The sequence below is a fragment of the Providencia sp. PROV040 genome (genome assembly GCF_032706145.1).
GTDB lineage: Bacteria > Pseudomonadota > Gammaproteobacteria > Enterobacterales > Enterobacteriaceae > Providencia > Providencia hangzhouensis.
Window position 1 is genome coordinate 576,716 of sequence record NZ_CP120530.1, and the last position, 57,671, is coordinate 634,386.

A 57,671-nucleotide genomic window follows, 5' to 3' on the forward strand; every position below is an offset into this window, starting at 1 on the left:
CCTGCAGTAGTTTTGACTGTGGTGGCAAATGTGATATTCGAGCACACGTTAAAGAAGGTGTGGTGACACGAATTAGCACCCGTCCAGATGCCGATTTAGACGAAGAGATGCCCATCATGCGTGCTTGCGTGCGTGGCCGCAGTTACCGGAAGTTCGTCTATCACCCAAATCGCCTGAAATACCCAATGAAAAGAGTGGGCAAACGTGGAGAAGGGCGCTTTGAGCGAATTAGCTGGGAAGAAGCGACAACCTTGATTGCTGACAACATGCAGCGTATCAACGCCCAATATGGCCCTGCATCGCGCTTTGTTAGCCTCAGCACTGGGGTAACAGGGGGAATTTTCTCCGGTGCCAATATGTTGCGTCGGCTGTTTAATATCACGGGTGGTTTTTTAGAAAATTACCACTCAGTGAGCAATGGCAATACCATGGCGGTTACGCCTTATACCTATGGCACGTCAGCAAGTGGTAGCACGCTAGATACATTAGAAAATACGCCATTGGTGATCCTGTGGGGACATAACCCGAACGAAACCATTTTTGGTCATACGAATCATTATTTCCAAAAAATGAAAAAAAATGGCGCCAAATTTATTGTTGTTGACCCACGTTACTCGGATACCGCATCGTCATTAGCGGATCAGTGGATCCCCATTTTGCCGACAACAGATAATGCGATGATGGATGCCATGATGTATGTGATCATCAGCGAAGGCCTGCATGATCAATCTTTTATCGACAAATTCACTATTGGTTTTGATGAGCACCAGATGCCCGACGGCATCCCTGAAAATGAGTCATTAGTGGCATATTTAATGGGGAAAAAAGATGGTGTGGTGAAAACTCCTGAATGGGCAGAACCTATCACCAAAGTCCCCGCTGATACCATTCGTCAACTGGCTCGCGAATATGCCAATACAAAACCGGCGGCCTTAATGCAAGGTTGGGGGCCTCAACGTCACATCTGTGGTGAACGTTCCGCCAGAGGGGCCACTCTGTTAGCCACAATTACCGGAAATGTAGGCGTAAAAGGGGGCTGGGCTGCGGGCTATGGCATGGCTGTGACCCCTGATTTACGTAAAACGTTAGCGGGCCCGAGCCTATTTGAAAACCCAGTTAAAGCGAAAATCAATATCACCAATTGGGTGCAAGCTTGTGAAGATAAAGCATTAGTTACGCCAGATAACGGTTTAAAAAACGCGGAAAAACTCGATACGGAAATCAAAATGATTTTTTCGTTAGCGGGTAACTATATGACTAACCAGAACCCCGATATTTTGCATGCTGCTAAAGTTCTGGAAGATGAAAGTAAAGTTGAGTTTATCGTTTACAGTGACTTATACATGACACCCAGCGCCAAGTATGCCGATATTTTATTGCCTGAAACCAGCTTTTTAGAGCGCTGGAATGTGGGGGGAACATGGGGAACTGGCAACTATATTATTTTATCGGAAAAAGTCGTTGAGCCTGAATTTGAGCGGCGTAGTGACTATGAGTGGTTGCGAGAGGTCGCTGAAAAACTCGGCGTTGGCGAGAAATTCAGTGAAGGTCGTACAGAAAAACAGTGGATCGAGCATTTAGTCAATGATGCCCATCAGAAACGCCCAGAAGATGGCATTCCAACTTTTGATGAGCTGCTGGTTAAACGCCGTCATTTGTTAAAGCACAAACCCCATGTTGGGCATGTCGCTTTTGAGAAAAATATTAACGATATCGATAATAACCCGTTTGAAACGCCATCAGGAAAAATTGAGATTTTCTCTCAGCGTCTTTATGAACGTAATGATGTGGATATCCCTGCGTTATCCCATTATGTGCCTGCCATTGAAGGGCCTGAAGATGAACTTGTTTCCCGATATCCATTGCAGTTGATTACTTGGAAAGGCCGTAACCGTGCCAATTCAACGCAATTTGCTAACCCGTGGCTACAAGAGGTACAGCGCCAAGAGTTGTGGATCAACCCCATTGATGCCAAAAAACGAAATATTACGGATGGAGAGCGCGTCAAAGTGAATAACGACCGCGGTATCACCATGGTGCCCGTCAAAATCACCCAGCGGATTATGCCCGGAGTGGTGGCTTTACAAGCAGGAGCATGGTGGCAACCTGACGAAAATGGCGTTGACCAAGGCGGTTGCGCTAACGTTTTAACATCGGCCCGTAGCACGGCGATGGCACATGGAAATGCCCATCAAACCTTATTGGTGGAGGTAAGCAAAGCATGAGTAAATTTCACGTTTATCCCGCTGTAAGCAGCAAACAGCTTGGTTTTTATATTGATTCTGCACGTTGCTCAGGTTGTAAAGCTTGCCAAGTGGCGTGCAAAGATAAAAATAATCTCGATGTCGGGCGCAAATATCGTCGCGTATATGAAGTCGCGGGTGGTGAGTTTATTGAAAATGGTACGGGAGGACTGGTGAATAACGTCTTTGCTTATACGTTATCCATCTCATGTAACCACTGCGCCGACCCAATGTGTGTGAAAAACTGCCCGACAACGGCGATGCACAAGCGTGAAGGGGATGGCATCGTGATGGTCAATACAGACAAATGCGTAGGTTGTGGAACTTGCGCTTGGTCTTGCCCATATGGCGCACCACAAATGAACCCTGAAACCAAGCAAATGTCGAAATGTGATTTTTGCATCGACCTGCAACTAAAAGGGGAGCAACCCGTCTGCGTCGCCACGTGCCCATTAGGGGCCATTCAGTTCGGCCCAATAGATGAACTCAGACAACGTTATGGCGAGCTGGCGGATGTCCGTGGGTTACCGGACTCATCGATTACGCATCCCAATTTAGTGATCCACCCACATCTTGGGGCTGGCCGCACTCAAAACTCACAAGGAGAAGCCAAATGAATGAGTGGCCATTGTTATTATTCACATTTTTAATGCAAACATCCATCGGGTTGAGTGTGATGTTAGCGCTTTTCGCAAAAAAATTATCAGCGGCTTTACCTCATAAAACGAATACACAATTTTTGCAGCAATACGTGTTTGTTGCCTGTGTATTTGCGGGGGTAGGTTTATTGTCTTCAATCACCCACTTAGGGGTTCCTTTGAATGCGCCTAATTCTTTGTTGAATATCTTTTCATCGTGGCTAAGCCGTGAAGTGGTTTTCACTGCGACCTATTTTGCTTTTCTTGGGCTGACTTTTTTGTGGCTATGGTTCAAAAAGGAATTGTCATTTCTGCTGCTTGGTTTGGCTATCATTGCTGGGTTATGTGATGTGTATGCCATGGCTTCAATTTATCGTTATACATCAATGTTAACGTGGATGAATGATAATACTTATTTGATGTTCTACGGCACGATGTTAACTGCGGGAGCTGCTGGGTATTATTTATTAATCAATTTGTTATTGCGTTTTCATGCAGGATCGCCAGCGGCTCAAGTCTCAACGTGTGGGTTATGGGTGCTATGGGCGGTTATTGGCATTAGCTTATTAATCCGTTTAGTTTATCAGCCGATCTATGAAAATTACTTAGTTAGCACGAGTTATCATAATGAATCGATTACATTTCCTATCGACTCTATTCATGCTTACCAAAGGATTTGGTCGCTGCGTATCACTAGCTGGGTAGTTGGAATACTGGCGGTGATTTTATTGGGATATGGATTATTTCGTCATATGCGACAAACCGCGAGTGGGGTTATGACTTCGAGCAGCAAAGGGTATTTAGTGGTGGGTTTTGCGGCTGCCATAATTGCTGAATTTATGCTGCGTTACTGTTTCTATACTATTCATCTGTAAATAAATAACAGTTTATCGCTTAGGAAATTACCTTTTTTATGATCCATTTTTCACACTATGCAGCAGCGTTTAATATCTTAGGCACTTGCTATTTATTTTCTCCAAATGATGATGCAAGCCATTATGCGATAAGTTTCTTCAAGCTAAATGACTTTGCATCTCAGTGGCCTTGTAAAATCAGTACTCAGCTTAGCGAACGCATCTCGGCATCGCTAAGCATCGAAATAGCGACGCTGCATACTCAGTGGACAAATTTATTTATTGGGCCTGAAGCATTACCTGCTCCGCCATGGGGCTCGGTATACCTCGACCCTGAAGGCGTATTACAGGGCTCTTCGACACTGGCGCTGAGCGAGTTTTTACAACGAGAGCGTTTAAAAATTCAGACGCGTTATCCAGAGCCTTCTGACCATGTTGGTTTAATGTTATTTCAAGCGGCAGTTTTGGCTTCACAAGTCAGGGAGGCAGCATTAAAAGAATTGCTAAATGGCCATTTGGGGAGTTGGTTACCCCAGTTTTCTCAGCAATTAAATCGAACAACATGTAGCCCGTTTTATAACGCATTAACGGAATTAGCGCTGGTTACTGTAAGGTCATGTATATAATATTGTTCAGTATATTTGACCTTTTAATGGTTAATTAAACGTAATATTTGAATGGGTGAAAAGTTAACAAAATTTAATTAAATGAAAATTGATTTAGTTATAAGAAATGCAAATTAAAATGATTCTTACTTTACCTTTCTAAGCCATAATGCATTTTTAAGTCATACTACTTAATGATGTTTTTGGATATCCATAGGGGGTATAAAGTGGTCAATTTATTAAATCGTTTGTTGTCCCATGAAGATGCTGGCAGGTTGTTATTGCGTCTTTCCGTCGGTGGGCTCATGTTATTTCATGGTATGAGTAAATTAATGACAGGGGCGAGTGGTATTAAAGCGCTGCTAGCTTCTTATGGCTTACCTGAATTTATCGCTTATGGAACAATTTTAGGTGAAGTTGTTGCGCCTATTTTCATTATTTTAGGGATTTTAACTCGCCCATCTGCATTATTAGTTGCCTTCACTATGGTGATTGCATGGCTGATGATTGGGCTAGATAAAACATTCGTGCTTGATAAAACAGGTGCATGGGCGATTGAAAGTATTGTGTATTTCTTCTTGAGTGGTATCGCATTGGCATTTTTAGGTGCGGGTAAATATTCCATTATCAAAAACCCGAACTGGCGATAAATCCGTTTTTCTTTCGTGTTTGACATTGCCTTTGAAAAAAGACCATCAAAAATGTTCTGATGGTCTATTTTTTTGTCTAAAAAATGGTCGTTTCAAGATGAACGATATTTTTGAAATATTGGTAGTTTAAGCCATTTTAGCTATAATGGATATTCAAGCTACTTTATATTGTAGGTGATGTATGGAAACTATCTCAGCACAAGTTGCTAAAAATCAATTTGGTGATTTATTGATGAAAGTTCAACGTGCACCTGTTGAAATAAGCAAGCACGGTAAACGTGTTGCTGTTGTTATCTCTCCGGACGAATATGACCAGCTTATGCAATTAAAATTACAGAGCCTAAAAACGGTTTTGGCGGAGTCTATTGCACAAGCAGAACGCGGTGAATTTCATAGCATTGATGATGTATTTGCCCCGCTAACCATGGACGAACTTGAAAATAAGGCTTAAGGATGAGCGTTAGGTTTACTCATAAAGCAAGAGAGCATATCCGCTCAATCAAGCTTTATTCTATGCGTCGTTGGGGAGTTAATGTTGCCGAAGCTTATGCCAACTCATTACGAGTAACAATGACAGACATACTTGCCCGACAGCCATCCCTTGGTCGTGATCGTAGTGAAGATTTGTATTTGGGCGTCTTTAGCTTCCCTGTTGAAAGCCATATTATTTATTATCGAAAAGTGCTTGAAGGCATTGAAGTGCTGGCGGTATTACATCATACACAGGATCCAAACTCTCATTTATAAAAATCTAGGTGGCAATAAGCTTTATTGTTAATTATTTAATATTATTAAAGAAAAAGACCATCAAAAATGTTCTGATGGTCTTTTTCTTGAAAAAATTAGTTTACTCAATATATTTGCGAAGCGCTTTGCAGTGATCAAGTTCTCGTATTGAAAATTTGAAACATAGATTTAATATCACTATGGGGCATTGGTGTAAGGTTGCACGCCTATTTTTTAGGAGGTCCATGGTTCGAATCCTGGATGCCAAAACTGTTTAATATATTAAAACTGTTTTGGCATCAGGATTTTATATAGTCTATAGGGGAGGGAACATTGACTGAAATAAGACGCAGGGTAGACTCCCTTTATGTCTGTGACCCATCCTCGTATATAGGTAAAATAAGGGAATATCACCGACAAAACTTCGAGCAGGTTGGCAATGGATTGCGTCATGTAGAAGGGCAGTTAAGAAAAGCCATAGCGTCTTCAGCGTATCAGAATATACAAGACGATGTTTTAACATTCACTCGTTTGTATTCAATGTTATTATCCGTATGGTGTGAAGCTAGATTGCATGTGCTTATTTATGAAGAAAGTGTCTTTACAGAACATGAACGTAGCGTTATATACAACCAAAATAGTTTGGAACAAAGATGGTTAACTGCTCTTGCAATAGCGGTTAAAAAGAATGCAAATATTCAGTTTGAAGAAGATGCTAATGAAGATAGCTTAGGAATTATCCTTTTTACGATATATGAGCGGATAAAAACATGGATTAGTGGGCATTTAGCACCTGTCATTAGAAATCGAAATAAAGTCGCTCATGGTCAATGGTTAAATCCTTTTCAGAATACTCAAAATGAGTGGGTAAATTCAACTTCATTTACTATCTGTCCCCAATCAATTCAAGACTTTAAAAAAGATAGTATTCTTTTTACTAATGAAAAAATGAAATTGCTTAACATCATTTGTGGCGCAATTAATAGCATAGCTATTGGTAGTGAGCATAAAAAATTTAATGTCCAAAACTTTGATGATATTAATCGCCTAGTGAATAAGCAAATAGATAAAATAGAACATATTGATTATTTGGCGTTTGTAAAAAGAACTCAAAAATCTTACAAAGAACAATTTGATAAAGCTATTTCTCATTCCACTGGTTAACTTATAAGATATAGGCCTTATCATGTAAGATATAGCCTATATTCTAATACTTGAGCTTACCCTTTCACACACACCACTTGGCGTAGGGTATGAACAATTTCAACCAGTGATGATTGCGCAGCCATTACTGCGTCGATGTCTTTGTACGCCATCGGTATTTCGTCAATCACATCACTGTCTTTTCGGCACTCAACATGGGCGGTCGCCATTTTTTGGTCGCTGACTGAGAAACGTTTTTTGGCTTCTGTTCGGCTCATTACACGGCCTGCGCCGTGGCTACAGGAGCAAAAACTTTCTTCGTCACCTAAACCGCGCACGATAAAACTTTTGGCTCCCATAGACCCTGGAATGATCCCCATTTGGCCCTTTCGAGCCGACACGGCACCTTTTCGGGTTACCAGTACCTCTTCACCAAAGTGCTGTTCTTTTTGCACATAGTTATGATGGCAATTTACGGCTTCTTGCTCTGTGATAAACGGTTTTGGAATTTCGCGTGATAGTGCTTCCAGAACGCGGTGCATCATCACTTCACGGTTATGGCGAGCAAAGTCCTGCGCCCAACCTACCGCTTCCATATAGTCATTAAAATGCACGCTTCCTTCTTCGAAATACGCGAGGTCTCTATCCGGCAAATTGGCGATATGCTGTTGCATATCTTTTTGCGCTAATGTGATAAACAGATTACCAATCGCGTTTCCTACACCACGTGACCCGCTATGTAGCATTACCCACACGCGGTCTTGTTCATCCAAACACAGTTCAATAAAGTGGTTTCCCGTTCCCAATGTTCCTAAGTGGTTGTAATGATTGGTTCCACGCAGTTTTGGGTACTTATCACAGATACGTTTGAACTCTTCATCCAAGTGTGCCCAGTGGGTATCGACAATATCTGGTGTACGATGCCAAGCCCCTTTATCACGTCCATGTCGATGTGTAGTTCGACCGTGCGGAACCGCCGACTCAATAGCAAAACGGATGTTTTGTAAGCTATCCGGCAAATCTGATGCCGTTAAGGACGTTTTTACCGCAATCATCCCACAACCAATATCCACACCAACCGCCGCAGGAATAATGGCCCCTTTGGTTGGGATCACACTTCCAATGGTTGAACCTTTCCCGACATGTACATCAGGCATAACGGCAAGGTGTTTAAAAATGAATGGCATTTTGGCCGTATTTTGTAACTGGGTTACCGCTTTAGGATCCACAGGCACGCCGTTGGTCCACATTTTTACAGGTACGCCATTTTCTTGAATTAATTGATTAAAGTTATTGTTATTCATTGTTATTCCTTAATTTTTACCAATCCGTTTAATACTTGATCTAATCCACCGTAAACGGAAATTTGGTCGATTCGATGTGCGATACTTTCTAAGGTCTCAAGTTCTTTTAAACGCAATGCAACTGGGTTGTTTTCCATCACTTTTGCGGTATTTAACAGTGAGCGAGTCGCGGCAGTTTCTTCGCGGCGGCGGATCACGTTAGCTTGTGCCGATTTTTCGGCTTCGACGACTTGAGATAAAATAGTGCGCATATCCCCCGGTAAAATGATGTCTTTTACACCGATACTGTCAATTTCTAGGCCAAATTCAGCCACACATTGCGCGACTTGAGTTAGCATCAGTTCATCAATTAATTGCTTGTTTTCTAACAATTCATCTAAGGTTCGAGTCCCCACGATTTCTCGTATTGAAAACTGCAATTCACGATATAAATGCTCTACAGGCTGACTCAATTTTGAGAACGCCAGTAAAATATCGTGATAGCGCCAGTTGGCGCACAGGTTGATGCGTAATGTGACTTTGTCTTTGGTTAAAATCTCTTGTCCGCTAATTTCTAATGATTGTAAACGGGTGTCTATTATCTCAACTTCCGGTTTGTGGTTGATTTTCCAATAACCGTAAGTTCCCGGTTGTAATAAATCTTGTATCTCACCATCAATTTTTAACATACCGACATGCCATGCAGGTACTTGGCTAATCAAGGCCAACTCATTGCCTTTAATGCGTTTTTTACCCATCAGACGTGCAACGAATGCAGAGTCAATAACGCTATTTTCTAGCGACTGCGGCTCCACTTTTAAATTATTGCCATTTTTCCAATACAACCGACGGGTCGCTGGTGGCAATATTTCTGTCAAACTATTGTGCAAGTAAATAAAACCAATCTCGTCATCAGTCAAAGCGATGTCAATACAGTGGTCATCAACCCAATCAGGGTGAAATTGGCGTAAGTGGTCTGCCAGTTTTTCATCAATAGGTTCGTTATCAAGTGTGAACAATGACACAGTCAATCGATTGAACCAATCGTTTAAATGGTGCTCACCCGCAGTCAGTAATTGTTTAAAATCCCCATTTTTTGAGGTTAGTGCGATTTGTCCTTGAGCGATATTTATTTTTTTCATTATTTTTCCTTTTTCAATATTTATCCGGCACTGAAGAAAAAAGCGAAGTGGTGAGGGGAAAAGTAGAGTGCCAAAATTGGCTGTCTAAATTTCTGCTCATCACTCGGCAAAGCTCTCGAGTGGCGGTTTTAAGCTTAACTTCTGCTTAGTTTTATACAGTTGGATTTGTATTTTTTTCAGGAGTCGAACCTGATAGCTAGGCTATTACCAAGGTATCTTCCTGACGGCGGCATACAGACCATGTAGTGGCTAAGTCACCATGTCTGCACCGGTTGAACTTGCAGTTCATACAATTTCCGGCAGTGGATGAATATAGTATTGCCAGAAGCGTGCCAACTTTTTTTAAAATGAAATAAATAATTTTACTGCATTGAAAAATAAGTAAAAAATAATATTAAGAGAAAAGTGGGTAACATTGGCGTGGTAAATGGATTATGCTATTTATTATCTTTTTATATCGTAACTTATAAATTTATATAAATATTATGAGCAAGAAACGTAAGATTGTGATTGGTGTATTGGGCACAGTACTCGATAGAAGAGGCAAAAAAGCCAATCGCTGGACAAAATGGCGGCCAACCGTTGGTCTTTGCCAACAGCCTGATTTGGATATTGGTCGTTTTGAATTACTGCATCAGGTGAATGACTATGGCATGGCGCACCGGGTGAAAGAGGATATTGAACAAGCTTCTCCCAATACGGAAGTGGTACTGCATGAGGTGGATATTGCTGACCCGTGGGATTTTGAAGAGGTTTATACCTCATTACTGGATTTTTCTTCGCATTATCAATTTGATACTGATAATGAAGAGTATCTTGTACATATCACTACGGGTACCCATGTGGTGCAAATCTGTTGGTTTTTATTAACGGAAGCTCATTATTTACCAGCCAAATTAATTCAAACTTCACCGAGCCAAAAAGGGCGAGAAAAAGACCCTATCGGCATTCATACCGTGATTGACCTTGATTTAAGCCGTTATACCCATATCACCAGCCGTTTCCAAACAGAGCAGCAACAGCAGGTTTCGTTTTTAAAATCGGGTATTGCCACCCGCAACGCGGCATTTAATACCATGATTGAGCAAATCGAACGTGTCGCACTGCGTTCTAAAGCCCCGATTTTACTCAATGGGCCAACGGGGGCGGGGAAGTCTTTCTTAGCTCGGCGAATTTATCAACTACGTGAAAGTCGCCACCAAGTTAAAGGGCGCTTTGTGGAAGTAAACTGCGCTACCTTGCGTGGTGATAACGCTATGTCAACGCTGTTTGGTCATGTAAAAGGGGCATTCACAGGGGCAATCAACCCAAGGCGTGGATTACTGAAAGAAGCGGATGGCGGTATTTTATTTCTCGATGAAATTGCGGAGCTTGGGCTAGATGAACAAGCAATGCTATTGAAAGCCATCGAAGAAAAAAGCTTTTTCCCTTATGGTTCAGATGAAGAAATTCACAGTGATTTTCAATTAATTGCAGGGACTCACCGTAATTTGGCGCAGCAAGTGGAGGAGGGCAAATTTCGTGAAGACCTATTTGCCCGTATCAATATGTGGACGTTTGCGTTACCGGGCTTGCGTGACCGCCGTGAAGACATCGAACCGAATATTGATTATGAATTAGCCAAATTTTGCCAAGAGCAACAAAGCCAAATTCGTTTTGATAGCGAAGCTCGCAATGTGTATGTGAAGTTTGCCTGTTCCTCTCAGGCCCTGTGGCGTGGCAATTTTCGTGAGTTGGGTGCATCCATTAGCCGGATGGCAACGTTTGCCGAACGCGGGCGTATTACTAAAGCGGTGGCCGAAGAAGAAATTGGCCGTTTGCAAGCCCAATGGCAGTCAAAATCAACCAATACATTACCAAAGCAAATTGGTGAAATTGATTTATTCGACCAGCAACAGCTGGCAACAGTGCTGGAAGTTTGTCGCCGTTCATCTACCCTTTCCGAAGCGGGGCGTGAGCTGTTTGCCGTTTCGCGGCAACATAAAAAACAGCCCAATGATGCAGATAGGCTGCGAAAGTATCTCGCTAAATTTGGGTTGGATTGGGATGGGTTGAAGGGGAACGGTTGAAAAAATTTATAGTAGAAAGCCCCTATTAAGGGGCAAATTGTGACGCTGAAAGGGCAGTTAAATTAAGTCTATTTTATTGTTAGCAGTGTTATCCCATATTTTGAAATAGCTCCCTTAGCAAACTTAACGGTGTGCGTGTAGGACTATTTTTCTCATTTACTGTAGATTTAAAAAGAGTCCCAATACTCGGCTGAATATTTATCGCAGATCCATCCCTTAGAAAGTTAACTTGTATTGTTCGACTATCGCCATTCAGGGTGGCAATGATATTTATAGAACCTTCGACTAAGCTGCTGATTTCTAATTCTGTATTTCCATATTCATCAGTCAATTTAATTGGTGAGATAATGGCATTTGCTGCTTCAAAGTGAACGTGTGCTCCTGCGATGCTTTGTCGGCTATTATTCACAATATGCAGTTTAATTTTGTTTTTACTGATCCCATCTGCCACTGCATTGTTTTGAATGATATCGACGCTACCAATAAATGACTGGCTAATATCGGATTTAAAGTTATATATTTCATTAATTTCTGTACCATGCTCAATATTTGCTTTTATTGCATAACTTCCTGATACCAAACTAGTAAATTGAATGGAAGCTTCACCTTTACTGTTAGCGATGATGCTATGGGATTGTTCAGAAACTGATTTTTCTGCCTGAGCCTTCCACATAAAATGATTAAGTAATGAATAATATCCCGTATTTTTTTGATTAATAGAATTAAGATTTGCAGGCAATGTGAAATTGACTTTCGCATTGGGTACTGGGTGGCCAAGAGTATCTTTAATTACTACAGTGAATATATTTGTATTTTTACCATCAGCGACAGCATTATTTCTTTTTGCGGTATTCTTATGGGTGATAGTGAGAGCGCCTGTGTTGGTAACTTCAATTAACGTTTCTGCTTGTGGGGAAACATTTCCGTTAATGTCATAAGCCGTCACGGTTAAGCGATAAAGATTGAGTTGTGAGTTTTTAAATGAATGATTGGCAATTTTATAAGACGGTAGTTTTACTGAACTTTCTCTGCCATTAAGGTGTATTTCCCCCCCAGCGGCTATCAATTCAGGGGCTTCTATCACTATTTTTTCTAGCGGGTATTTCGTGGTTAAATTGCGGATAATAGAAAGTTCTTCTCCTGTCATACCCTGAATAACTTTCGGTAATGATAATGAAATTAAGCTTTTCTTTTGGTATTCCAACACAATATTGTTATTACGGTTAATAAAATCATAGCGATTGGTGGAAATATGGCGAGTGGCCGCTACCGCCGAAGTATCAAGATGTTGCGCTAAGCTCCTTCCTAGCAACCAATTAAACGCCACTTTTGCATTTGTCTCATTTGTTCCACTATTGCCTATTTTATGTTCTGCATTTATTGCGAGCAGGGGAAATGGAGACCAATTGACGCCGACGGTAGCCGCCATTGGGTCTTTCTGGCGCTCATTTTTGCCAAATAAAGCGACGTCATCTCCGTAATATTGTTCCAGTTTTAGGTTTGCACCTAAATTCGCATACGTGGGTAGCCAACCTTCAAGTTGAATATCCCAGCCGTTGGCGGGGCGTGCGTTATAATCATCGGCTAATTCGGATGCACTGCGCCAAGTCGATAGTCCCAAATAGCTATTCGCACTCATTCGAACGTAATCTTGAGCATATTCCACACCAAACCCTAAGCGCGAATGGTAATGGGATAAATCATGATCAAAGAAAGCATTTACCCCTATCATGCTATTTTGTTGGAAATGACGTAAACCAATACCGTTATTGGTCTGTAGCCGGCCATCAGTGCGGTGAATACTGTGCTGAGAAAATAACAACAAATCTTGTTGTTCATACCAAGGTACTAACCAATCTAATTGAGATGTCTTAATTGACAATTTTTTATCGAGATTAATATTTAGCCTGGTATTACCGGCTTTGGATAACCAATGTGTTATTTCATCCGTCGCCATATTTGCGGCTTTATGGCGAGCGTAATCTTGTGCCATATCTGCCAGATTTTTGGTGTTTTTTTCTTCAGAAGCAAAGTTTGCGGCATTTTGTCCATATTTCGCTAAAAAACGTTCAGTACTATCTTCAGGTTGGGTTCCTTCAAATTGAATGGCCTGACCACCGAGTGTAGGTAAATCGTCTAAATGGACGATTTGGGCATAACTTGGCACCATTGGCAAAATAGCCGTAGACCAAATTGCCGTAGAGAGGAGCAAACTGTTCGGTAGTTTAGGTTTCAATTTTGACGAAGGGGGATTCATCGAACATATTCCTGATATAAATATTAATATCGCTATTTTCAGGGCAGACAATGATCAGTGCTTGTGAATTGATCGGATGAATATGGAAATACGATTTGTATATTGGAAATATTTGGAATAACTGGCTTTGGTTGATAATCAAAAAATACGGAATACTATACAGATTAAAATAAATGATTTTTTTATTGGAAAAAATCTTACCATAATAAAAACAACAAATTAGATGAGGAAGTTATGGAGTTAACATTTTTAGGAACCAGTGCTGGGGTGCCGACAAAAGAGCGCAATGTCACCAGTATGATATTAAATTTAGTCGGTATCCGTAAAAGCTACTGGTTATTTGATTGTGGAGAAGGGACACAACATCGCATTTTAAATAGCCCATTTAAAACGCCAAAAATTGAGAAAATATTTATTACCCATTTACATGGCGACCATATTTTTGGTCTCCCCGGTTTGTTATGTAGCCGCTCAATGGGTGGGGCAACAGACCTACTGACTGTTTATGGTCCAAAAGGGTTAAAACACTATATTGAAACGGTATTAGCCGTGAGTGTGTCTTATATGACATACCCGTTGGAAATCGTTGAAATTGAAGCTGGGCAGTTATTTGATGATGGGGAGTTAATTGTGACGGCTTATGCTCTTGACCACCGTGTTGAGTGCTACGGCTATCGTATTGAAGGACATCCAAAAAGTGGTGCATTAGACGCAGTCAAATTAGCCAATGACAATATTCCTCGCGGCCCTTGGATGCAAGCACTCAAAGCGGGTGAAACCATTGTTCTTGATGATGGGCGAGTCGTGAATGGGGCTGATTACCTTGGTGAGCCTGTTCCCGGTAAAGTCGTTGCGATTTTTGGTGATACTCAACCGACAGAACAAGCACTGGAGCTTGCGAGAAATGCCGATGTGATGATCCATGAAACCACCTTAGAGGCTGAATTTGCTCAAAAAGCCAATGAGCGCGGCCACTCGACTACGGTACAAGCGGCTGAGCTAGCACGCGCGGCAGGGGTTAAGCGTTTTATCGCTACCCATATTAGTGGTCGCTACGTGAGCGAGGATATACCAAGATTGCTTGCAGAGTGCCAATCGGTGTTCCCTGCAACAGAAATCGCAGAAGACTATTTAACCGTGAAGATTTAATGTTAGCGGGCAAGATATTGTCCGCTAAACCTATTGGCGATTTTAATAAATCACTTTCACAAAGCCATTACGGCAATATGTTTCATATTCATCAGAAAGCTGCCTATTTGTGACTATCACATCAAATTGTGATAATTCCCCCATATTTGCGGTAGCGACTTCATCAAACAGGTTATAGGGAGCTAATAAAATCTTACGGATAGATTTTTCCATCGCTTTTTTCTTCATGGGTAAATCATCGAGATTATAGCAAGTTACACCAAAATTTCCGTGCACGCCAGCCGCTGAAATAAAGGCTTTTTTAGGGTTGATTGAATCAAGTAATGAAGGGAGTGATGGGTTGTAAAAAGAATCACTTTTAGGGCGATACTCCCCGCCACATAAAAGCGCGGTGGCATTTTTCTTTTGGCTAAGGGCGAGAAAAACATTATGTGAGTAACAAATGCCAGTGAAATTAATCTCTTCGGGGATGAGTGAAATCAAGGTGGCCATTTCAATGCCATTATCAAAGAAGATCACATCATCTTCTGTCACCATACTCGCGGCAAGATTAGGGATATATAGTTCTTCGGTCTGGTCTGGGGTAAAAACATCGGCTTGCGGCTCTTGGGTTGCTAAGTTGGCTGGTTGGGTAACAGAAACAATATAGCCGCCAAGGAGTGACATAGGAATGGGGCCTTCTGTGTCTGCGCTGAGATCTCGTCGGATAGTCATCTCTGAAACTTCGAGTATTCTAGCGGCTTCTTTTAAATGAATGCGTCCTGAACGTTTTAAACATTCACTTAAACGGCGAAGGCGTTCTTTTTGTTTAGTTTCTATCACCCTACAATCCTTTTTAAATGCACAAAATTGGCGCGGTTAGACCGCGCCCCATCACTTAGTAGTCACTCGGCTTGGTCGCCGTTCCTGTGACAATTGATACACTCGCGCTGGCACCTACACGGTTTGCGCCAGCTTCAATCATTTTAATTGCGGTTTCACGGTCACGCACACCACCGGAGGCTTTTACACCGACTTCATCGCCAACCACTTTACGCATCAGGGCGACATGGTGCTCTGTTGCACCCATTGTACTGAAACCTGTTGAAGTTTTCACAAAACCGACTTTAATTGTGCGGCAAATTTCACAAACTTGTGTAATTTCTTCATCAGTTAATAGGCAGTTTTCTAAAATAACTTTTAATGTTGCTTTACCGCAGGCTGCAAATACCGCTTCGATATCACGACGGACAAAGTCTAAGTCGCCACTTTTTAGCATGCCAATGTTGATAACCATATCGACCTCATCAGCGCCACGGCGGACAGCTTCTGCGGCTTCAAATGCTTTGGCTTCAGTTAAGCATGCCCCTAGTGGAAAGCCTACCACACAGCAAACTTTAACGTCGCTGTTTTTTAAAAGTTCGCTGGCTAAAGGAACATAACCTGTGTTTACACATACAGAGGCAAAATGGTGTTCAGCAGCTTCCGTACACAGTTTAGTAATATCGCTGACAGTCGCATTCGCAGCAAGTAAAGTGTGATCAATATATTTTGCTAAGTCTTGCATTTTCAACTTTCCTATATAAATGTGGGATAGACAACAAAGAATGAGGAAATGTGGTAGATATAACACTTGATCATTCGTTATTCGAGATCCTAATCACAAATGATATTTTTGCAACATGATAATGTTACTATCATATCATTATGTGATTTATTTAACACGAGGGACATTATGGATATAGCAGTTATTGGTTCAAACATGGTTGATTTGATCACTTATATCGATCAAATGCCAAAAGAAGGCGAAACGTTAGAAGCGCCAGCTTTCAAAATTGGTTGCGGTGGTAAAGGTGCGAACCAAGCGGTTGCTGCTGCTAAGTTAAATTCAAAAGTGATCATGTTAACCAAAGTCGGCGATGATATTTTTGCAGATAATACGATCCGCAATCTTGAGTCTTACGGTATTAACACTCGTTATGTGGAAAAAGTACCTTGTACCTCAAGTGGTGTCGCGCCTATTTTTGTTAATCAAAATTCATCAAATAGCATTTTGATCGTCAAAGGGGCGAATAAATTTTTATCACCTGAAGATATCGATCGCGCAGCGGAAGATCTGAAAAAATGTAAATTGATCGTCCTGCAATTAGAAGTCCAGCTTGAGACGGTTTATCACGCAATTTCATTCGGCAATAAACATGGGATCCCTGTGTTGCTTAACCCCGCTCCAGCGCAACGAACGCTCGATCTCGATTTTGCTTGCCGATGTGATTTCTTTGTACCTAATGAAACGGAATTAGAAATTTTAACCAATATGCCAGTAGACACGATGGATAACATTCGTCGCGCCGCACAGTCTTTGCTGGATAAAGGGTTAAAAAATGTCATCGTGACATTAGGGGATAAAGGGGCGCTATGGATGACTCGCGACAGTGAGTTACATATACCCGCAATTAAAGTGAATGCCATTGACACCAGTGGTGCAGGGGATGCCTTTATCGGCTGTTTCTCTCATTACTATGTCCATACGGGGAATATTGAAGAAGCACTGAAAAAAGCAGTGATGTTTTCGGCCTTCAGTGTGACAGGGAAAGGGACTCAATCTTCTTATCCAAGTGTTGAGCAATTTAATGAATTTGTGCAAATCAACACAGCTAATGAATAGCTAAATAATAATAGTCCAACGTAGCTATATACCCTTTGAATAATTAAGTGGTCATCAGAGCCACATAGCCACTCATCGGGTATAAATTATAAAAATATAAGGGTTACTATGAACATTAAGAACATCACTCAGTTACCGGATGGCTACCTGAGTAAGACTCCTCTATTCCAATTTATCCTACTATCGTGCCTGTTCCCATTGTGGGGATGTGCAGCAGCATTAAATGATATTTTAATCACACAGTTTAAAAGTGTCTTTGAACTCAGTAACTTCGCCTCTGCTTTAGTGCAAAGTGCATTCTATGGTGGTTATTTCTTAATCGCTATTCCAGCGTCGTTAGTGATCAAAAAAACCAGTTATAAATATGCCATTATGGTGGGGCTGATCCTATACATCGCGGGTTGCAGTATGTTCTTCCCTGCGTCTCATATGGCGACTTACACCATGTTCTTGGCAGCTATTTTCGCCATTGCGATTGGTTTAAGCTTCCTTGAAACCGCAGCAAATACATATAGCTCAATGATAGGGCCTAAACAATACGCGACATTGCGTTTAAATATTAGCCAAACTTTCTACCCAATTGGCGCAGCGGGTGGGATCTTGCTAGGTAAGTATCTGGTATTTTCCGAGGGGGATAGTTTACAAAACCAAATGGCAGGAATGAATGCGGAACAAATTCATGAATTCCGTTTAGCCATGTTGGAAAATACTCTCGAACCTTACCGTTATATGATTATGGTATTAGTTGTGGTAATGATTTTATTCCTTATTACCAAGTTTCCTAAATGTAAAGTGGCAGAAACTCAAGATCATAAACGCCCAACCGCGGTAGAAACCTTAAAATATTTAGCGAAGAATAGCCGCTTTAGAAAAGGAATTATTGCCCAATTTTTATATGTCGGTATGCAAGTGGCTGTGTGGTCATTTACCATTCGTCTCGCATTAGAGATGGGGGATATTAACGAACGCGATGCCTCAAACTTTATGGTGTATAGCTTTGCCTGTTTCTTTATTGGGAAGTTTATCGCCAATATTCTAATGACTCGCTTTAATGCAGAAAAAGTCCTAATTATCTACTCGGTGATTGGGGCGTTGTTCCTGATTTATGTTGCGTTTATTCCGAGTTTCACTGCGGTGTATGCAGCGGTCATGGTGAGTATTTTGTTTGGACCTTGCTGGGCAACCATTTATGCAGGTACTTTGGATACCGTTGATAATGAGCATACCGAAATGGCTGGGGCGGTCATTGTGATGGCGATTGTCGGTGCTGCGGTTGTTCCTGCCGTTCAAGGCTATGTCGCAGATATGCTGCACTCATTACAACTTTCATTCCTCGTTTCCATGCTGTGCTTCGTGTATGTCGGTATTTACTTCGTTGGTGAACGCCGCTTTAAAGCCAAACAAGCTGCAAAATAGTGCTCAAATTGGGTAGTGTGAGCTACCCAATTCCATTTATCTTATTAAACCGTGAGTATGAAAATGAATACATTGATACCTCTTCACAAAAGCTTATTTACGGAAAACCCGACGCTTATTTTAAAAAATAACCAATTTACTGCTACTGCATTTCGTTACCAAACTGGCGTGGAAGGGCTACGAATTGAAAATCAGCAAGGGTATTTAACGATTTTACCTTTTTTAGGACAAATGATTTGGGATGCACAATTTTGTGGCCAAAATCTGAAAATGGAAAATATGTTTTCAGCGCCAAAACTGGTTCCAACGGTAGTTGAAACCTACGGTTGCTTTGCATTCCATTCAGGTTTAATCAGTAATGGTTGCCCTTCTCCAGAAGATTCACATCCACTACATGGGGAAATGCCTTGTGCAGCAATGGATAGCGCTTGGCTTGAACTGACTGGCGAAAGTTTAAAAGTCGTCGGCGAATATGAGTATGTGATGGGTTTTGGTCATCATTATCGTGCGACACCGTCAGTGCAATTAAACTCAGATAGTGCATTATTTGATATTCATATGTCAGTCACCAATTTAGCATCGGTGCCTATGCCTCTCCAATATATGTGCCATATGAATTATGCTTACGTGGAGAATGCAACATTGACACAAAATATCCCCGAAAATGCGATTAAATTGCGTGAATCAATACCGGGGCATGTACAGCCAACTGAAAAATGGCTCGCATTTAATGAAGCGTTGAAATCTGGCAAAGTCACATTAAATCAGCTTAATCAGCCACAAATGTGTGACCCTGAAATTGTGTTTTTTATGGATGATCTTAGCCAATATACCGCAACGCCTGAGTTTAGAATGGTTTCACCCGCAGGAGATACGTTTGTAACGCGTTTTAAATCTAATGAGCTAAATTATGTAACTCGTTGGATTTTGTATAATGGTGACCAAAAAGTTGGCGCATTTGTACTCCCTGCAACTTGTCGTCCAGAAGGTTTCCTTGCGGCGAAAAATAACCAAACACTGATTTGGTTAGAGGCAGGGCAAACTCGTGAATTTACTGTCACTACTGGTGTTGAAAAGTAGTTTTTTACTTTAAAAAGGCAGCACATTGCTGCCTTTTACTCATATTGCTGACATTCTTCTTCTAAATCGCGTAGAAGCGCCGCGGCATCATAAACTAATGTTTTTTCCCCATCAGACTGCATCATCAATGCAACCTTAATATTTGCTTCATGCATATCAGGCAGAATTTCTGTCATCAGGTGTTTAAGGGTAAATAGCATTGGCGTAAAATTTGCCCATTCACCCGTTAAACACAACTCAACAAATGCTTTGGCAGGCCATAAGGGGAGAAAAAGACATTTTTCATCATTCCATGCGGTAACGAGATTTTTCCCATCACCGAGGCTCCATACCTGTTCCCAGTCAGCGATTTTACCGACAAAATAGTTATACTGTTGGTATGGTCTAAGCGCATGGACATTTTTTATTTCTTTATCATTTGGGGAAAATAGGTTGTTATTCATTATTGGATAATCTAAAAAGTACCTGATAATTATTGGGAAAATTATCTTTATAATTGTTATCTTAATAACAAGATAACGAAAAACAATACACAGTAAAACAAATAAAAATAAGATCTATCAGGTAAATTTTAGGGCGGTTAGAAATGATAGAAGCATTACTTGAAAAATATGCGATTGGTATGACCTTAATTGCGACTTTTCTCGCAATCTATTTAGCTTTTGAGATTGTACATAAACGCCGTAAGCATAAACATAAACGCAAAAGTATTTTGATCAATGTGATTCAAACTGTTGTGCTGTGTGGCGTGGTTATTGTTATTGCTCAATATGTAGACATGGCCGCAAAAGATTTTGATTTAACCTTTATTTCCACTTCTTTGGTTAATTTTATTACCATCTCATTGATTGCATTGATTTTAATGCGAAAACTGTTCCAACTAGCGAACCGACTAGAAAAAGCACAGATTAAAAAAGGCAGTGACCCCACTTCGGCACGTATTGTTGCCCGCGTGTTTAAAACAGCGATATTTGTCATTATGGTACTGCTGTTTGGCGAGCATTTTGGGATGAGCCTTTCTGGTTTGATGGCGTTTGGCGGGATTGGCGGTATTGCTATCGGTATGGCCGGTAAAGATATCCTGAGTAATTTTTTCTCTGGGTTAATGCTCTACTTTGACCGGCCCTTCAATATTGGTGATTGGGTCAGTTCACCGGATAGAAACATTGAAGGCACGGTGGTTGAAATCGGCTGGCGGATCACTAAAATTATTACGTTTGACCACCGTCCGCTATACATTCCCAACTCGGTTTTTTCTTCTATTAGTGTGGAAAACCCGGGGCGCATGACTAACCGACGTATCAAAACTGAAATTGGTTTGCGTTACGAAGATTCAGACAAAATTGGAGCTATTGTCGATGATATTCGCACGATGTTACAACAAGATGCAAATATCGATACCAGCCAAACCTTATTAGTTTATTTCGATGCTTTTGCCGACTCTTCGTTAAATATTATGGTGTATTGCTTTACCAAAACAACGGTTTGGGCTGAATGGCTAGCTGCACAGCAAGCGGTGTATTTGAAGATCATTGAGATAGTTAAACGCCACGATGCGGACTTTGCATTCCCATCACAGACTTTGTATGTGGAAAAAAACAACTAACGTCCCATTACGGATAAATTGACCGATTAATTTGTGGTGTTCACAGGGTTAATTGGTTAATTTATCTTTTTATTATCTTTATGACGGCCTGAAGTATGGGGGAGAGGGTTGTGATGAGATAGAATTTTTATGCTATTAACCAGTGGGTTATAAAATATATTCGACTTTCCAAATCTTGCCCTCTTTTCTTACCATGCTAGTCATTTCAATTCCCTGATCTATCAAGTATATTGTCCGCCTCTTTTCCTCAGCTAACTAAGAGCCAGACTGCTATGAACAAAATCAATGTGGCATGTAGCCAGGGGGTCGCAATCTATTTCACTAATGAATTTCAGTGGGTAGATATTCGCGATGCACAGTTAAACAATATTGCCGCTGTCGTGCTATCTGAACAAGATGCCAACCAAGGGCTGTGGGAAAGAGTTGTTGAGAGTCAGCTGAGTATTCCGCTGTTTATCATTAGTGATAAACAGCTGCCAACCGATGAAAATTTACCACCTTATTTAACGGCGCTATTACCGCCAGCCCCGGCTGCTCGTGAAGAAAATAGCCGTCAATTGCTCGATGCTGCAAATCAGTACCTTGAGCAGTTATTACCGCCATTTTTTGCTCGAATGATGGATTATGCTGCGGGTCATAATGTGACTTTCGCCTGTCCGGGGCACCAAGGCGGCCAATTTTTCCGTCGCCACCCAACAGGGGAGCAGTTTTATCAATTTTATGGTGAAAACCTGTTTCGTACCGATTTATGCAATGCCGATGTGGCAATGGGCGATTTATTGATCCATGAGGGCGCAGCGAAAGAGGCACAAAAATTTGCCGCGAAAGTTTTCAATGCGGACAAAACTTATTTTGTCTTAAATGGCACCTCATCATCCAACAAAGTCGTGCTAAATGCGCTATTAACACCGGGTGATTTAGTTTTGTTCGATCGTAATAATCATAAATCAAACCACCATGGGGCGCTGATACAGGCGGGGGCAACACCGGTCTACCTAGAAACGGCACGTAATCCTTTTGGCTTTATTGGCGGTATTGATGCGCACTGCTTTGATGAAAGTTATTTACGTGGACTTATCCAGGAAGTGATGCCTGAAAAAGCACAAGCCCAGCGGCCATTTCGCTTAGCGGTGATCCAACTTGGAACTTATGACGGTACTGTGTATAACGCAAGGCAAGTGGTTGATAAAATTGGCCATTTGTGTGATTACATTTTATTTGATTCTGCGTGGGTGGGGTATGAACAATTTATTCCAATGATGCGCCAGTGCTCGCCATTACTATTGGAATTAAATGAAAATGACCCCGGTATTATGGTGACTCAGTCAGTTCATAAACAACTGGCTGGTTTCTCACAAGCGTCACAAATCCATAAAAAAGATAACCACATCAAGGGGCAAGAGCGCTTTGTTTCACACAAAAAACTCAACAATGCTTTTATGATGCACGCCTCGACGAGCCCATTTTATCCCTTGTTTGCCTCTTTAGATGTCAATGCACGTATTCATCAAGGTAATGCAGGCAAAATGATGTGGATGGACTGCGTGAAAGTGGGGATTGAGGTAAGAAAATCGATACTTCAGCACTGCCGTTATTTTAAGCCTTTTGTTCCTGAAATCGTTGATGGCAAGTTATGGCACGAATACCCAACAGAGCAAATCGCTGCTGAGCAACGCTTTTTTAACTTCATACCGCAAGAACGTTGGCATGCGTTTGATGGCTATGCACAGGACCAATACTTCGTTGACCCCTGTAAATTGATGCTAACGACGCCAGGTATTGATGTCGAAAGTGGAGAATATGACGCTTTTGGCGTGCCTGCGACGATTTTGGCGCATTTTTTACGTGAACACGGCGTGATCCCTGAAAAATGTGACTTAAATTCAATTTTATTTTTGTTAACACCCGCAGAAACCCGTGAAAAACTGGAACTGCTAGTATCCCATTTGGTCCGTTTCGAACAGTTACTGGATGAAGATGCGTTATTAGAAGATGTATTGCCTTCGGTTTATCAGCGTTATCAAGACCATTATCAGGGTTATACATTACGCCGTTTATGCCAAGAGATGCACCAACTCAGCGTTAATGACAATATTAAACAGCTGCAAAAAGAGATGTTCCGTAAAGCTCACTTCCCGGAAGTGAAAATGGCACCTCAACAAGCACATTTAGAGTTTATTCGTGGTAACTGTGAATTATTGCCATTAGATGAATTGGAAGGGCGTATTGCCGTTGAAGGGGCATTACCGTATCCACCGGGCGTATTATGTGTCGTACCTGGGGAAGTGTGGTCGGGGCCAGTACTGCGTTATTTCAAAGCACTAGAAACGGGTATTAATGCATTACCGGGCTTTGCTCCTGAGTTACAAGGTGTGTATATTTCGAAAAATGAAGATGAAAAAAAACGTGTCTATGCGCATGTTTTAAAATAAATTTCTAAGTATTCAGATATTAAGCATAGATTTTACCTTGCTAGCTGGTTAAATTGGGGTCAGTGCCATTTCTGACTCCAATTTTAATAAGGTAAGGTATGAGCAAAAAAATAATCCTCGATTGTGACCCCGGCCATGACGATGCTATCGCGTTATTACTGGCTTATGGTAACCCTGACATTGAATTATTGGCGGTAACAACCGTTGCTGGTAATCAAACCCTCGAAAAAGTCACTCATAATGCACTAGCTATCGCTGAAATGGCGAAGATTAGCGGTATTCCATTTGCCGCGGGCTCGGTACGCCCTTTAGTTCGGGAAATTGAAGTTGCGCCTGATATTCATGGGGAATCAGGGCTTGATGGGCCTGTATTACCGACACCAACATTGAAACTTGATGAAAGACATGCAGTTTCACTGATTATCGAAACCATTATGTCTCACCCGCCTAAAACGGTAACTTTAGTTCCTACTGGCGCATTAACGAATATTGCGCTTGCTGCTCGTCTTGAGCCTCGCATTGTCGAACGAGTTAAAGAAGTGGTGCTGATGGGAGGGGGCTATCATGTTGGGAATTGGAGTGCGGTAGCTGAATTTAACATCAAAATTGACCCAGAAGCGGCTCATATTGTTTTCAATGAAAAATGGCCGTTAACCATGGTGGGCTTAGACCTTACCCATCAAGCGCTAGCAACTCCTGATGTAGTGAAACAAATTGCTGCGATTGGCAGTGATTGTTCACAATTTGTCGTCGAACTACTGGATTTTTTTGGGAAAATGTACAAGCAAGCTCAAGGCTTTGATGCTCCGCCAGTACACGACCCTTGTGCGGTTGCTTATGTTATTGACCCTAACGTAATGACCACACAAAAAGTGCCTGTAAATATTGAACTGACTGGGACGCACACGTTAGGCATGACGGTGGCTGACTTCCGCCATCCTGCGCCTGAAAATTGCCATACTCAAGTTGCTGTTAAATTAGACCATCATAAATTTTGGCAGTTGATTATCAACGCATTAAAAAATATTGGGTAATAAATGGATAATGAAATAGAACAAATGCCTTATGAGGCATTAATTGAACGTAGCATGAATGCGTTACAGGCCAAAAACCAATTTCATTGTGATACATGGAAATTAGATGAAGCCGATTGGTCAGTGAACCAAGACGAAGGAACCATTATTTTTCATGCGCCTGACAATATAATGGCAACAGCGCCCGTTCAAATTGTTGGTACTTATGACCAAAGCCAAGGCAGTTGGATGTGGAGCTGGGCAAACAGTTCTATCGACAGCGCTTTAACACAAGATGCAATCGCGGTGAAAGCTTATGGCGAGCGGAAAGACAACGCATTATTAACCGCCCGCATTAGTCAAATCGAAGAGTATGACGCATGGCAATTAACGGCATTGGCTTGCGAACTCAATAATCAGCAAGGGGTGTACCGTGGAATTGCGGGGCACACTTTGGTATTTATGACATTTGGTGAAGTTTCTCTTAAACAAATTTAGGTTGTATTGGTGCTTTATCTCTGGTCGATAAGGCATTTTAGCGCCTTTATTCCATAACCTATCCGTTATACTCATTTTCTTTTTCAATGAGGAGCTTGGTCATGTTAGATATTGCACTTGAAGCCGCTAAATTAGTCAAAACCATGACAGTAGACGCTTTTGAAGGGGCGGGAAAGTTTGATTATAAACCCGATCGTTCCGTAGTTACGGAAACGGATACCCGAGTTGAAGAAGAAATTAGGGCATTCTTTGCACAAAAAACACCGAATATCGCTGTTTTAGGTGAGGAGTTTGGCTTTGTCGGTGAGCAGCAATTCAGTTCTGGTTGGGTAATTGACCCGATTGATGGTACGCGTGCATTTATTTATGGAGTGCCGTTATTTAGTACGTTAATTGCTTATGTGGAAAATGGGGAACCATTACTTAGTGTGATTAGTTTTCCCGCGATATCCACACTCTACTTTGCCTCACAAGGGGAAGGGTGCTGGGTGCAAACAGCTAGTCAGGCTCCAAGACAGCTTAAACTCGAAAGCCAATCGCCTAAATCATTATCAGAAGCAGTGGTAAGCGCATCAGGCATTCATAATAGTAATTATAATTCCCGAGAAGGGTCGCAAATTTATCATTTGGATGCGGTTGTGGGCCAAGCAAGGGATTTCATTTTTGCTAATGACGCTTATCAGCATGCCATGGTTGCCAGCGGTCGCATTCATGGTGCGATTGATACCATTATGAAACCTTGGGATAGTGCGGCGCTTATTCCGTGTATCCGAGAGGCGGGCGGGGAAGTTTGTGCATTAAATGGACAGCGTAAGCAAGCCATGTTTGCGGGAAGCTTGCTATCAGCCGCAACGCCAGAATTAGCGGAGCAAATTATTGAACTGATGAATAGTTGAAGATGAGAGCGTGAAGATAAGCCTCTTCACGCGATTTAGTTGATATAAATTAGCTAAAATCAAAATGCAAACGTAGTTTTTTGCAATGTAAGCAACGGAATAAATAACCTTGAGCAGCGCTGTCTTGATGGAGAATATTCGCGAGCTCTGAAATTGAAAAACCATAATCAGCGATATCATTTTCAAGGGAAACAAATTCATCGAGTCTATCTTTGATGTCATCCCAGTAAACATAGCCTATGAATTCACAAGGCTCTTGGCAGTGTGCGAGCCAAATTTCTTGTTGCCACCCTTGATAGCCCGGTGTTCGTTTAATTAGTTCATCAAACATTTCAGTAGGGTAGGGGTTTAGAGTATGTGAAAACTCGCCGTCCTCGTCATATTCGCAATCAATACCTTCAACACTGGCAGGGTCTTGAAACTCACCATCAAATTTTGCACTGGCAGAACCATCAGCAATACACCAAGGACACAAAGCATCAATATCCTCAGTAGAATAAAACGGGCTTTCATAATAAATATCAGTAGGTTGCTTACAACAATCACAGGTTACTGTTTTATCCGTCAGAAAAGCTTCTGTTTCAATAGGGTTCGGGTGGTACCTAAATGTAGGGAGTGTTCGGTTATTGAGTGGCATATACAGTTCCTATTAAAGGTTGCGCGAGAAGTAAACCAACTTTGGGAAAGCATACCACAAGGCTGCTTGATTATATCTTTCGGTTTTATTCCATTGTGAGTTTCAGATAAAGTACATTATTCAGTTAATTTGAATAAATTGAGCTATATTATTAGCTTTAACCTAAATAACATTGTCGATATGATGCCTTCATCGCAGACAACAAGGGTTGTCTCATCGAATAAAAAATGAAGGAATTAGACTATGAACATGTTAAAAACTTTGATGGCAGCTTCTGTATTATCTTTCGTCGCATTTGGTGCATCAGCAGCAACAATCACCGCAACAGGTGATACGCTAGCTTCAACAGAAGCGAAAATTGCAGCTAAAGCTAAAGCAGCGGGCGCAGATAGCTATACAATTACCAGTGCTCGTATGGGGAATTTTGTCACAATGAGCGCAGAAACTAAATAACGAATTGTGTGAATTCATCTTGTTGAAATATTTTTGATAAAAAGTGGTGTTTTAGGCGCGATAAGCAGATTAAATACCACTTTTGTTTTATCTGAACCCACATAGAGTACTTTTCTAATCATTGAGGAGTCGTTGATATGAGTTTCAAATATAACCGCCTAGATAAAGATAATGCAGCTGTATTACTTGTTGACCATCAAACGGGTTTGTTATCGCTAGTTCGTGACCAAGACCCAGATAAATTCAAGAACAGCGTGTTAGCACTGGCCGATTTGGCAAAATATTTTAACTTACCAACTATTTTGACTACATCTTTTGAAAATGGTCCTAATGGCCCGTTAGTTCCTGAATTAAAAGAAACATTTCCTGATGCCCCTTTCATTGCTCGCCCTGGTCAAATCAACGCGTGGGATAACGAAGAGTTCGTTAAAGCTGTCAAAGCCACAGGTAAAAAACAGCTGATTATTGCCGGTGTTGTGACAGAAGTATGCGTGGCATTTCCTGCACTATCTGCACTGGAAGAAGGCTATGAAGTTTTTGTGATCACTGATGCCTCAGGTACATTTAACCCGATTACACGTGATGCCGCGTGGGATAGAATGTCAAAAGCAGGTGCTCAATTGATGAGCTGGTTTGGTGCCGCTTGTGAATTACACCGTGATTGGCGTAATGATGTGGAAGGGTTAGGCACTTTGTTTTCAAACCATATCCCTGATTACCGCAACTTAATGACCAGCTATGCACTGCTTTCTGCGAAAAAATAGTGCGTAACTGGGTATTAAAATGACATAATTGGTTTAAAAATCCTCGATACGACATTGCTCATATCGGGGGTTATTTCGTTAAATTAACTGAGTTCAGCCGCTCATTTTCGTCATCATCGCACTTAATTCGCTCTATGTTATAATAGCCTGCTGTTTTTGCTTGGCTCCTTACTTTTGGGGGCTATCCATTTGATTTCAATACACAAGACCACCATGCATCAAAATACCTCAAAACAAGGCTACACCAACCTAAACCGATTTTCCGTTGCCCCTATGCTCGATTGGACAGATCGCCATTGCCGTTATTTTCATCGCTTATTAAGCAAAAACACCTTGCTGTATACCGAAATGGTCACAACAGGGGCGATTATTTACGGAAAAGGGGACTATCTTGCTTTTAGTGAGGAGGAACATCCTGTTTCCTTACAACTTGGTGGTAGCGACCCTGCTGCATTAGCCCAATGTGCCAAATTGGCACAAGAGCGTGGTTATGATGAAATTAATCTAAATGTGGGGTGCCCATCAGATCGCGTACAAAATGGGCGTTTTGGTGCTTGTTTAATGGGAGATGCACAGCTGGTTGCTGATTGTGTGAAAGCCATGCAAGACGTGGTTTCTATTCCTGTAACCGTAAAAACTCGTATTGGTATTGATGAGCAAGACAGCTACGAATTTTTGTGTGATTTTATTGAAACCGTTTCTGATAAAGGCGGTTGTGAAATGTTTATTATCCATGCACGTAAAGCATGGTTGTCCGGCCTTAGCCCAAAAGAAAATCGCGAAATCCCACCACTTGATTACCCGCGAGTTTATCAATTAAAACGTGATTTTCCTCATTTGACCATGGCGATTAATGGTGGAGTCAAAACGCTGGAAGAAGCAAAAGAGCATCTTCAACACCTAGATGGCGTCATGGTGGGGCGCGAAGCCTATCAAAACCCGTCTATTTTAACGGCGGTTGATAACCAATTGTTTGGTGAGCACTTTCCTGTCACTAATGGTGTTGACGCTGTTAGAGCGATGTACCCTTACATCGAAAAAGAGTTATCGAAAGGCGCTTATTTAGGCCATATGACCCGCCATATGTTAGGGATTTTCCAAGGTATCCCCGGCGCACGTCAGTGGCGTCGTCATTTAAGTGAAAATGCGCATAAAAAAGGGGCTGACTTAGTCGTTGTTGAGCAAGCTCTCGAATTTGTGACGCGTGGTGAGTGAGTATAAATTACTCGTAAAGGCAAAACTCTAGCTCAATTACAGTTACTTTATGTAACTTTATGGATTGTATAATATTTGTTCAGTTTGAGTGCGATCTTAATTGAACAAGTATAGGAATGTTTAAATGCATACGGTTATGTAATTCATTGAAATACTAATATCTTATTGATTTCGCACGTTGCCAACACCTAAGCCAGCTTTCGCTGGCTTAGGTCTTTGAAAAGGGGTGACATATGCAGCGATCCTCTCTATTTTCTTTACTCATTTCATTCTTTATTTGATGGGCTTCCTTGGCGAAAATTCCATCGAGAGAATCGATTATGTAAAAGCCAATTATCGTCAATCGCAGACTGCAATGACATTTCTTGAATATAAAAGATCTAGTGAATGGTAAGTTCTATTTCTTGAATGGATATTTGTTACTATGTTTATTATATAATTTTATATTAAATATATGTGAATATTAATATCGAAATTTTGGTGTTTTTTGGATTAAAAAACTAATTGGTTATTGACAGAATAAAAATGTCGATGCTATAAGTGTTAATGAAATGTTTTTTTAATGTTTCATTTCACCTTCATGACATAAACATACCTATATACTTTTTAATCTAAAGTAAGGAGCTCATATGAGCGAAATTCAAAATATAGCCCGCCTATACAAATCTCCAAAAAGTGTTGAAGTAATAAATGCAGAAGGAAATAGTTTTACTGACATGATCCTACAGACAAAATCTGTGGCAATTGTTGCTTTAGATAAGCTTGCTTATCTGGCTGGAATCTAAAATGCACCAGCAGATGATAAATATTATCAACTTAATACAAGTAGCCTAAGCGAACTAATAAAAAGTGCAGAAAGTGCAGGTTATGACATAGAAGTGGTCAATATTTAATTATCTTGGCGGCCTGTAGGTTAGGGCTGCCACCTTAAATGAGGTTTTATATGGATGAAATTAATGATTTCAACCAAAAAATAACTATTACAGGGTTACATTGGATCTCACGATGGAGAGTTAATAATGGAAAGTCAGACTCATATGTTATTCCTTTCGTTACTACCTACCCTATAAATATTATCTATCATGGTGAGCATGAATTTAAATACGGTCAGTATGGGATTCATTTAGGCCAGCAAGATACGCTGACTTTCATCGGAAATACAGAGCAAATCATAACTGCAAAATTCATCGATTGCCGTGCAAATTCCCCCACATTCAGAGTGTCATTGGAATTTAATATTACTCCATCTTCGGCAAAAACACTTGTAATTCCACCTGGCATTGCTCATACATTTCATAATCTGGAAAATATATTCACAATTAATTCCTATGCTCTTTTTCTTCCTGATATTGAAACATTATCGCGACCTGACCTTACTTGGTTTCCTGACAATGATGTTATAAATATACCAGAAAATGTTCATCCTTCAGAGGTATCTGGCTACTTTCCAATGACAGAAGAAGCAGCTGATATTGTTTATCATCGTATTGCTGAATATCAGCATAAAAATTTAATGAAACACAAATTTCAACATTCTGAAACTCGAGAGCTTAACTTAGATGATGGAAGCAAAATAAATGTACGTATCAGAGAGAAAATTAATGATGATGAGGTTTTGGTTCTACCTAATTCAATAATTATTGGTGTTGAATTTAAAGAAATTCCATCAGTCAAAACAGGGAAATACAGTGGAATTGTCCCACTGACAAGAATGTCACCGATGTATATTGTAGAACATGGTTATGAACATTACGATTTTGATTCTTATGGATTACATTTGGGCCAAGAAGACCATTTAACTTTTCTGGGTAAAGCCGAACATCAAATTACACTAAAGCTAGTTGATATGAGGGAAGGTTCGGATACTATTTTCGTTGAAGATGAAATAACATTCACTCCTTTGCCTAATGTGGAATTAGTTATTCCATGTGGTGTAGCGCATGCCCTGATGAATATGGCTGGCGTGGTTACTGTTAATAGACCGATTATTTATATCAGTGAGGATAAAGAATATATTCCTGGTCATGATGTAATAGACTGGCCAATAAAAAATCTAAATTATATGAGTTATAAGACAAATAATATCAAAGCAGATAAAAAATACTATGAGTTTCTGATTGAGAAGCAGAAGGAAATAGTCAGAGAGGCACCCACGCACAACACACCTAAATCAGTAGTGGTATTTGATGATAAGTTAGGTCGATATGTTAAAGTGTTATTGAAGGAGAAGGTATAAAAATATAAGTTATGAGCAACCTATTCTTTTTAATGCTTTTTTGCGTACTTACTGCGGATGGCCTTATGGTCTTTCTCACGCCAGTTCTAGTTTACCAGTTAACAGGTAGTATTGAATATTCAGGTTTATCCTATGCTCTATGGTGGTTACCAAGAATATTAATTATTCCACTTATTGGTAAATACATTGATAGACTTGGAGTACGTCCACTTTCTATTTTATCTGATGTTATCAAATCAATAGGATGTCTATTTTTAGCTTTCAATGATTTTTCTTCAGACCTAATAATTGCAGTCGCATTTGGTATTGTGGGTAGCCTAATATCAATAGGAAACTCTCAAACTATTATTTCTTATGAGAAAATTATCTCATTAATAAGTTACAAAAAGGAATATCATGTTAATTTAATATCAAGAATGGACTTTTCTGGAATGATAGTAGGTCCATTGATTGGCATGATAATTATCGACTATGGGATTCGTACAGTACTTATCATTCCACTTTTACTTTATATTATTAATGCTCTTTTTTTTATTTTAAAGAAAAAAGAATTGAGCAATATGAAGCATGAAGATAATCAGAATGTTTCAGGTCAGGAAAATGGGCTGTTCAAACACCATTTTATCTATATTTTTTCTATACCAATATTGTTTTTAACCGTATTACTCGCCATTGGTAATAATATGTTTGATAGCATTATTGAATCGAGTGGTACGGCATTGATTGACAAAGAAATGGGGCTTCCTGCGAAGTATTTCGGTTTTATTGATGTTGCGGCTGGCCTTTGTGGTGTCACTGGAACCTATCTCTATAGTTCATTAACTCACTTTATTCAGCGGAAAAAACTTCTACTTAGCGCGGTTCTGATTATTACGGGGAGTTCGATTTTTTTAATATCATATCCTTCATCATTTATAATATTCGTTTGTTTCTACGCAATTTCTATTATTGGTAAAGTCTTTACAGGAAATATTTGTCGAATGGTACGTATAGAATGTATTCCGTCAAATTATTTTGCTGGAGTCTCATCTATTATTGTATTGCTTAATCAGTCTGTGCTCCCTTTTATTGGAATGGTTATATACTTTTTTGGCGATTCAACAACTGTTATTTATTATTTTATGTCAGTAGCAGTAATGATTTCTTTTATATCTGGCGTCTATGTTTATCGGCACATAGCTTCCTCTGTTTAAGCTCTAGAATTAAATCTTAAAAATAGATAAAGCCCCTTAACTAGCAAAAATGACTGGCTAATTAAGGGGGCTATTTATCACGGAATAAGCAAACTCGAACCTTGGGTTTTTCTTGATTCGATAGTGAGGTGAGCTTTTTGTGCATCTTTTAAAGCAAAAATTTGTGATTGCGGCACATCTACATTCACTTTTCCGCTTAAAATCATATCAAATAAGGCATTACTAGCTTGGTCTAGCTCAGCACGGTTAGTCACATAGACACCAAGTGATGGGCGAGTGACGTATAATCCGCCTTTTTGGTTTAAAATTCCTAAGTTTACACCGGTAACAGGACCAGAAGCGTTACCAAAACTCACCATTAAGCCGCGACGCTTGAGCGAGTCTAAAGAAGCAATCCATGTAGATTGACCGACAGAGTCATACGCCACATTCACTTTCTCGCCATTAGTGATTTCTTTCACGCGAGCTGCAATGTCTTCTGTTTGGTAATTGATGACTTCCCATGCCCCGGCATCTTTGGCTCTTAACGCTTTATCTGCAGAACCCACCGTGCCTATCATCTTAGCGCCTAGCGCGTTTGCCCATTGGCAAGCTATCAACCCAACGCCACCTGCAGCGGCGTGGAACAGAAAGACTTCGTCACGTTTCAGTTGATATGTCTGATGGAATAAATAATAAACCGTCATGCCTTTTAATGAGCTGGCAGCGGCTTGTTCAAAGGTAATACCATCAGGAAGGTGTGCCACGGCACTTTCAGGGACATTATGGACTTCGCTATAAGCACCTAGAGGGCCTTGCGCATAAACGACACGGTCACCGGGCTTGAAACCTGTGACATGGGCACCAGTTTTCACAACAACACCTGCCGCCTCTGTACCAAGGCCACTTGGTAGCTTAGCAACAGGGTATAAACCGCTGCGAACATAGGTGTCGATAAAGTTAATCCCGATAGCACGGTTTTCTATTTGAATTTCATTATCTGCTGGGTTTGCTGGGGAATAATCTACTAAGTTAAGTACATCAGCGCCGCCATGTTGCGCGAATTCAATACGTTTTGCCATGACAATCTCCAATAAGGACTATTCATTTTAATTACAATAACAATCGTTTTATCATAACGCCATGTTTCAATCAGAAGAATTATAGGTTTGTGCTTTCAGTGATGTATTTTATCTTGTGATTACTTTGCGCAAAGACGCAAAGAAAACCACAAAAAAATAAGATTGGCGTATACTAAGCGCAGATCGTTAATTATAGACTTGGATATTAATGTATGGCTAAAAAACCCTCATCAAATTTTAAAACGGATGCCCCACGAGACCACCAAATGGAAGGGTTAAAACTTCCACCACATTCTCTCGAAGCGGAGCAGTCTGTTTTAGGGGGGTTAATGTTAGATAACGAGCGTTGGGATACCGTTTCTGAACGTGTGACCCACGCTGATTTCTTTAGCCGCCCCCACCGTACCATTTTCTCACAGATGCAATTTTTGCTTGAGCAAGGCAAACCTATTGACCTTATCACCTTATCAGAATCACTAGAACAGCAGGGTGAGTTGGATAGCGTCGGTGGTTTTGCTTATTTGGCTGAGCTATCTAAAAATACGCCAAGTGCGGCGAATATTAATGCTTATGCAGACATCGTCCGCGAACGTGCGATTGTTCGGGATATGATTTCAGTCGCTAATGAAATTGCAGATGCAGGTTATGATCCACAAGGGCGAAGCAGTGAAGATCTCCTCGATTTAGCCGAAACCAAAGTATTCCAAATCGCCGAGTCAAGAGCGAATAAAGACGAGGGACCAAAAGGTATTGAAGCCATTTTGTCTGAAACTGTTGAAAAAATTGAGCAACTTTACCAACAACCGCACGACGGTGTTACTGGGGTTTCAACAGGTTACCAAGACCTCGATAAAAAAACCGCAGGTTTACAAGGTTCTGATTTAATTATTGTGGCCGCGCGTCCATCGATGGGGAAAACCACTTTTGCAATGAACTTGTGCGAAAACGCGGCGATGACGGAAGAAAAACCTGTTTTAATCTTCAGTTTAGAGATGCCAGGAAACCAAATCATGATGCGTATGTTGGCATCATTATCCCGTGTTGACCAAACCCGTATTCGTACTGGGCAACTTGATGATGAGGATTGGGCGCGAATTTCAAGCACGATGGGTATTTTGATGGAAAAGCGCAATATGTACATCGATGACTCTTCGGGCCTGACTCCCACAGAGGTTCGTTCACGTGCGAGGCGTATTTATCGTGAACATGGTGGTTTAAGTTTGATCATGATTGACTACCTCCAATTGATGCGAGTTCCTGCTCTTTCTGACAACCGTACGTTAGAAATTGCCGAAATTTCACGTTCACTTAAGGCGCTAGCGAAAGAATTAAATGTACCTGTGGTGGCTCTGTCGCAGTTAAACCGTAGTCTTGAGCAACGTGCCGATAAGCGCCCTGTTAACTCGGATTTACGTGAATCAGGGTCTATCGAGCAGGATGCGGACTTAATCATGTTTATCTATCGTGATGAGGTTTATCACGATAATAGTGAGCTCAAAGGGGTTGCGGAAATCATTCTCGGTAAACAGCGTAACGGGCCGATTGGTACGGTGCGGTTGACGTTTAATGGGCAGTGGTCGCGCTTCGATAATTATGCAGGGCCAGCTTATAATGATGAGGACTAAATCCTCATCATAAATACTCGTCATATTTTGCGCTGTCACGGTGTTGGCTGCACTCGGCTACGCGAATCATATACTTATGTATGCTTCTTGGATTAGCTCAATCGCCGCCTAGCGACAATGCAAACTATTTAGAGTATTAAAGTTAAACTAGTTTGAATAATTTTTTCTTTATACAGAAACAAGATCGAATGGAAATTGATATTTTTTAGCGTATAACAAATAGAGAATATATTGGGCTGCCAAAGGGCAGCTTAATTTTTAGCGGGTTTAGAGAAAAAGAACGAGGAAACAATGAAAGCGGCAACCGCATTGATAAACCGCCGCGCTCTGCGACACAACTTGCAACGGGTGAAAGAAATTGCACCAAATAGCCAGATGATTGCAGTTGTCAAAGCAAACGCTTATGGTCATGGGTTAGTAGGGGTTGGTCAGGCAGTAGAAGAGCTGGTGGATGGCTTTGGTGTGGCAAGACTCAATGAGGCGCTACTATTACGGCAGCACGGTGTGATAAAACCGATTGTTTTACTGGAGGGTTTTTTTGAACAATCTGACTTGTTGTTAATGGCAGAACACCAGATTGACACCGTGATCCACTGTATAGAACAGCTTGAAATGCTAGAAGCTACCAAATTACCCTATCCTCTTAAAGTTTGGATGAAACTGGATACAGGTATGCACCGCCTTGGCATACTTCCTAAAGATGCCGAAGGCTTTTATCAACGTTTACAACGCTGCCAGCAAGTTCAGCTCCCTATCAATATTGTTAGTCATTTTTGCCAAGCGGATGCCCCCCATTTACCGACGACTGAAAAACAAATTGCCTGCTTTAAACAGTTTATTGACGGTAAAGAGGGTGAGAAATCCATTGCCGCCTCCGCAGGAATTTTACTTTGGCCAGAAGCTCACTATGACTGGGTTCGTCCAGGGATCATGATGTATGGCGCTTCGCCACAAGAAGGGAAAAGTGCAGAAGACTTCGGTTTGCTTCCTGTGATGACACTAAAATCAACATTAATTGCGGTTAGGGAACATGCGGCAGGACAATGTGTAGGTTATGGTGAAACATGGTGTAGTGACAAAGACACACTGCTTGGTGTTGTTGCAATCGGCTATGGTGATGGTTATCCACGTAACGTACCTTCAGGCACGCCGGTGTTAATTAATGGGCGAAAAGTGCCTATTGTTGGGCGAATTTCCATGGATATGACAGTGGTGGATTTGGGACTAAATGCCGATGATAAAGTGGGGGATGACGTTATTTTGTGGGGAAATCAACTACCGGTTGAAGAAATTGCCACACAAACAGGCATTATCAACTATGAGTTACTGACGAAGTTAACCTCTAGAGTTGCAATGGAATATGTAGACGAATAGCCAGCAAAGGGTTATTTTCAGATAACAACGTAAAAATGGCGCTAAATATGGCAAATCATCGCTTGGTTTATTTAGCGTAAAATAATGATTAGGAGATGTCCTGTGTTCGAACATGTTGATGCTTATCCGGGCGACCCAATTCTGTCGTTAATGGATGAATTTAATAAAGACTCTCGTGAAAATAAAATTAATTTGAGTATCGGTCTTTACTATGATGGTGACGGGAAAACCCCTGAACTGGCGACAGTCGGTACGGCAAAAGCGGCGTTAAATAAACTGCCAGCAAGCGCATCACTGTATTTGCCTATGGAAGGTTTGAAAGATTACCGTACTGAATTACAAAAATTAGTATTTGGTGAGGATTGCCCGCTAATTGCACAGGAACGTATCGCTACTGTCCAAACGATTGGTGGTTCTGGTGCGTTAAAAATTGGTGCTGATTTTTTACATCAATATTATCCCGACTCAGAAGTGTGGTGCAGTGACCCAACTTGGGAAAACCATGCCTCTATTTTTTCAGGTGCGGGAACAAAAGTGCATTACTACCCGTACTTTGATGAAAAAACCAAAGGCGTTAAATTTGATGAGATGCTAGCGACATTCAAACAATTGCCTGCTAATAGCATCATCCTAATGCACCCGTGCTGTCATAACCCAACAGGCTCCGACCTGACTCCTGCACAATGGGATGAAGTCACTAAGGTAGCATTAGAACGCAAATTGATCCCATTTTTAGATATTGCTTATCAAGGTTTTGCAGAAGGCATTAATGAAGATGCTTATGCTATCCGAGCGATGGTTAAAGCTGGCTTACCCGTGTTTGTCAGTAACTCATTTTCTAAAATCTTTGGTATCTACGGTGAACGTGCAGGTGGCCTTTCTGTGATCTGTGAAAACCAAGATGAACGTGACCGTGTGTTAGGCCAGTTAAAAGCGGGTGTTCGCCGTTTATATTCTAGCCCGCCATCTAATGGTGCAAAAATTGTTGCTGCGGTATTAACCAACAGCGCAGAAAAAGCCAAATGGTTAGCGGAAGTGGAAGAGATGCGCTTACGTATTTTAGACATGCGTACGGTATTGGTGGATGAGCTAAAAAAAGCATTACCAAACCAAAATTTCGATCACTTATTAAAGCAGCGCGGTATGTTCAGCTACACTGGTTTTTCTAAAGAGCAAGTGGCTCGCCTGAAAGACGAATTTGCGGTTTATTTGGTTGGAACTGGCCGTGTTTGTATGGCAGGTGTCAATCGCCATAATGTTAAACGCATTGTTGAAGCATTTGCTGCCGTTAGCCAATAATTCTTAGCTATCGTAATAATTATCAGGGAACAAAATGCTCCCTGATAATCTTCTTACTTATTTTTTAATGGCCTTTCTACTTAGTAGCCGCGTTCTAAAATCGTTTTTAAGAACCGTGCGGTGTGAGATTTTTCACACTCAGCCACTTCTTCTGGTGTGCCTGCAATTAAGATTTCACCGCCGCCACTACCCCCTTCAGGGCCTAAATCGACAATCCAGTCCGCTGTCTTAATGACATCAAGGTTGTGCTCAATCACCACAATGGTGTTTCCTTGGTCACGAAGCTGATGTAAAACGACTAAGAGCTGTTGAATATCAGCAAAGTGCAGGCCAGTTGTTGGTTCATCCAAAATATAGATAGTTTGCCCTGTACCGCGTTTAGATAACTCTTTAGCTAATTTCACACGCTGTGCTTCACCACCAGAGAGCGTCGTCGCTGATTGACCGAGGCGGATATAGGATAAACCAACGTCCATCAGCGTTTGTAACTTGCGGGCAAGGGCAGGTACGGCATCAAAAAATTCACGAGACTCTTCGATGGTCATATCCAACACTTCATGGATATTTTTACCTTTATATTTAATTTCTAGCGTTTCGCGGTTATAGCGTTTGCCTTTACATTGGTCACAAGGGACATACACATCAGGCAAGAAGTGCATTTCAACCTTAATAACCCCATCACCTTGGCAAGCTTCACAACGACCGCCTTTAACGTTAAAGCTAAAACGCCCTGGGTTATAACCACGAGTCCGAGACTCAGGCACACCGGCAAATAGTTCACGCACAGGTGTAAACACACCAGTATAGGTGGCAGGGTTCGAACGTGGTGTACGGCCTATTGGGCTCTGGTCAATATCAATGACTTTGTCAAAGTGCTCTAAACCTTCTACATCTAAATAAGGGGCAGGGGTAATGGTTGTCGCCCCATTTAATTGGCGTTGAGCAATAGGGAATAGCGTATCGTTTATCAGTGTTGATTTACCTGAACCAGACACGCCAGTGATGCAGGTAAATAACCCAACAGGGACTTTTAACGTCACATTTTTCAGGTTATTACCCTTTGCCCCAAACACCGTCAGCATTTTATCTTTATTAATTGGAACGCGTTTCTGCGGGATATCAATTCTGCGCTCACCACTTAAAAATTTACCAGTGAGTGAATCAGGGTTTGCGACAATATCTTCCAGTGTTCCTTGGGCAACAATTTGCCCACCATGCACCCCAGCACCCGGGCCGATATCAATCACATGGTCTGCGGCGCGGATCGCGTCTTCGTCATGTTCAACGACGATCACGGTATTTCCTAGATCACGCAGGTGGATCAAGGTTTCAAGTAAGCGGTCATTATCACGTTGGTGTAAGCCAATTGAAGGTTCATCAAGGACATACATCACACCGACTAAACCTGCTCCAATTTGGCTTGCTAAACGAATGCGTTGTGCTTCGCCACCAGACAAGGTGTCAGCAGAGCGTGAAAGTGTCAGATAATTAAGCCCAACATTGACGAGAAATTTCAGGCGATCGCTAATTTCTTTTAAAACTTTTTCTGCGATTTGAGCGCGCTGGCCTGTGAGTTTTAGATTTTGGAAAAATTCCATTGCGTGGCCAATGCTGTAATCTGCGATTTCGGGCAATGTTGTATTTTCAACAAATACAAAGCGCGCCTCTTTACGTAAGCGCGTCCCATGGCAAGAGACACATGGACGGTTGCTGATATATTTCGCTAATTCTTCACGGACAGCCGTTGATTCTGTTTCTTTATAACGGCGTTCCATATTATTGAGCACGCCTTCAAAAGGGTGCCGGCGCACAGTGATGTCGCCACGGTCATTACGGTATTTAAACTCAATCGTTTCTTTGCCTGAACCATATAAAATAATTTTTTGAATGGCAGGACTCAGAGTGTCATAAGGCGCTTCCACATCAAATTTATAATGCTCAGCTAATGACATTAGCATTTGGAAATAGTAAAAATTACGGCGATCCCAACCCCGAATTGCACCACCTGCGAGTGAGATTTCAGTATTTTGAATGACTCTTTCGGGATCAAAAAACTGCTGAACACCTAAGCCGTCACAGCTTGGACAGGCCCCTGCAGGGTTGTTAAAAGAAAATAGGCGAGGTTCAAGTTCCACCATACTGTAGCCGCAAACAGAGCAGGCAAAATTGGCAGAAAAAACCAGTTCTTCTGCATTCGCATCATCCATATCCGCGACAATTGCGGTACCGCCAGAGAGTTCTAGTGCGGTTTCAAAGGATTCGGCTAAACGCTGAGCAATATCATCACGAATTTTAAAACGATCGACAATGACTTCAATCGTATGTTTTTTCTGTAATTCGAGCTTTGGTGGATCGGATAGATCGCAAACTTCCCCATCAATTCGGGCACGGATATAGCCTTGGCTGGCTAAGTTATCGAGTAACTTAACATGCTCCCCTTTACGTTCTTTAACGACAGGAGCAAGTAGCATCATTCGGCGATCGGTGGGTTGAGCCAGAACATTATCGACCATCTGGCTAACAGTTTGAGCCGCAAGCGGTATGTCGTGATCAGGGCAGCGAGGTTCACCAACACGTGCAAATAATAGCCGCAGATAGTCATGAATTTCTGTGATGGTTCCGACCGTCGAACGTGGGTTGTGTGAAGTGGATTTTTGTTCAATCGAAATTGCAGGGGATAACCCTTCAATATGATCGACATCCGGTTTCTCCATTAAAGAAAGAAACTGGCGAGCATAAGCAGATAAAGATTCAACATAACGGCGCTGACCCTCTGCATACAGGGTATCAAAAGCTAAAGATGATTTCCCTGAACCAGATAACCCAGTAATAACAATGAGTTTGTCGCGAGGGATGATGAGATTGATGTTTTTCAGATTATGCGTGCGTGCGCCGCGGACTTCGATATTATCCATTTACCACTTCCCGGATGATTTGATATTGAACAATCGCAAGAGACTATTATCACATATTTATGGCTGAATGGATATACAGTATTTCCTATTCGTCATATTTCAAACCGTGGCGTTGTTGGTTGCTCTCAGCTACGCAGGTCACATACTTTTGTATGCTCCCCGCGATACCTTCGCTTGCCGCCTAGCCACAGCTTGAACTATTTAGAATAGGTTCTGCTCATCATATTTCAAACCGTGGTGTTGTTGGCTGCTCTCAGCTACGTAGGTCACATACTTTTGTATGCTCTCTGCGATATCTTCGCTTTATTTTTACTCGTCATATTTCAAACAGTGGCGGTGTTGGCTGCTCTCAGCTACGTAGGTCACATACTTTTGTATGCTCCCTACGATATCTTCGTTTGCCGCCTAGCCACTGCTTGAACTATTTAGAGTAAGATTTTAATGGTGAAACAGAAAAACAGAAAAACAGAAAAACAGAAAAACAGAAAAACAGAAAAACAGAAAAACAGCGATCTGAATTTATCGAAAAGATAGATGCGGTGTGTATTATTTTGTGTCTATACTGACAAAAGCACTATGGAATTTCACTAAAAGCTGGAAAGCGTTTCGCAAATTAACAAGCTCAATTTCAAATATTGGTGCAAATCAGCTCTGTCGTGGTAAACTTCACGGCTAATCCAGAGATTAAAATTCAATGCATCAGGAGTAATAAATGGCCAGCAGAGGCGTAAATAAAGTAATTCTTATCGGTAACCTAGGACAAGATCCAGAAATCCGTTATATGCCTAACGGCGGAGCTGTGGCAAATCTGACTCTGGCAACTTCTGAAAGTTGGCGTGACAAGCAAACCGGTGAGATGCGTGAAAAAACCGAATGGCACCGCGTGGTTATTTTCGGCAAATTAGCGGAAGTGGCAGGTGAATACCTGAAAAAAGGTTCACAAGTCTATATCGAAGGTTCTCTGCAAACACGTAAATGGCAAGACCAAAGTGGTCAAGACCGCTACACGACAGAAGTTGTTGTGAATATCGGCGGCTCAATGCAAATGCTAGGTGGCCGTGGCGGTGATGCAGCATCACAAGGTCAAGGCGGCCAAGGCGGTTGGGGCCAACCTCAACAGCCACAAGCAGCACAGCAATTTAGTGGTGGCGGAGCTCCAGCCGCACGCTCATCAGCACCTGCTCCACAAACTAATGAACCACCAATGGATTTCGATGACGATATTCCGTTCTGAAGATGACCTTAGAGTTATCTGTAAAGAATGTAAATATAGACCCCTGTTAATTCAGGGGTTTTTTGTTTCTAGCGCCGGGAAAAGTGTCTTGTATAAATTGGTGATTTTTCACATATAGTCTACCTTGTAATTATGTAATGTTTATGGGTTGTGGGCGCATGGAAAAGAACTACAGAGTTACAACATTTGTCATGGATAGTGGCGAGCGCTATTGCATGGTAGTGGATCGTGCTTCTGGCCTTCCTATGTATTACCCAACTTTGTTTTTAACAACCCAAATCCGCAATAAAGGCAATGCCTTCTCAACGACGCTAGCTGCTGCTAACAACCTAGTCTTGTTGTTACGCTTTCTAGAGAGTCGTGACATTAACCTTGAAGAACGGTTATTGACCAAAGATTTCTTCAAGCCACATGAGATGGACGATCTGCGAGATTTTGCTCAGCGCAAGCAAGGCAGGATGCCATCAAAAGCGTTCTCCAACCCTTGGCTGGATGATGAGTTGGTCAATATCGTGGATAACGGAACACAACATTCCCGCCTAACAACGTTTGCCAACTATTTACGCTGGTATGCTATGCATATCTTAAAGATGCCTGAGCTGGATGTTGTCGAACAGATCAAGACTATGGCGACGCAAATAAAGGTGCGCCGACCGTCTAAAAAGAGCAGAAACAGTACATTGCAAGACAGGTCTTTGAGTGATGTTCAATTGGATGTGCTATTTGAGACGATCAAGCTCGATTCAGAGTGGAATCCTTTTTCAATTGATGTGCAGCGCCGCAATCGGCTGATGATCTTGCTTCTGTATCATCTGGGCATCCGAGGTGGCGAATTGTTAAACATCAGGATACAGGACATAGATTTTAGCTCTAACAGGATCCGTATCGTTAGGCGAGCAGATGAACGAGCTGATTCTAGAACCAATGAGCCTAATGCCAAAACCAGAGAACGGCTCATACCGTTGGCTGAATCCTTAGCTCAAGAACTGCACAGTTATATCACCAAAGATCGCCGAAAAGTCCAAAATGCAAAGAAAAATGACTACCTGTTTGTGACTTACAAGCGTGGGCCAACTGTCGGAAACCCTATCTCCAAGGCGGGTTATCACAAAATATTTTCCTTGGTCAAAGATGTATCGCCGCAATTGTACACAGTGACTGGACACTCGCTCCGCCATACATGGAATCGTAAGTTTTCAGAAAGAATGGATGCCATGGATGAGCCAGTCAGCGAAGAACGACAAGAGCAAATCCGTGCGTACTTACAAGGTTGGAAACCGGGCTCAGGAACCGCAGCGACTTACAACAAGCGTTTCATTCAGCAAAAAGGTTTTGAGGCCGCCTTGGCTTTACAAGAGGGAAATGGCACTCGCTTACCAAAGGACATGAAGATTGATGATGAATAACATCTTACCAGCATTGCCTACCGATAAAATACCTGCAAAATCAAATGGATATTTTTTCATGTTGCATGAAGATATGTGGAGATTAGATAAAAACAACAATATTTCGGTTGGTATGATACATGACCTTCTGGATCCTGAGACTCTGAGTGGGTTTCTTCATACCCTGTCATTTTATGCCAGGAACCTGTCCGCGGGATACACGAGACATATTTTCTTGTGTTTCTTAGACATGATTCGTGCAACTAAAGCTACTCGTATTGACGATATCATGTTGATTGGATACAGGTCTTCTTTGGATACGGCTCATGAGCATGAGTTAGGCAGCGTTAGTGTTCTACTGCGAAAGTGGCACAAGCTGGGCTATCCCGGTGTTAGCAAGAACGTGGCGTGTTTGCTGGAGGGGTGGAGGTTAAAAGGGGGGCGTAAGGGGGATGCGGTTAAGCGATTGGATCCTCTAGAGGGGCCGCTGACGGATAATGAACTTCAAGCGTTTAACGAAGCGGTTGTACGAGCTTATGAAAAGAGCGTAATAACCATCGCTCAGTTGGCTATGGCTCTCAGCATCAGTCATACGGGACGTCGCTCAATCCAGATCTCGCAGCTGCGCGTGGTTGATATTCTCTGCGGAGAAAATGAAAAGGGTGAACCCTTCTATGTGTTGAATGTGCCGCGAGCTAAGCAACGTAACAGCTTTTTTCGCGAAAGCTTCAAACCCTATGCTATGACTCTCGAACTATGGGCAGTCCTGAGTGCTCAGGCAAGAAATGCAGTTACTCTGGTTGAGAATCGTCTCGGGATTGAATTGCAGGAAGCTGACCGGCAGCAGATCCCTCTATTTCCTGATCTTGATGTGCTAGCGACTATCCAATCCCCTTATGAATTCTGCCAACTGCTTGCCACTGACAAACTCCACATACCAGCAGCAGATATAACCGAGACACTCCAGTACATCGTAGAAAAGTCCGATATCCGGTCGGAACGGACCGGCGAGCTATTGCATATCAATGCTCGTCGTTTTCGTTATACCACGGGCACACGAGCTGCTCGGGAGGGCTTTGGCGAGTTGGTGATTGCGGAACTGCTTGACCATACGGACACCCAAAACGCAGGCGTTTATATCAAAAATATACCCGAACATGTGAAAAAGCTGGATGAAGCGGTTGGCTTCCAATTGGCACCATACGCTCAGGCTTTTGTCGGGGTACTTGTCGATTCAGAGAGGGACGCGCATCGAGGTAATGACCCTACTAGTCGTATTCGGACCGAAATGGGACAGGGCGTTGGTACTTGTGGAGAACATGGCTTTTGTGGTGCCAATGTTCCTATTCCTTGTTACACCTGCATGCATTTCCAGCCTTGGCTGGATGGCCCACATGAGGATGTCTATCAGGGACTGCTCAACGAGCGTGAAAGGGTGAAAAATATAACTGGCGACATCCAGATTGCTGCTGTACTTGATCGCAGCATTATCGCGGTTGCAGATGTAATCATGCGTTGTGCAAAACGTCGAGGAGAGTTTAGTCAGCAGGGAGCAATAACAAATGGCTGAGATTTTCCAGTTTAAGCCAAAGGCTACGCTGACAGCAGAAGAAAACCTTGAAGCATTCATTTCCAAGTGCCGGGATCAATTGACTGTATTCGGCTCCGATATAGATTGGGAAGAACCTGTTTGGCCAAACATAACTGTGTTTGCCAAGTTAGGCGTTATCACGCGAAAACCCGTTCAGGGAGAGGTACAAGACCCTGAGTTCATTGATTTTGCTAAAGCCTATTTCCGTTACCAGCAAGTGCATCGGCCCACGGGAACAAAGAATGAAAGTAAGGCCCTACGTGCGGTTGAGGCGGCTTTGCTTCAAGTAAACGGGAATGCAAATATTGATGGCCTGTCCATTTCTGTGCTGGATGAAGCAGCTGAATTGGCAAGGCAGCATTACTCCAATGGGTCAGCATATCATTGCGGCCGTGAGATTGAGCGACTGGCTAAGTTTGTAGTTGAAAACCAGCTTGTACCAAACTCTATACAAGATTGGGTCAATCCAATTCAGCGTGCTGAGGACAAGAACAAAACAGGCAAGGAGGCGAAGAAAAATAGGGAAGAGAAACTTCCAAGTGATACTGCCCTCAATGCGTTGGCAGAAATTTTTGCCAACGACCCAATTCATGAGCGAGACATATTTACAACATCGGTATTTGCCATGTTGATGTCAGCACCGTCACGCATTAGCGAGGTGTTAGCTCTACCTGTTGATTGCGAGGTATTTGAAACTGATCGTGAAGGTATAGAGCGCTATGGTTGGCGTTTTTTTGCGGGGAAAGGCTATGAGGGTGATATCAAATGGATACCCACCGTGATGGTTGGAATCGCTAAAACAGCCGTAACTAGAGTCAGACTGCTCTCTGAAAATGCCCGACAACTGGCCAAGTGGATAGAGAAGCACCCGGATAAATTTTACCGCCATGCTAACTGTCCTGATGTTGCTGATGATGTGCCGTTGACGATGGTTCAGACTTGTATGGCGCTCGGTTTTGCACATGACTCTCAAAAAACGTGCAGGTCATGTCTTGGTAGCCGGGGCCTAGCTAAGGAAGATGGTGTGCATACGCTAAATAGCTTGTGGCAACACACTATGGAACGTTTGCCAGAAGGCTTCCCGTGGTTTGATAAAAACAAGGGGATTAAGTATAGCAATGCCTTGTTTGCACTGAATGTTAATCAGTTCCACGGAAACCGAGGATGCCTTCCGGTTGAATTACATAAGCCAATCAATAACTTTTTTAACAATGATCTGGCTCCTCGCGAGGCTCTGGATGGAAAACATGCCAGTATCTTTGATCGCCATGGTTATCGTACTGAAAATGGAGAACGGGTCAAATTGACCTCGCATCAGGCTCGACACCTACTCAACACCATTGCCCAGCGTGGAGGACTATCAAACTTGGAAATTGCCAAGTGGTCTGGACGGGCAGACGTGAAGCAGAATCGAACCTACAACCACATGACTGAATACGAACTGGTTGGCATGGCTGAACGCCTTGATCCCACAAAAGCGCTATTTGGGCCTGTTGGTGAAGTGGCAAAGCATCTGCCCGTGACTATGCAGGAGTTCAATACCTTAGAGCATGCCGCAGTCCATGTGACGGAGTATGGCTACTGTGTGCATGATTACACCATGAGTCCTTGTGAGAAGTTCCGAGATTGCGTCAATTGTACCGAGCAGGTTTGTATCAAAGGTGATGATACTGAAAAGTTGGACCGAATTAAGAAACGTCTCGAAAAATCGGAACGACTATTTTTGCTTGCTGAAGCGTCAGTGGAAAGCGGCGAGATGGGGGCTGATCGCTGGTATCAGTACCACAAGAAAACTGTTACCCGGCTTCGTGATTTAGTGGCTATTTTAGAGAATCCAGACATTGAAAATGGTGCCCAGATTAAGCTCCGTGGCAATGATTTCAGCCAGCTTCGCCGTGTTGCTGAAAAAAAGTCTATTGAGGCCATTGAGAAAAAAGGCAAAGAAAGCGAAGAAGCTGTGATGTTAGATAATTTGAAAACCTTGTTTGGGGGTGGCCTTGGCTAAACATCTGGACAATAGAGACATTAATGCCATCGTGAACCTAATTCGAGGATGGCAGGAAACAAAACTGTCCTGGTCAGCAATCTGTGAAGCGGCAGAGCCATTGGTCGGAAAGTTGCCGTCAAGACAGTCCCTTAATGCACATGAGGCAATAGTGATTGCCTATCAGACAAAGAAAGAAGCGCTTAAAGGCCTAGGCCCCAAAAATCCACGTCCAGCTAGTTTGAACATTGCAGCCGCTAGGATTGTGAATCTTGAAAGCGAAATCAAAGAGCTTAAAGAAGAAAACCGGAGGTACAAACAGCAGTTTGTGATCTGGCAATACAACGCATACAAACATGGAATGAAAGAGCATCAACTTAATGCTCCGTTGACAAAGATTGACCGTGAACGTTCTGACGGCGAAAGAAGATAGTTTTTGAGTTCGATGCAGAGGGGTATTTCTCTATTAAAAGCAATTTTTTAGACTAAAAATAAGGAGAATAATTAAATGATCAAGCCAAACTGGGATAGCTTTAAAGCTAAATTTAATGAAAACCCTCAAGCTAATTTTGAGTGGTTTTGCTACTTGTTGTTCTGCCAAGAGTTCGACATGCCCGCAGGTATGTTTAGATATAAGAATCAGTCTGGTATAGAAACTAATCCAATAACTAAAGATAATGACGTTATCGGTTGGCAAGCTAAATTCTATGAAACGAAATTATCGGATAACAAATCTGATCTTATAGAAATGATTGTGAAAAGTAAAAAGGCTTATCCAGGATTAAATAAGATCATTTTCTATACCAATCAAGAGTGGGGACAGGGAAGAAAGAACAACGTTCTTGAAGACGAGAAAGTTGCTGATAATAATTCAAAAGATTCTGAGAAAAATAACGATTCAAAAATAAAAATAGAAGTTGATAATAAAGCATCTGAGTCGGGGATTGTAATAGTTTGGAGAGTAGCCAGTTTTTTTGAATCACCGCTTGTAATGGTAGAGAACGAAAGGATTGCAAAACACTTTTTTTCCCCTGAACAAAGCATCTTTGATTTATTGGAAGAGAAACGTAAGCACACAGAGAATATTTTATATGAAATTCAAACTAATATAAATTTCAAAGATAGAAGCATTGAGATCGACAGACGACATTGCATAGAGCTTCTACGTGATAATCTAGTTCAAAAAAAAATTGTTATCGTTAGCGGAGACGGTGGGGTTGGGAAAACAGCTGTTATAAAAAACTTTTATGAAACAGAAAAAAACTGCATTCCTTTTTATGTTTTTAAGGCTAGCGAATTTAATAGGGACAGCATTAATGAACTATTCGGTGGGTATGGCTTAGAAAATTTCTCTAATGCTCACCAAGGCGAATCACGTAAAATGATAGTCGTAGATTCTGCTGAAAAGCTTTTAGAACTGACCAATGTTGATCCTTTTAAAGAATTCCTAACTGTTTTGATAAAAGATAAGTGGCAGATTGTTTTCACAACCCGCAACAACTACTTGGCAGATTTGAACTATGATTTCATAGATGTTTATAATATAAAACCTGGGAACTTAGTAATAAACAATCTTGAGCCTAGCGAGTTAATCGAGTTATCTGTTAATAATGGATTTAGCCTTCCACAAGATGGACGATTACTAGAACTAATCAAGAATCCATTTTATCTAAGCGAATATCTGAGGTTCTATACCGGTGAAAGCATCGATTATGTGAACTTCAAAGAAAAGCTTTGGAATAAGGTAATCGTTAAAAATAAACCTTCTCGTGAGCAATGTTTCTTAGCAACCGCTTTTCAGCGAGCCAGTGAGGGCCAATTTTTTGTAACACCGACATGCGATACAAAAATTTTAGATGCGTTAGTTAAAGACGGCATAGTTGGCTATGAAGCTGCTGGTTACTTCATCACGCATGATATTTACGAGGAATGGGCGTTAGAGAAAAAAATTTCAGTCGATTATATTCGTAAAGCGAACAACAAAGAATTCTTTGAAAGGATCGGAGAGTCACTGCCTATCCGTCGTAGTTTCCGAAATTGGATATCTGAACGATTGCTCTTGGATGACCAGTCCTTAAAGCAGTTTAGTTCAGAAATAGTCTACGGGGAAGATATATCTAAATTTTGGAAAGACGAGTTATGGATAGCTGTCCTGCTCTCTGAAAATTCAGAAATATTTTTTGATTTCTTTAAGGGGAATCTGCTTGGTCATGACCAGGGTATATTAAAAAGACTGACATTCTTGTTGAGACTTGCCTGTAAGGACGTTGATTATGATCTTCTTAAACAGTTAGGAGTTAGAAACTATAATCTACTTTCCATTGAATATGTTCTTACTAAGCCAAAGGGAACAGGTTGGCAGAGCGCGATCCGCTTTATCTATGAAAATTTAGATGGAATTGGCGTCAGAAATGTTAATTTTATACTTCCTGTAATTCAAGAGTGGAATCAAAAGAACAAAAATGGTGAAACGACTCGATTATCTAGTCTGATAGCACTCAAATATTATCAATGGGCTATAAGTGAAAATGTCTATTTTTCTGACAGAGATGGGAAGAAAAATATTTTGCATACGATTCTTCATGGGGCTGTCATGATTAAACCTGAATTAGAGGGGGTTTTCTTAGAGGTTTTAAAAAACAGGTGGAATGACCATCGGGATCCATATTTCGACCTGATGACATTAATCCTAACTGATATGAATGCTAGCCCTGTCTGGAGTTCTCTCCCGGAATGTGTCCTGCAAGTAGCAGACCTTTTCTGGTATCAGCAACTTCAAGAAGAAGATCGTTATCACCGTATGGATATCGACGAAGATTTCGGTCTTCATAGTAGTCATCATGACTACTTTCCAGAAAGTCCGTATCAAACTCCTATATATTGGATACTACAATCTCAGCTCAAAAAAACTATAGACTTTATTCTTGATTTCACGAATAAGACAACAGAACATTTTGCTCAATCTCGCTTAGGTAAAAGTGAAGTTGAAGAAATTGATGTATTTATCGAAGAAGGGAAGTTTGTAAAACAATATATATGTAATCGGTTATGGTGTTCATATCGAGGCACTCAGGTATCAACCTACCTGCTTTCATCAATTCATATGGCATTGGAAAAGTTTTTTCTTGAGAACTGTAAAAATGCAGATTCGGAATTGTTGGAAAGTTGGCTTCTCTATTTGCTGAGAAATACCAAATCAGCCTCTATCTCGGCAGTGATTACGAGTATTGTACTTGCATATCCACAGAAGACATTCAATGTAGCTAAAGTACTTTTCCAAACAAAGGATTTCTTCCATTATGATATGGCTAGATTTGTTTTAGATGAATCACACAAGACTGCATTAATCTCATTAAGGAATGGTTTTGGGGGCGTAGATTACGCAAATGCTCTTCATGAGGAAGACCGTATTAACGCTTGCGATGATTCACACAGAAAGAATTATCTTGAGCACCTTGCTTTTAGTTATCAGGTTTTCAGAGGCGAAGGTGTAGCAGAGGAAGATGTTAAGCAAAGGCAACAAGCTCTCTGGAATATTTTTGACAAATACTATAGTGAGCTTCCGGATGAAGCCCAAGAGACTGATGCCGACAAGACATGGAGACTCTGTCTTGCAAGAATGGATCGGCGGAAGATGAAGGTAACTACTAAAGAGAAAGATGAAGGGATTGAGATATTGTTCAATCCTTATATTGATCCTAAACTAAAGGAATATAGTGAGGAAGCAATCAGGCAAAGTTCCGAACATATGAAATATATGGAGCTAAAGTTATGGGCAAACTATAAAATAGACAAGGATGAACGTTATAAAAGTTATGTAAAGTACGATGATAAACCTCAAGTTGTTTTACAAGAGACCAAGGAAATAATAATAAAACTCAATGATGGAGGAGATGAGAGTTTCTATTTATTTAACGCTAATATACCTGCGAATGTTTGTTCTATATTGTTATTAGAATATTTTGATCAGCTAAGCACAGAAGAGAGAGAATACTGTAAGGATGTTGTTATAGAATATTCTCAGCTTCCTTTAAAGGAGGGTTATCATTACCAGATACAAGATGGAACAGCCTCAGCGATTTCGGCTCTACCTGTAGTTTTTCATCATTATCAGATGGAAAGAGTTACTGTAAAAATAATATTGCTGCTTACACTATTTAATGATCATTCTATTGGAATAGGTCGTGGTAGATACTCCGTGTTTCCCAGTATGGCTATTCATAAATTATGGGGAGACTATTTTGATGATATGCATTCTTTATTAATCGGGTTTTTGCTTTTAAAGCCAAGATACGAAATGTTGGGGAGGGAAATTATTAGTGAGAACTATCGGCAAGGTATTTATGATGTAAAAAAAATAAACCTCAATGAGAGGTTTTTGAACGATTATGAACAATGCATATTAAGCGTCGTCGATAATGAAATGTCTATAAATGATCTAGGAACTATAGATAAGATTGATCTAGATATTTTAAATACAGCTTTCAATTTGATTCCCATTGAAAATGTTAATGCTGAGCATAAGCAATTAGTTTTTTTGATTGTTGAACAGTTTTCTTCAAGGTTGTTGTCCCGTGATCGGGAGGATAGGATTGATTACGCTGTCCAACACTCCTTCTTGGAAAAATTTGCTTATTTTACGTTAAATGCATCTATGCAAGATATTCCCGATTATTTGAAACCGTTTATTGACGGATTTAATGGCTCTGAATCTATTGCGGATTTATTCAATCAATTTATTCTTGTGGAAGACAAACTAAATACTTATGAGAATTTTTGGCAAGTCTGGAATATGTTTTTTGATAAGGTAGCGATTCTTTGCAAAGATGGAGATAAGTATTGGCATGTGGATAAAATAATAAAGAGTTATCTTTTTGCTCAAACTCCATGGAAGGAATCTGCTAATGGCTGGCATACATTTAAAGATAGTAATAGTAAATTTTTTTCAGAGGTGTCCAATAGTATGGGGCATTGCCCTTCAACAGTATATTCTTTAGCTAAGTGTCTGAATAACATAGCTAGTCGCTATCTTAATCAAGGAATAACTTGGATTTCAGGAGTATTATCGGTTAACAAAGAATTATGGGAAATAAAATTGGAGGATAATACTGTTTATTATTTAGAGTGTTTGGTTAGGCGGTATATTAATGTAGAGAGAGAGAAAATTAGGAGAACAAGACAGCTGAAAGAGGAGTTATTAGTAATATTGGAGTTTTTGGTGGAGAAAGGATCAGTTGTTGGCTATATGTCACGGGAAAATATTCTGTGATATAGTTCTGTTAAATAAGATCAATTTAATGAGTATTTTATAGATTTAGGCTCCTGAGAGTGGGGCCTCTTTATTATAAAATAGGTTAAGAAATTACAATTAAATTAGTGAAACGTAGCATGGCTCGATGCTTTTGTATTTTAGCCATGACAGTCAGTTACTAAACCATTGATGCCATAGTTTTTAGCTTCTGATAGGAGCTAAAAACTACACTGTGGTTGAACTCTTAGTTTACCAATAGTAAACATCTGGGCGTCGGTCCGGCATCCATGTAAGACCATCTGGATCGTATCCAGCAAGTATCCGCCATTCATTTACTCGGTCATCAGCACGCCGAGGTTTGGTCGTAAATATACGGTTCCACCATCCAGGGCTAGTACCGATCCAACATGATGGCGGATGCCTATGAGATTTAGGCGTTCCACTTAGGGTGCGGTCTTTTCGTGTATTGAAGGTACTCATATAAACCTCTGTAGATTATGTTATCTACATGACCTGCTCCCCGTTGATTAGTACACCCCGATGTTAGTAATGTCTTCATAAGCCACATGAGGACATCCCCATGAAGAAGCGTTTTTCCGACGAACAGATCATCAGTATTCTCCGCGAAGCCGAAGCTGGGGTACCCGCCCGTGAACTCTGCCGCAAGCATGCCATTTCCGATGCCACGTTTTACACCTGGCGTAAGAAGTATGGCAGTATGGAGGTGCCTGAAGTTAAGCGCCTGAAGTCGCTTGAGGAAGAGAACGCCAGACTCAAGAAGCTGCTTGCCGAAGCCATGCTGGATAAAGAGGCGCTTCAGGTGGCTCTTGGGCGAAAGTACTGACGACAGACCAGAAGCGGGAAGCCGTGATGCTGATGTGTGATGCGACCGGTCTGTCGCAACGTCGTGCCTGCAGGCTTACAGGTTTATCCCTGTCGACCTGCCGCTATGAGGCTCACCGTCCGGCTGCTGATGCGCATTTATCAGGGCGCATCACTGAGCTGGCACTGGAGCGCAGGCGTTTTGGCTACCGTCGTATTTGGCAGTTGCTGCGCCGTGAAGGGCTTCATGTTAATCATAAGCGCGTGTACCGGCTTTATCACCTCAGTGGCCTGGGCGTAAAACGCAGAAGACGTCGTAAAGGGCTGGCAACAGAACGTCTGCCGCTGCTCCGTCCGGCGGCGCCCAATCTGACCTGGTCGATGGATTTCGTCATGGACGCACTTTCCACCGGTCGCAGGATCAAGTGTCTTACCTGCGTCGATGATTTCACAAAGGAATGCCTGACGGTCACTGTTGCCTTTGGGATTTCAGGCGTTCAGGTCTCGCGTATTCTGGACAGCATTGCACTGTTTCGAGGCTATCCGGCGACGATAAGAACTGACCAGGGGCCGGAGTTCACTTGCCGTGCACTGGATCAATGGGCCTTTGAGCATGGTGTTGAGTTGCGCTTAATCCAGCCGGGCAAGCCAACGCAGAACGGATTTATTGAGAGCTTTAACGGACGATTTCGCGATGAATGCCTGAATGAGCACTGGTTCAGCGATATCGTTCACGCAAGGAAAATCATTAATGACTGGCGGCAGGATTATAACGAGTGTCGTCCACATTCAGCACTGAATTATCAGACGCCATCAGAGTTTGCAGCACGGTGGCGAAATGGAAAATGTGAAGGTAAACAAACCGACCTTACTAACTGACGGTTGTATCTAATCCTGGGGGCAGGTCAGTGCAATGATACGTACTAAATGGTTTGAAATAATGTAATGTAAGTTGTTGATATATAATCATAGTTATAGAAATGATGTATGATGGTACTAGCGGGGGAGCTCTAATGATCCAGATAATTATTGAGAAATGCGGAGATAGCCCGGTTTTCAAAATACCAGAAGCAATTATGGAAAAAGTTGGCTTCAGTATCGGCGATGCTATTGATATTGAAGTCAAAAATGGCTGTATCATTATTGGCCCAGCGGAACTGGTTAAATATTCCCTTGAAAATCTTATAGAGGGCATTTCTGAGGTTAATCTTCACAACAGAGTTGACTTCAGGCTGCCAATAGGCAAAGAGTTGCTCTGATTCTCTTTTAGACTAATTCCAGAAAATTGGAATGATTGCGGCGAGCAACAACCAAGAGAGGAAAGTAAAGTTTTTAGTCGTAATAAAGGATATTTTTTACTAGAAACTTCACATAGTTAATAAATTATCATATAACAATATGAAATTATTATATTTTTTTGTTTTCTTTCCACTATCAGGTAATTAGAACCGTTCTAATTTATTTGCTGATTAGAATGCACAAAAAATAAAGGCTTCCTTGTGAAGCCTTTATTTTTTAATAAAGATAAATGTATAAAATTATATACCCAAAAAATTATTATTTTTTTATTAAGATAGTAAAGTAAATATAAAACTAAAACCTTAAGGTTTTATTAATTTTAAATTAAGGTTTTCTTAACTAAATGGGAAATAATAAAGCCCCAGTAGTTAACTTACATGGGGCTTTGTATTGGTAGTGTTATTAAAAAAGGAAATATAAATTTTATTTTCATATTAGCGTATCAAGCTACTTTAGGTTCCAGTAGTAATGGGTCATTTTGACTTTCACCCGATAGGCGATAGATTGACGGTGACATACCTAAATAAGCTCTAAATCGCTTTGCAAAAGATTGTTGGGAGTCGAATTGGTATTTTAATGCAATATCAATAACTTGAAGCTCGGTGGAACATAGGTCTTTAGCGGCTTCACAAATTCTCCTTCGGCGAATATATTCACCTAAAGGCATACCTACGACTTTTCTAAATACTCTTTGTAAATGCCATTTTGTATATCCTGATCTGAGTGCGATATCATCGAGTAATAAACGACTGGTTAAGTTCATTTCAATCCAAACTAATATTTCATTAACAACTGTAGATTGAAATTCTGTGTATTTCCCATTACAGGGAACAGGGATTTCTTTATACATAATATCTTCCTATTAGTTACTTTTTAATCTTATCCGTCATTAAGTCAATAGCCAATAAATAAATGGTAAACAAAACCGAATACAGTTTGTTAATTTGTAAAATAGACAAAATACCGATTTTTAATTAGTTTATAGCCAGTAGAGTTTATCTTAAGGAGATATATTCATAATGATATCGATTAGCAACAGATGAAACTATTACGCCCTTTGAATATAAAAACACGGTACTATGGTAAAGCTCTTCATTGGTTGCTGGGGATATATTTCTTTAGCTTCCAGAAACTAATTAAAATTATGGCTGATATGACGACAGATAGGGTATTCATCGTCTGCCAACCGAATGTGAAGAAAAGAACCCCTGCTCCTAAGCTACCTATTCCACCGAAGAAATAGATAAGAAAATCGGTCATTCCCTGCACTTTAGCGCGTTCATGAGCTTCATAGGTATGTGGTAATAGGTTAGTAGTGCTGATTAAAATTAAATTCCAGGCGACACCGACAAAAATACCCGCCAACAAATAATTGTAAAAATGGTTACCTAGCAGGTTCATAGTCGCTGATAAAATTAACAATATGATACCGCAGAAAATAATGCGTTTTGTCCCTAAATGATGAATTAATGTTCCAGTGAAAAATGACGGTGCAAACATACCTAATACATGGAATTGAAATACAATTGCAATAGAGGAAAAGGCGAAATCATGTTGTTTCATAGATAACGGTATCGAGGCAAAGGTGAAAACCACAATGGCATATCCAACTGCGCTAACAATGGCGATTAATTTTAAAATAGGTTGTGAATACAATGCACTGTAGTCGCGTTTGACTAACACTTCATCCGATGGCGTTTTCACTATTTTCTTTAATGGCACAATTAATAATAGAATAAATGCGATTACATAAATGGCGGCTAACGTGATGAACGGCCCTGCAAACGGGTATTCTGTAAAAAATCGTTGGGTGGTAATAGCTAATGTTGGGCCGATTAAGGCTGCGGCAATGCCTCCTCTCATAACTAGGCCAATGGCTTTTGCTCGTAAAGAAATGGGGGCTTCTTCAATTGCGGCAAAACGGAATTGTTGTGCAGTACCAATAGCAATCCCAGTAAAAAACAGTCCAATAGAAAAATAAATTAAATGGCTTTCTATCACGCCCAGAATAGAAAAGCCTGCGCCGATTAACCCACCGATGTTACCAATAATAAAGCCTACTCTTCTCGAATACTTTTGCATTAAAAACGCGATCGGAATAGTTGCTAGGATTAAGCCAACGTACTGGCTTACCAGTGGAATTGTTGCATAAGTTGGGTTGGTAGCCAGTTTTTCGCCAATAACCACTGCTACAGAAAGGACAATAGCATTTCCTGTGATAAATAATGCAAGTGTGATGGCTAACCACCAAACGGATTTTGGCATATATCCCTCTGTTTATTAATTAAAAATCAATTGGTTAATATTTCCATCAAGGGCGCAATCCCCTTGATTGGAGCAAAGGATACAACTTGAAGTTGACTTTAAGTCAAGGTTTTTTGGGTGATTTAAAATAGCGATTAATGCTGTATTTTTTTATTTTTGTAGATAATATCTCCATTAGAGTGGTGTGTGATGAATGTCGCAATTACCATTCCTTTGGAATAAAACAAGAAAAAATGATTGTCATCCTGAGAAATTTATGTTTTCTTAAGAAAAGAAATTGAAAAACAATAATCAATAAATTAGACAGACTAAACAGGAAAATCCCGTGAACATGATTACTAATCACTCAAACCTACTACTAACCGCGCCATGTGCCGCGGTGGTCGTGCGTGTGGTGGTGGTCGTGGGCATAGCGCCGTAACGGGTACAAATCAACGCAGATTTAGAAACCCCGCCGGCGCAAACCGAGCGGGGTTTTTTATCACCTCTCGCTCGGATCCGCAGGCTAGCAAAGGATAATTATGATGAGCGAATCGGGCACCACAACACCACATAAAACCCGCTTTACGGGTGCGGAATTAATCGTACATTTACTGGAAAAGCACGGTATTACTATCGTTTCAGGCATTCCAGGTGGAGCGGCTTTACCTTTTTATGACGCATTAGGTCAAAGCCAGAAAATCCGCCACATACTGGCACGTCATGAGCAAGGTGCGGGTTTTAT

General features: G+C 41.2%; 49 protein-coding genes (2 of these 49 running past the window's edge). 37 read left to right on the forward strand and 12 right to left on the reverse strand.

The window, feature by feature from the left end; translation table 11 throughout:
• The 8 genes from P3L40_RS02500 to P3L40_RS02535 form a co-directional block, all read left to right on the forward strand.
• Positions 1-2,225: the 3' portion of a DMSO/selenate family reductase complex A subunit gene (locus P3L40_RS02500; protein WP_210852961.1), read on the forward strand. The gene continues 193 nt to the left of window position 1, outside the view; the window shows 2,225 of its 2,418 coding nt (coding positions 194-2,418); its start codon lies off the left edge, out of view; its stop codon occupies positions 2,223-2,225.
• Positions 2,222-2,860 carry a DMSO/selenate family reductase complex B subunit gene (locus P3L40_RS02505; protein WP_004261008.1) on the forward strand — a complete coding sequence of 213 codons (639 nt, stop codon included), beginning with the start codon at positions 2,222-2,224 and terminating at the stop codon, positions 2,858-2,860. Before P3L40_RS02500 ends, P3L40_RS02505 begins: the two co-directional genes overlap by 4 nt.
• Positions 2,857-3,756, forward strand: coding sequence for a dimethyl sulfoxide reductase anchor subunit family protein (locus P3L40_RS02510; protein ID WP_136134399.1), 900 nt, complete (start codon positions 2,857-2,859; stop codon positions 3,754-3,756). The genes P3L40_RS02505 and P3L40_RS02510 overlap by 4 nt, the downstream gene beginning before the upstream one ends.
• A 38-nt stretch (positions 3,757-3,794) precedes the next feature.
• Positions 3,795-4,361, forward strand: coding sequence for a molecular chaperone TorD family protein (locus P3L40_RS02515; RefSeq protein ID WP_136134400.1), 567 nt, complete (start codon positions 3,795-3,797; stop codon positions 4,359-4,361).
• 173 nt (positions 4,362-4,534) lie between these two features.
• On the forward strand, positions 4,535-4,990 hold the full coding sequence (locus tag P3L40_RS02520) for a DoxX family protein (protein ID WP_004260983.1): 456 nt from the start codon (positions 4,535-4,537) through the stop codon (positions 4,988-4,990).
• A gap of 181 nt (positions 4,991-5,171) precedes the next feature.
• A complete protein-coding gene (locus P3L40_RS02525) occupies positions 5,172-5,441 on the forward strand; it encodes a type II toxin-antitoxin system Phd/YefM family antitoxin (RefSeq protein ID WP_110592491.1) in 270 nt (89 codons plus the stop codon).
• Positions 5,442-5,443: 2 nt separating this feature from the next.
• Positions 5,444-5,737 carry a type II toxin-antitoxin system RelE/ParE family toxin gene (locus P3L40_RS02530; RefSeq protein ID WP_136134401.1) on the forward strand — a complete coding sequence of 98 codons (294 nt, stop codon included), beginning with the start codon at positions 5,444-5,446 and terminating at the stop codon, positions 5,735-5,737.
• A gap of 312 nt (positions 5,738-6,049) precedes the next feature.
• Positions 6,050-6,880 carry a hypothetical protein gene (locus P3L40_RS02535; RefSeq protein WP_136134402.1) on the forward strand — a complete coding sequence of 277 codons (831 nt, stop codon included), beginning with the start codon at positions 6,050-6,052 and terminating at the stop codon, positions 6,878-6,880.
• 56 nt (positions 6,881-6,936) lie between these two features.
• On the opposite strand, the gene P3L40_RS02540 is transcribed toward P3L40_RS02535, so the two are convergent.
• Entirely contained in the window at positions 6,937-8,163 is a 1,227-nt protein-coding gene (locus tag P3L40_RS02540) for an RtcB family protein (RefSeq protein WP_136134403.1), read from the reverse strand.
• Between the two features lie 2 nt (positions 8,164-8,165).
• Positions 8,166-9,284 (reverse strand): slipin family protein, encoded by a 1,119-nt coding sequence (locus P3L40_RS02545; protein ID WP_136134404.1) that lies wholly within the window; start codon positions 9,282-9,284, stop codon positions 8,166-8,168.
• Positions 9,285-9,769: 485 nt separating this feature from the next.
• Here P3L40_RS02545 and rtcR point away from each other — a divergent pair, with 485 nt between their 5' ends.
• Positions 9,770-11,353, forward strand: coding sequence for an RNA repair transcriptional activator RtcR (rtcR, locus tag P3L40_RS02550; protein ID WP_136134405.1), 1,584 nt, complete (start codon positions 9,770-9,772; stop codon positions 11,351-11,353).
• Positions 11,354-11,441: 88 nt separating this feature from the next.
• Here rtcR and P3L40_RS02555 read toward each other — a convergent pair whose 3' ends face one another.
• Positions 11,442-13,610, reverse strand: a complete 2,169-nt coding sequence (locus P3L40_RS02555; protein ID WP_136134406.1) for an inverse autotransporter beta domain-containing protein — start codon at positions 13,608-13,610, stop codon at positions 11,442-11,444.
• 234 nt (positions 13,611-13,844) lie between these two features.
• On the opposite strand from P3L40_RS02555, the gene rnz reads away from it, so the two are divergent.
• Entirely contained in the window at positions 13,845-14,759 is a 915-nt protein-coding gene (gene rnz / locus P3L40_RS02560; RefSeq protein WP_210852964.1) for a ribonuclease Z, read from the forward strand.
• Between the two features lie 42 nt (positions 14,760-14,801).
• On the opposite strand, the gene deoR is transcribed toward rnz, so the two are convergent.
• Both deoR and deoC read right to left on the reverse strand, forming a co-directional pair.
• Positions 14,802-15,581 (reverse strand): DNA-binding transcriptional repressor DeoR, encoded by a 780-nt coding sequence (deoR, locus tag P3L40_RS02565; RefSeq protein ID WP_004260957.1) that lies wholly within the window; start codon positions 15,579-15,581, stop codon positions 14,802-14,804.
• A gap of 55 nt (positions 15,582-15,636) precedes the next feature.
• On the reverse strand, positions 15,637-16,305 hold the full coding sequence (gene deoC / locus P3L40_RS02570) for a deoxyribose-phosphate aldolase (RefSeq protein WP_004260954.1): 669 nt from the start codon (positions 16,303-16,305) through the stop codon (positions 15,637-15,639).
• Positions 16,306-16,473: 168 nt separating this feature from the next.
• On the opposite strand from deoC, the gene rbsK reads away from it, so the two are divergent.
• The 3 genes from rbsK to P3L40_RS02585 all read left to right on the forward strand — a co-directional run bounded on the left by rbsK (position 16,474) and on the right by P3L40_RS02585 (position 19,899).
• Positions 16,474-17,403, forward strand: a complete 930-nt coding sequence (rbsK, locus tag P3L40_RS02575; protein ID WP_094961414.1) for a ribokinase — start codon at positions 16,474-16,476, stop codon at positions 17,401-17,403.
• Between the two features lie 108 nt (positions 17,404-17,511).
• Complete coding sequence (fucP, locus tag P3L40_RS02580; protein ID WP_004260949.1) at positions 17,512-18,819, forward strand: L-fucose:H+ symporter permease; 1,308 nt, start codon at positions 17,512-17,514, stop codon at positions 18,817-18,819.
• Positions 18,820-18,882: 63 nt separating this feature from the next.
• A complete protein-coding gene (locus P3L40_RS02585) occupies positions 18,883-19,899 on the forward strand; it encodes an aldose 1-epimerase family protein (protein WP_210852966.1) in 1,017 nt (338 codons plus the stop codon).
• 35 nt (positions 19,900-19,934) lie between these two features.
• Here the strand turns inward: P3L40_RS02585 and P3L40_RS02590 are convergent, their stop codons facing one another.
• Positions 19,935-20,342: a DUF2750 domain-containing protein gene (locus P3L40_RS02590; RefSeq protein ID WP_094961411.1), complete on the reverse strand. Its 408-nt coding sequence runs from the start codon at positions 20,340-20,342 to the stop codon at positions 19,935-19,937.
• A 143-nt stretch (positions 20,343-20,485) separates the two neighbouring features.
• Here P3L40_RS02590 and P3L40_RS02595 point away from each other — a divergent pair, with 143 nt between their 5' ends.
• The 5 genes from P3L40_RS02595 (at position 20,486) to P3L40_RS02615 (ending at position 26,344) form a co-directional block, all read left to right on the forward strand.
• A complete protein-coding gene (locus tag P3L40_RS02595; RefSeq protein ID WP_096864598.1) occupies positions 20,486-21,505 on the forward strand; it encodes a mechanosensitive ion channel family protein in 1,020 nt (339 codons plus the stop codon).
• 272 nt (positions 21,506-21,777) lie between these two features.
• Positions 21,778-23,937 carry an ornithine decarboxylase gene (locus P3L40_RS02600; RefSeq protein WP_210852968.1) on the forward strand — a complete coding sequence of 720 codons (2,160 nt, stop codon included), beginning with the start codon at positions 21,778-21,780 and terminating at the stop codon, positions 23,935-23,937.
• 98 nt (positions 23,938-24,035) lie between these two features.
• Entirely contained in the window at positions 24,036-24,971 is a 936-nt protein-coding gene (locus tag P3L40_RS02605) for a nucleoside hydrolase (protein ID WP_096864600.1), read from the forward strand.
• A 3-nt stretch (positions 24,972-24,974) separates the two neighbouring features.
• Positions 24,975-25,448, forward strand: a complete 474-nt coding sequence (locus tag P3L40_RS02610) for a DUF6882 domain-containing protein (protein WP_094961408.1) — start codon at positions 24,975-24,977, stop codon at positions 25,446-25,448.
• A 101-nt stretch (positions 25,449-25,549) separates the two neighbouring features.
• A complete protein-coding gene (locus tag P3L40_RS02615) occupies positions 25,550-26,344 on the forward strand; it encodes an inositol monophosphatase family protein (protein WP_140172634.1) in 795 nt (264 codons plus the stop codon).
• 49 nt (positions 26,345-26,393) lie between these two features.
• Here P3L40_RS02615 and cbrC read toward each other — a convergent pair whose 3' ends face one another.
• Complete coding sequence (cbrC, locus tag P3L40_RS02620) at positions 26,394-26,981, reverse strand: PF03691 family colicin E2 tolerance protein CbrC (RefSeq protein WP_210852970.1); 588 nt, start codon at positions 26,979-26,981, stop codon at positions 26,394-26,396.
• A gap of 243 nt (positions 26,982-27,224) precedes the next feature.
• Here cbrC and P3L40_RS02625 point away from each other — a divergent pair, with 243 nt between their 5' ends.
• The 6 genes from P3L40_RS02625 (at position 27,225) to P3L40_RS02650 (ending at position 32,842) form a co-directional block, all read left to right on the forward strand.
• Positions 27,225-27,434 carry a YdgH/BhsA/McbA-like domain containing protein gene (locus P3L40_RS02625; protein ID WP_004260921.1) on the forward strand — a complete coding sequence of 70 codons (210 nt, stop codon included), beginning with the start codon at positions 27,225-27,227 and terminating at the stop codon, positions 27,432-27,434.
• Between the two features lie 137 nt (positions 27,435-27,571).
• On the forward strand, positions 27,572-28,198 hold the full coding sequence (ycaC, locus tag P3L40_RS02630; RefSeq protein ID WP_136134413.1) for an isochorismate family cysteine hydrolase YcaC: 627 nt from the start codon (positions 27,572-27,574) through the stop codon (positions 28,196-28,198).
• Positions 28,199-28,411: 213 nt separating this feature from the next.
• Entirely contained in the window at positions 28,412-29,413 is a 1,002-nt protein-coding gene (gene dusA, locus P3L40_RS02635; protein ID WP_210852973.1) for a tRNA dihydrouridine(20/20a) synthase DusA, read from the forward strand.
• A gap of 629 nt (positions 29,414-30,042) precedes the next feature.
• Entirely contained in the window at positions 30,043-30,198 is a 156-nt protein-coding gene (locus P3L40_RS02640; RefSeq protein ID WP_231136011.1) for a hypothetical protein, read from the forward strand.
• Between the two features lie 158 nt (positions 30,199-30,356).
• Entirely contained in the window at positions 30,357-31,649 is a 1,293-nt protein-coding gene (locus P3L40_RS02645) for a dTDP-4-dehydrorhamnose 3,5-epimerase family protein (protein ID WP_231136010.1), read from the forward strand.
• Between the two features lie 11 nt (positions 31,650-31,660).
• Positions 31,661-32,842, forward strand: coding sequence for an MFS transporter (locus tag P3L40_RS02650; RefSeq protein ID WP_036958321.1), 1,182 nt, complete (start codon positions 31,661-31,663; stop codon positions 32,840-32,842).
• A 77-nt stretch (positions 32,843-32,919) separates the two neighbouring features.
• On the opposite strand, the gene P3L40_RS02655 is transcribed toward P3L40_RS02650, so the two are convergent.
• Positions 32,920-33,903 (reverse strand): quinone oxidoreductase, encoded by a 984-nt coding sequence (locus tag P3L40_RS02655; protein ID WP_096864665.1) that lies wholly within the window; start codon positions 33,901-33,903, stop codon positions 32,920-32,922.
• 212 nt (positions 33,904-34,115) lie between these two features.
• On the opposite strand from P3L40_RS02655, the gene dnaB reads away from it, so the two are divergent.
• The 3 genes from dnaB to P3L40_RS02670 all read left to right on the forward strand — a co-directional run bounded on the left by dnaB (position 34,116) and on the right by P3L40_RS02670 (position 38,201).
• A complete protein-coding gene (gene dnaB / locus P3L40_RS02660; RefSeq protein ID WP_004260904.1) occupies positions 34,116-35,528 on the forward strand; it encodes a replicative DNA helicase in 1,413 nt (470 codons plus the stop codon).
• Positions 35,529-35,819: 291 nt separating this feature from the next.
• Complete coding sequence (alr, locus tag P3L40_RS02665; RefSeq protein ID WP_004260901.1) at positions 35,820-36,902, forward strand: alanine racemase; 1,083 nt, start codon at positions 35,820-35,822, stop codon at positions 36,900-36,902.
• Between the two features lie 102 nt (positions 36,903-37,004).
• Positions 37,005-38,201, forward strand: a complete 1,197-nt coding sequence (locus P3L40_RS02670) for an aromatic amino acid transaminase (protein WP_036958319.1) — start codon at positions 37,005-37,007, stop codon at positions 38,199-38,201.
• A gap of 80 nt (positions 38,202-38,281) precedes the next feature.
• Here the strand turns inward: P3L40_RS02670 and uvrA are convergent, their stop codons facing one another.
• Entirely contained in the window at positions 38,282-41,116 is a 2,835-nt protein-coding gene (gene uvrA, locus P3L40_RS02675) for an excinuclease ABC subunit UvrA (RefSeq protein ID WP_210852975.1), read from the reverse strand.
• A gap of 712 nt (positions 41,117-41,828) precedes the next feature.
• Between uvrA and P3L40_RS02680 the strand changes: the two genes are divergently transcribed.
• The 6 genes from P3L40_RS02680 (at position 41,829) to avs4 (ending at position 52,579) form a co-directional block, all read left to right on the forward strand.
• Positions 41,829-42,350, forward strand: coding sequence for a single-stranded DNA-binding protein (locus tag P3L40_RS02680; RefSeq protein WP_094961402.1), 522 nt, complete (start codon positions 41,829-41,831; stop codon positions 42,348-42,350).
• Positions 42,351-42,508: 158 nt separating this feature from the next.
• Positions 42,509-43,756, forward strand: a complete 1,248-nt coding sequence (locus tag P3L40_RS02685) for a tyrosine-type recombinase/integrase (protein ID WP_032148592.1) — start codon at positions 42,509-42,511, stop codon at positions 43,754-43,756.
• Positions 43,746-45,305: a site-specific integrase gene (locus tag P3L40_RS02690; RefSeq protein ID WP_001548010.1), complete on the forward strand. Its 1,560-nt coding sequence runs from the start codon at positions 43,746-43,748 to the stop codon at positions 45,303-45,305. The genes P3L40_RS02685 and P3L40_RS02690 overlap by 11 nt, the downstream gene beginning before the upstream one ends.
• Complete coding sequence (locus P3L40_RS02695) at positions 45,298-47,331, forward strand: integrase (RefSeq protein WP_181247479.1); 2,034 nt, start codon at positions 45,298-45,300, stop codon at positions 47,329-47,331. The genes P3L40_RS02690 and P3L40_RS02695 overlap by 8 nt, the downstream gene beginning before the upstream one ends.
• Positions 47,324-47,743 (forward strand): hypothetical protein, encoded by a 420-nt coding sequence (locus P3L40_RS02700; protein WP_032148671.1) that lies wholly within the window; start codon positions 47,324-47,326, stop codon positions 47,741-47,743. The genes P3L40_RS02695 and P3L40_RS02700 overlap by 8 nt, the downstream gene beginning before the upstream one ends.
• 75 nt (positions 47,744-47,818) lie before the next feature.
• A complete protein-coding gene (avs4, locus tag P3L40_RS02705) occupies positions 47,819-52,579 on the forward strand; it encodes an AVAST type 4 anti-phage nuclease Avs4 (RefSeq protein ID WP_001548013.1) in 4,761 nt (1,586 codons plus the stop codon).
• A gap of 231 nt (positions 52,580-52,810) precedes the next feature.
• Here the strand turns inward: avs4 and P3L40_RS02710 are convergent, their stop codons facing one another.
• Positions 52,811-53,041 carry a hypothetical protein gene (locus P3L40_RS02710; RefSeq protein ID WP_210852977.1) on the reverse strand — a complete coding sequence of 77 codons (231 nt, stop codon included), beginning with the start codon at positions 53,039-53,041 and terminating at the stop codon, positions 52,811-52,813.
• Between the two features lie 100 nt (positions 53,042-53,141).
• Between P3L40_RS02710 and P3L40_RS02715 the strand changes: the two genes are divergently transcribed.
• Positions 53,142-54,262, forward strand: a protein-coding gene (locus tag P3L40_RS02715) for an IS3 family transposase (RefSeq protein WP_181247428.1) whose coding sequence is annotated in 2 segments (ribosomal slippage) — positions 53,142-53,400 and positions 53,400-54,262 — 1,122 coding nt in all. Because the reading frame shifts where the segments join, the coding sequence is not laid out codon by codon here.
• Positions 54,263-54,396: 134 nt separating this feature from the next.
• Positions 54,397-54,642 (forward strand): hypothetical protein, encoded by a 246-nt coding sequence (locus tag P3L40_RS02720; RefSeq protein ID WP_001548021.1) that lies wholly within the window; start codon positions 54,397-54,399, stop codon positions 54,640-54,642.
• 482 nt (positions 54,643-55,124) lie between these two features.
• Here P3L40_RS02720 and P3L40_RS02725 read toward each other — a convergent pair whose 3' ends face one another.
• A complete protein-coding gene (locus P3L40_RS02725; RefSeq protein ID WP_196732253.1) occupies positions 55,125-55,532 on the reverse strand; it encodes a helix-turn-helix domain-containing protein in 408 nt (135 codons plus the stop codon).
• A gap of 242 nt (positions 55,533-55,774) precedes the next feature.
• Positions 55,775-56,947 (reverse strand): MFS transporter, encoded by a 1,173-nt coding sequence (locus tag P3L40_RS02730; RefSeq protein ID WP_196732255.1) that lies wholly within the window; start codon positions 56,945-56,947, stop codon positions 55,775-55,777.
• A 331-nt stretch (positions 56,948-57,278) separates the two neighbouring features.
• Between P3L40_RS02730 and ivbL the strand changes: the two genes are divergently transcribed.
• Positions 57,279-57,368, forward strand: a complete 90-nt coding sequence (gene ivbL, locus P3L40_RS02735) for an ilvB operon leader peptide IvbL (protein WP_136134426.1) — start codon at positions 57,279-57,281, stop codon at positions 57,366-57,368.
• A 103-nt stretch (positions 57,369-57,471) separates the two neighbouring features.
• Positions 57,472-57,671: the beginning of an acetolactate synthase large subunit gene (ilvB, locus tag P3L40_RS02740; protein ID WP_196732271.1), read on the forward strand. It continues 1,498 nt past the right edge of the window; 200 of the gene's 1,698 nt are visible here — the first part of the coding sequence; the start codon lies at positions 57,472-57,474; its stop codon lies beyond the right edge, outside the window.

Excerpts from the sequence above, each read along its gene's own strand:
- P3L40_RS02505 (WP_004261008.1), top strand. The coding sequence starts at position 2,222 with ATGAGTAAATTTCACGTTTATCCCGCTGTAAGCAGCAAACAGCTTGGT.
- P3L40_RS02585 (WP_210852966.1), top strand. The coding sequence starts at position 18,883 with ATGAATACATTGATACCTCTTCACAAAAGCTTATTTACGGAAAACCCG.
- P3L40_RS02640 (WP_231136011.1), top strand. The coding sequence starts at position 30,043 with ATGAGCGAAATTCAAAATATAGCCCGCCTATACAAATCTCCAAAAAGT.
- P3L40_RS02615 (WP_140172634.1), top strand. The coding sequence starts at position 25,550 with ATGTTAGATATTGCACTTGAAGCCGCTAAATTAGTCAAAACCATGACA.
- fucP (WP_004260949.1), top strand. The coding sequence starts at position 17,512 with ATGAACATTAAGAACATCACTCAGTTACCGGATGGCTACCTGAGTAAG.
- P3L40_RS02540 (WP_136134403.1), bottom strand. The coding sequence starts at position 8,163 with ATGAATAACAATAACTTTAATCAATTAATTCAAGAAAATGGCGTACCT.
- P3L40_RS02600 (WP_210852968.1), top strand. The coding sequence starts at position 21,778 with ATGAACAAAATCAATGTGGCATGTAGCCAGGGGGTCGCAATCTATTTC.
- alr (WP_004260901.1), top strand. The coding sequence starts at position 35,820 with ATGAAAGCGGCAACCGCATTGATAAACCGCCGCGCTCTGCGACACAAC.
- P3L40_RS02595 (WP_096864598.1), top strand. The coding sequence starts at position 20,486 with ATGATAGAAGCATTACTTGAAAAATATGCGATTGGTATGACCTTAATT.
- P3L40_RS02545 (WP_136134404.1), bottom strand. The coding sequence starts at position 9,284 with ATGAAAAAAATAAATATCGCTCAAGGACAAATCGCACTAACCTCAAAA.
- P3L40_RS02625 (WP_004260921.1), top strand. The coding sequence starts at position 27,225 with ATGAACATGTTAAAAACTTTGATGGCAGCTTCTGTATTATCTTTCGTC.
- uvrA (WP_210852975.1), bottom strand. The coding sequence starts at position 41,116 with ATGGATAATATCGAAGTCCGCGGCGCACGCACGCATAATCTGAAAAAC.
- P3L40_RS02610 (WP_094961408.1), top strand. The coding sequence starts at position 24,975 with ATGGATAATGAAATAGAACAAATGCCTTATGAGGCATTAATTGAACGT.
- P3L40_RS02655 (WP_096864665.1), bottom strand. The coding sequence starts at position 33,903 with ATGGCAAAACGTATTGAATTCGCGCAACATGGCGGCGCTGATGTACTT.
- avs4 (WP_001548013.1), top strand. The coding sequence starts at position 47,819 with ATGATCAAGCCAAACTGGGATAGCTTTAAAGCTAAATTTAATGAAAAC.
- P3L40_RS02515 (WP_136134400.1), top strand. The coding sequence starts at position 3,795 with ATGATCCATTTTTCACACTATGCAGCAGCGTTTAATATCTTAGGCACT.
- ivbL (WP_136134426.1), top strand. The coding sequence starts at position 57,279 with ATGATTACTAATCACTCAAACCTACTACTAACCGCGCCATGTGCCGCG.
- P3L40_RS02510 (WP_136134399.1), top strand. The coding sequence starts at position 2,857 with ATGAATGAGTGGCCATTGTTATTATTCACATTTTTAATGCAAACATCC.
- rtcR (WP_136134405.1), top strand. The coding sequence starts at position 9,770 with ATGAGCAAGAAACGTAAGATTGTGATTGGTGTATTGGGCACAGTACTC.
- P3L40_RS02555 (WP_136134406.1), bottom strand. The coding sequence starts at position 13,610 with ATGAATCCCCCTTCGTCAAAATTGAAACCTAAACTACCGAACAGTTTG.
- P3L40_RS02695 (WP_181247479.1), top strand. The coding sequence starts at position 45,298 with ATGGCTGAGATTTTCCAGTTTAAGCCAAAGGCTACGCTGACAGCAGAA.
- dnaB (WP_004260904.1), top strand. The coding sequence starts at position 34,116 with ATGGCTAAAAAACCCTCATCAAATTTTAAAACGGATGCCCCACGAGAC.
- ycaC (WP_136134413.1), top strand. The coding sequence starts at position 27,572 with ATGAGTTTCAAATATAACCGCCTAGATAAAGATAATGCAGCTGTATTA.
- P3L40_RS02650 (WP_036958321.1), top strand. The coding sequence starts at position 31,661 with ATGAGCAACCTATTCTTTTTAATGCTTTTTTGCGTACTTACTGCGGAT.
- P3L40_RS02605 (WP_096864600.1), top strand. The coding sequence starts at position 24,036 with ATGAGCAAAAAAATAATCCTCGATTGTGACCCCGGCCATGACGATGCT.
- P3L40_RS02530 (WP_136134401.1), top strand. The coding sequence starts at position 5,444 with ATGAGCGTTAGGTTTACTCATAAAGCAAGAGAGCATATCCGCTCAATC.
- P3L40_RS02520 (WP_004260983.1), top strand. The coding sequence starts at position 4,535 with ATGATGTTTTTGGATATCCATAGGGGGTATAAAGTGGTCAATTTATTA.
- P3L40_RS02710 (WP_210852977.1), bottom strand. The coding sequence starts at position 53,041 with ATGAGTACCTTCAATACACGAAAAGACCGCACCCTAAGTGGAACGCCT.
- rnz (WP_210852964.1), top strand. The coding sequence starts at position 13,845 with ATGGAGTTAACATTTTTAGGAACCAGTGCTGGGGTGCCGACAAAAGAG.
- dusA (WP_210852973.1), top strand. The coding sequence starts at position 28,412 with ATGCATCAAAATACCTCAAAACAAGGCTACACCAACCTAAACCGATTT.
- P3L40_RS02590 (WP_094961411.1), bottom strand. The coding sequence starts at position 20,342 with ATGAATAACAACCTATTTTCCCCAAATGATAAAGAAATAAAAAATGTC.
- P3L40_RS02645 (WP_231136010.1), top strand. The coding sequence starts at position 30,357 with ATGGATGAAATTAATGATTTCAACCAAAAAATAACTATTACAGGGTTA.
- P3L40_RS02685 (WP_032148592.1), top strand. The coding sequence starts at position 42,509 with ATGGAAAAGAACTACAGAGTTACAACATTTGTCATGGATAGTGGCGAG.
- deoC (WP_004260954.1), bottom strand. The coding sequence starts at position 16,305 with ATGCAAGACTTAGCAAAATATATTGATCACACTTTACTTGCTGCGAAT.
- P3L40_RS02720 (WP_001548021.1), top strand. The coding sequence starts at position 54,397 with ATGATCCAGATAATTATTGAGAAATGCGGAGATAGCCCGGTTTTCAAA.
- rbsK (WP_094961414.1), top strand. The coding sequence starts at position 16,474 with ATGGATATAGCAGTTATTGGTTCAAACATGGTTGATTTGATCACTTAT.
- P3L40_RS02690 (WP_001548010.1), top strand. The coding sequence starts at position 43,746 with ATGATGAATAACATCTTACCAGCATTGCCTACCGATAAAATACCTGCA.
- P3L40_RS02525 (WP_110592491.1), top strand. The coding sequence starts at position 5,172 with ATGGAAACTATCTCAGCACAAGTTGCTAAAAATCAATTTGGTGATTTA.
- P3L40_RS02680 (WP_094961402.1), top strand. The coding sequence starts at position 41,829 with ATGGCCAGCAGAGGCGTAAATAAAGTAATTCTTATCGGTAACCTAGGA.
- P3L40_RS02725 (WP_196732253.1), bottom strand. The coding sequence starts at position 55,532 with ATGTATAAAGAAATCCCTGTTCCCTGTAATGGGAAATACACAGAATTT.
- cbrC (WP_210852970.1), bottom strand. The coding sequence starts at position 26,981 with ATGCCACTCAATAACCGAACACTCCCTACATTTAGGTACCACCCGAAC.
- P3L40_RS02730 (WP_196732255.1), bottom strand. The coding sequence starts at position 56,947 with ATGCCAAAATCCGTTTGGTGGTTAGCCATCACACTTGCATTATTTATC.